Raw genomic sequence first — 56,211 nt, forward strand, 5'->3', positions numbered from 1 at the left:
AGCGGTGCTCTGGGTGCTCCGGGACAACGCCCACGCCCGCGCCTTCTACCAGCGCGGCGGTTGGACCCCCACAGGCACGGAACGCGACGAGTACATAGGCGCCGCCCCCACCCCCCAACTCCGCTACAGCCGCCCCCTCTAATCCCCCCACCCCCACCCTCACCCCCTCATTCCGTCGATCATGGATTCGTGGTGGGCGACTTAGCCACTTATGCCGGCTCTGCGCGGCACCACAACTCCATGATCGACGGGGTGGGGGTGGGGGTGGGGCGTCGACAAGACGCCCTCAGGGTTAGTGGGCGCCGAGGTGGGCTAGGAGGTCCTGGCGGGTTAGGACGCCCTTGGGCTTGCCGTCGACGAGGACCAGCGCGGCGTCGGACTTCTCCAGCAGGCCGACGGCCTCGCTGACCGGCTGACCGCCACCGATCATCGGCAGCGGGTCGCCCATGTGCCGCTCGATGGTGTCGTGCAGGTGGGCCTGACCGGTGAACAGCGCGTCGAGCAGGTCCCGCTCGGCGATGGAGCCGGCCACCTCGCCGGTCACCACCGGCGGCTCGGCCTTGAGCACCGGCAACTGCGAGACGCCGTACTCACGCATGTAGTCGATCGCGTCCCGGACCGTCTCGGTCGGGTGCACGTGCACCAGCTCGGGCAGCCCGCCCGGCTTGCCGGACAGCGCGTCGGCCACCGTCGGCTCGGTGCCGGAGTTGTCGAGGAACCCGTACCGGGCCATCCACGAGTCGTTGAAGATCTTCGAGAGGTAGCCCCGACCGCCGTCCGGCAGCAGCACGACCACCACGTCGTCCGGGCCGGCCCTGCGCGCCACCTCCAGCGCGGCGACCACCGCCATCCCGCAGGAGCCGCCGACCAGCAGCCCTTCCTCGCGGGCCAACCGCCGGGTCATCTCGAAGGACGCCTTGTCGGAGACCTCGACGATCTCGTCGGCGACGCCCCTGTCGTAGGTCTCCGGCCAGAAGTCCTCGCCGACGCCCTCCACCAGGTACGGCCGGCCGGTGCCGCCGGAGTAGACCGAGCCCTCCGGGTCGGCCCCGACGACCCGCACCCGCCCCTCGGAGGCCTCCTTGAGGTACCGGCCGATGCCGGAGATGGTGCCGCCGGTGCCGACGCCCGCCACGAAGTGGGTGAGCCCACCTTCGGTCTGCTTCCACAGCTCCGGGCCGGTCGTCTCGTAGTGCGAGCGCGGGTTGGCCGGGTTGCTGTACTGGTTGGGCTTCCAGGCGCCGGGGATCTCCCGGGTCAGCCGGTCGGAGACGTTGTAGTACGAGCGCGGGTCCTCCGGGGCCACCGCGGTCGGGCAGACCACCACCTCGGCGCCGTACGCCCGGAGCACGTCCTGCTTGTCCTGGCTGACCTTGTCGGGGCAGACGAAGACGCAGTGGTAGCCCTTGAGCTGGGCCACCAGGGCCAGCCCGACGCCGGTGTTACCGCTGGTCGGCTCGACGATGGTGCCGCCGGGCTTGAGCAGGCCGGCGGCCTCGGCGTCCTCCACCATCCGCAGCGCGATCCGGTCCTTCACCGAGCCGCCCGGGTTGACGTACTCGACCTTGGCGAGCACGGTGGCCTGGATGCCCTCGGTGACGTTACGCAGACGTACCAGCGGGGTGTTGCCGATCATGTCGACGACGTTGTCGTAGTACTGCACGGTGTGCCCTTCGTTGCGGCGCCGGCAACGGCGGCCGGGCAGACGTTTCCTCGCCGCCCAGGGTACGTGGCGTCAGGGCACCACCCCTCCGGGGATGACCGAGTCGCGACGCGCCTCCCACTCCAGGAAGCGGTCGGTCTCGGCGAGCACGCTGCCGGCCAACCAGGTGATCATGACCGCGTCGTCGGCCAGCCCGAAGATCGCCAGTGGGATTTCCGGGAGCAGATCGATCGGCGAGACGATGTACGCCGTCGCCGCGGTCATCAGGGCCAGCCGGAGGCCTCCGTCGTACTGCCCCCGGGTGGTGGCCCTGATCATCCGGGGCAGCGCCGCCAACCGGGCGCCCAGCGAGGGCCCACCCCGTGCCCCGGACGCCAGTGCTCGGGCCAGGGCCGTGAATGCCGCGCTGCGCTTCAGTGTCTTCCCCATCGTCGCGCTCCTCTCCGCCGGATCAGCGTGGCGGGTCGCCGCAAGTCGGCCGGCCTCCCCCGGTCAGGTACCCCGTCGCGTCGATTTCCAGGCACCCGCGAGCCGTCACGACGACAGCGCCGTGTCGGACCGGCGCGATAATCTCGCGGTATGGGGGTGGCTGGTTCCGTCGTACCCGTTGGTCCGCGCTGGCGGCAGGCCCGGCGGGTCGCCCGCCTGGCTGCCATTGGCACGGGCGCCACTGCGGCGGCCGTGGTCGCGACCGGCGGGGTGCTGCTCGGGCAGGCCCGCCAGGCGCGGCGCACCATCCCGATGGCCGAGGCGCCGCCGCCGCGCTGCGACGGGGTGTACGGCGCCAAGTTCCCCGGCCCCGCGCTCACCATGGTCGTGCTCGGCGATTCGTCGGCCGCCGGCTACGGGGTGCACCGCCGCCGGGAGACGCCCGGCGCCCTGCTCGCCACCGGCCTGTGCCGCCGGCTGCAACGGCCGGTGCGGCTGCACCGTTACGCGGTGGTCGGAGCCATCTCGTCGGCGCTCCGGCACCAGGTGGAGGCCGCGCTGGAGTGCCAGCCCGACATCGCGGTGATCCTCATCGGCGGCAACGACATCACCAACCGCACCCCGCGCGGGCTGGCCGTGCGCTACCTGGTCGAAGCGGTCCACACGCTGCGCGACGCCGGCTGCGAGGTGGTCGTCGGCACCTGCCCCGACCTGGGCGCGATCCGCCCGATCCAGCCCCCGCTGCGGTGGCTGGCGCACCGGTGGAGCCGGCAGCTCGCCGCCGCCCAGACGGTGGCCGTCGTCGAGGCCGGCGGCTGGACGGTCTCCCTTGGTGACCTGCTCGGCCCCCGCTTCGCCGCCGAACCGACGCGGATGTTCGCCTGGGACCGGTTCCATCCCTCCGCCGAGGGGTACGCGGTGGCCGCCGCCGCGCTGCTGCCGACGATGATCTCCGCGCTCGGCGCGGGGCAGGAACGACGGGTCACACCGGTGCCGGGCGAGGGCGTACGGTCGCTGCCGGAGGCCGCGCAGGAGGCGGCCCGGCACGCCGGCACGGAGGTCAGCGGCACGCAGGTCCGGGGCCACGACCGAGGGCCGGCCGGTCGGTGGGCGCAACTGCGCCGCCGGGCGTTCTTCGGTGTCGGTGCGGTGCCGCAGCGCGGGTCCGCCACGGACACTTCGACAGTGGAGGGACTGGCATGAACGAGCGCAGCGAGCGGGGCGTGACCGCCGGTTTCCCGGGCCGACTGGGTCGGGCGGCGGTGCTCTCGCTGCTCGCCGGCACCGTGGGCGGCGCCGCCGTCCTGGCCGGCGAGGCGTTCGTCGCCCGGCACCGGCGCTACGCCCAGCCGGAGCTGGGGCTGGCCCTACGGGCCACGATCGGCCGGGCCGGCGCACCGCCTCTTCGGCTGGTGCTGCTCGGTGACTCGTCGGCGTTGGGCGTGGGCGTCGACCGGCTCGACGACACCATCGGCGGGCAGATGGCCAACCTGCTGGCCGAGGGTCCGGCCGGCCGGCGGGTGCACCTGTCCAGCGTCGGTGTCTCCGGGTCCCGCTCGACGGACCTGTCCACCCAGGTGGCGCGAGCCCTGCTCGGCGAGCGGCCCGACGTGGCGCTGATCCTGATCGGCACGAACGACGCCACCGGGCTGCGCCGGCCCGCCGACGCGGCGGCGTATCTCGGCGCGGCCGTGCACCGGTTGCGCGAGGCGCGGGTCGAGGTGGTGGTGGGCACCTGCCCCGACCTCGGCGCTGTGCGGGCCATCGCACCTCCGCTGCGCCAACTGGTCGGCTGGTCCGGGCGGCGGGTGGCCCACGCCCAGACCACGGCCGTGCTGGACGCCGGCGGCACGGTGGTCGACCTGGCCACCGAGACCGGGCCGGTGTTCCGGGCCGACGCGGGGACGCTCTGTCACGACGGCTTCCACCCCTCCGCCGACGGCTACCGGGTGTGGGCGCACGCCCTGCTGCCCGCCGTCGCGGCAGCGGCGGCGGTCGCCTCCCGGCGCTAGACCGGCCCGGTCCGGGGTGACATTTCCCGCCGGGCGGGCTTCTTCCGTGCCAAGTTACCGGCGGGTTAACGTGGTTCCATGCCGATTGAGTCGTCCCGCGACGCCGTCATCGTCGCCACCGCCCGCTCCCCCATCGGCCGGGCGCACAAGGGGTCCCTGCGCGACGTCCGCTCCGACGACCTCGCCGCGACCATCGTCCAGGCCGCCCTGGACAAGATCCCCCAGCTCGACCCGACCACGATCGACGACCTCTACCTCGGGTGCGGCCTGCCCGGCGGCGAGCAGGGCTTCAACATGGGACGGGTGGTGGCCACCCTGCTCGGGCTGGACACCGTGCCCGGCGCCACGCTGACCCGCTACTGCGCCTCCTCGTTGCAGACCACCCGGATGGCCATGCACGCGATCCGCGCCGGCGAGGGCGACGTGTTCATCTCCGCCGGCGTGGAGATGGTCTCCCGCTACGCCCGGGGCAGCTCCGACGGGCTTCCCCCCGAGGCGCAGGCGCTGGTCGGCGGCGGCTGGGAGAACCCGCGCTTCGCGGCCGCCGGTGAGCGCTCGAAGAGCCGCGCCCAGGGCGGCGCCGAGGTGTGGACCGACCCCCGCGAGTCCGGAGAGCTGCCGGACATCTACCTGACCATGGGGCAGACCGCGGAGAACCTGGCCCAGGTGTACGACGTCACCCGCGCCGACATGGACGAGTTCGGCGTCCGCAGCCAGAACCTGGCCGAGAAGGCCATCGCCGACGGCTTCTGGGCCCGGGAGATCACCCCGGTCACCACGCCGGACGGCACCGTGGTGAGCACCGACGACGGCCCGCGTGCCGGCGTGACCCTCGATGCCGTCGCCGGCCTGAAGCCGGTGTTCCGCCCGGACGGCCGGATCACCGCCGGCAACTGCTGCCCGCTCAACGACGGCGCCGCCGCCGTCGTGGTGATGAGCGCCCAGCGGGCCGAGGAGCTCGGGCTGACCCCGCTGGCCCGGATCGTCTCCACCGGCGTGACCGCACTCTCGCCGGAGATCATGGGTCTCGGGCCGGTCGAGGCGTCCCGGCAGGCGCTGCGGCGGGCCGGCATGACCATCGACGACGTCGACCTGGTCGAGATCAACGAGGCGTTCGCCGCGCAGGTCATCCCCTCCTACCGGCAGCTGGGCATCCCGGAGGAGAAGCTGAACGTGATGGGCGGCGCCATCGCGGTCGGCCACCCGTTCGGCATGACCGGCGCCCGGATCACCGGCACCCTGCTCAACGCGCTGGAGTGGCACGACAAGACCATCGGTCTGGAGACCATGTGCGTCGGTGGCGGCCAGGGCATGGCCATGGTGCTGGAGCGGCTCAACTGAGCCGACGTCAGAGCGCGCTGCGGGTCGCCGTCACCTCGGCGGCGGCCCGGGCCAGCGCCTCGGCACCCGGCCCGGCGGCGATCAGATCCGCCGCCACCACCCGCAACTGATCCGGCAGGGCCAGGTCGTTGTCCAGCCGAGGCACCACCCGGCGGGGCTCACCCTCGGCGTCGGCGGTCAGGTTGGCGATCTCCTGCACGAGTCGGTGCACCAGGTCGGCGCGGGGCACGTTGCCGGTGGTCGCGACCGCCGCCCAACGAGGCTGCTGCCAGTGCCCGATCTGACGGACCAGCGACTGCACGGCCTGGTCCAACTCCGCTGCGCTCATCGCCACCGAGTCTACGGCCGCCACCGGCCGCGTCTCGCCGGGCCGGTCAGCGACGCAGATAGCTGAGCAGCCGCAGCAACTGCCAGTAGAGAAAGACCAACCCGGTGATCAGGCCGAACGCGCTCAACCACGCGTACCGGCGGGGTCGACCGTCGCGCACCGAGCGCTCGACGAGGTCGAAGTCGAGGATGAAGCTGAACGCGCCGGCGATGATGGCCACCACCGAGAAGGCGTACGCCAGCCAGCCGACCTCCCCGCTGGCGCTGTAGGTCGCCAACCCCGGGCGCCCGGAGATCAGGTACGACACCAGGTTGACCACGCTGAGCACGGCGATGCCGAGCAGTGTGCCGATCACCAGGCGGGCCAGCCGGGGCGTCGCCCGGATCACCCGGGCCCGGTAGAGCGCCGCCATGCCGAGGAAGACGCCGAAGGTGCCGGCCACCGCCTGCACCACAATGCCCGGATAGATCAGCTCGAAGGCGCGGCTGGCCACCCCCAGCAGCAGCCCCTGGAGCACGGCGTAGGCGACGATCGGTACCGGGTTGGTGATCCCGCGCAGCGAGATGACCAGGACCAGCACGATCGAGGCGAGAGCGCTGCCGGCCAGCGCGGCGGGCAGCCAGGCCGCCTCCGGCACCACCGCCCAGGACACCGCCGCAGCCACGACGGTGACGAGCAGCAACCCGACCGTGCGGACCACCACGTCGTCGACGGTCATCGCCTCGACGTCGCGGGTGCCGAGCACCCGGGCCTCCACCCGGCCGGTCTCGTCCAGCCGGTTGAGCACCGGGTTGTTGCTGCGCACCGCCGCCTCCTCTGCCCGCGTACCCCCTCGCAGTCACTCTGCCCCGGGCCGGCCGGCGACGGCGGCCAAACAGCGCGCCCGGTACAGACGACGGCGCCCGCCCCCGCAGAAGCGGGAGCGGGCGCCGGTCAGCAGCGCGGACGAGGTCAGTCGTCGCCCTGGAAGTAGCTCAGCAGGCGCAGGATCTCGATGTAGAGCCAGACCAGGCTGACCAGGATGCCGAAGGCGGCCGTCCAGGAGTAGCGCTGGGGCAGGCCCATCCGGACGCCGTCCTCGATCTCCTTGAAGCTGAGCACGAAGCTCAGCGACGCGACCACGATGCAGACCAGGCTGAAGCCGATGGCCAGCGGGCTGCCGTCACGCAGGCCGGTGTTGACGCCGAACAGGGCCAGCACCAGGTTGATCAGCATGACCGCGAAGAGGCCGGTCATCACCGCGATCATGCCCTTGACGAAGGCCGGGGTGGCCCGGATGACCTTCGCCCGGTAGAGGATCGCCATCAGGAAGAAGATGCCGAAGCTCGCCGAGGCGGCCTGCAGCACGATGCCGTCGAACGCCGACTCGAACGCCTTGCTGACCATGCCGACGAAGACACCCTCGACGACCGCGTACGTGATGACCAGCGCCGGGTTGGCCATCCGGGAGAACGAGATGATCAGGCCAAGCACCAGGCCGACCACCGCCGCGCCGATCCAGGCGGCACCGACCAGCGAGTCGGGCACGAGCACCCAGGCGGCCGCGGCGGAGATGCCGAGGATGCCGAGCAGGGCGACAGTCTTGACGACCACGTCGTCGACGGTCATGGGCGCCACGGTGGGCGGCGCTGCCGGGTAACCGGCCTGGGACGGGTACTGCTGGGGAATGCCGGGCTGTCCGTACGGCCCGGTCGGTGCGTACCCGGCGGAACGCTCCCGCTCGGCCGCCTGGCCGAGCCGGGCGAGCACCGGGTTCGAGGTCTTCACTGTCTGGCCTCCCTCAGGGGGTCGTTTGCACGTGAACGTGCCCTCCAAGAGTAAACGGCCCGGCCAACTCCTGGTGATCACGAATGGGAATGCGGCCCGTGGCGGCTGGTGCCCGGGGCGGGGGTCGAACCCGCACGCCTTGCGGCAGCCGCTTTTAAGGCGGCCGTGTCTGCCGTTCCACCACCCGGGCGGGTGGCACCGGCGCGCCGACACGCACGGTGCAGTGTCACCGTAGCGGGTCGTTGGCGACCCGGCGTACCCCGCCGGCCAGCCCGCACTAGGGTCGATGGCGTGAGCAGCGCAGCCCCCACGGCCCCCGACGCCGCCCCTGAGCAGGCATTCCGCCGCTCCGATCAGATCAACCGCCTCGCCTGGGCCGTCCGGCTGCTGTCCGCCGTTCGCCGGCACCGGGCGGACCTGCTGGTCGCCTTGATCTGCACTGTCCTGGCTGGCTGGCTGACCCACGGCCTGTGGCCCGACCCGGGCGGGCGGGTCATGGCGCTCAACCCCGAGGACCAGGCCCTCTACGAGTGGTTCCTGGCGGTCGACGCGCGAGCGCTCCTCGGCGACTTCAGCCTGCTCACCGACCGGCTCAACGCCCCCGACGGGGTCAACATGATGGCCAACACCACGGTCATCGCGCTCGGCATCGTCTGCGCACCGATCACCCTGCTGCTCGGCGCGCCGGTCACCTTCGCGCTGCTCGCCGCCGCCAACCTGGCCGGCACCGCCGTCGCCTGGTACCTGCTGTTCCACCGGACGCTGCACGCCCGCCGGCTCGCCGCCGCGCTCGGCGGAGGGCTGTGCGGGTTCGGCCCGGGCATGATCTCGCAGACCAACAGCCACCTGCACATGACCGCCCAATGGCTGGTGCCGGTGATCGTCTGGCTGGTGATCCGGCTACTGCGAGCGTCCGACCCGAAGCCCACGTCGCCCGCCACCCACAGCGGGATCGACGGCGCCCGGCCCGCTGGGCTGGACCGGCGGCGGATCTTCAGCTCCGCGGCCGGGCTGGCCGCCGCCGTCACCGCGCAGGTCTTCATCGGCGAGGAGGTGCTCTTCCTCGCCGCCGTCACGCTGCTGGTGATGGCGGTCAGCTACGCCATGGCGGACCGGGACCTGGCCCGGCGGGCGCTGCCCGCGTTCGCCGGCGGGCTGGCCATCGCCGCCGGGCTGGCCCTGCTGGTGCTGGGGTATCCGCTGTGGTTCCAGTTCGCCGGGCCGCAGGGGGTCGCCGACGGGATGTTCAGCCCCGACTACTTCTCGGCCGACCTCAGCAGCTGGTGGACAGTCTCCCCACTGTCGGTGGCCGGCAGCGACGAATCCGCCCGGCTGACCACCGGCCCGGCCGAGTACAACACGTTCCTCGGCTGGCCGCTGCTGCTGGTCGCAGTGGCCAGCGCGATCTGGGCCGGGCGGCGCCGGCTGGTGCTCGCGTGCGTGGCAGCCGCCCTGGCGATGGGCGCGCTCTCGCTCGGCCCGGAGGTGGTGCTCGGCGGCACCCGGACCGCGCTGCCCGGCCCGTACGCCCTGCTGGCCGGGCTGCCGGTGGTGGACGGCGCCCTGCCGATGCGGTTCGGCCTGGCGCTGCTCCCGATCGTCGCGACGCTGCTGGTGCTGGCGGTCGACCGGGCACTGCAGAGCACCGGTCGGGCGCGACGGCTGGTGCCGCTGGCCGTCGTCGCGGCGCTGCTGCCGATCTTCCCGGCCCCCCTGCCGACCGCCGAGCGACCCGCCCTGCCGGAGTTCATCACCGGCGGGCACTGGCGGCAGTGTGTCCGCCCCGGCGGGGTGCTGGTCCCGGTGCCGCTGCCCACTCCCAAGGAGCCGTGGCCGATGCGCTGGGCGGCCGCCGCCGACGCCGGCTTCGGTCTGCCCGAGGGCTTCTTCATCGGCCCGTACGGCCGGGGCGGCACCGCGGCGATGGGCACCTTCAAGCAGCCCACCTCCGCGCTGCTGGCGGACGTGGCCCGACGCGGCGACCAGCCGCCCATCGGTGACGAGCAGCGCCGGCAGGCAGCCCGGGACGCGGACTTCTGGGGCGCGTCCTGCGTGGCGCTGGCCGACGACGCCCCACACGTGGAGAGCCTGCGCGCCACCCTGGAACAGCTCTACGGCCCGGCCACCCGGATCGCCGACGCCTGGACATGGCGGGTCTGACCCGGACGTCGAACAGGGCCCCTCGCGGCACCAGGAACGGTGCGGCGGGGGCCCTGTTCGTCGATCGGGTCAGACGCGGGGGGCGCCAACCGGCTGGGACGCCTCGACGAACTCCTCGCGCGGGTCGTGCAGCTGGCCCAGGGCGACCACCTCGCGCTTCAGGAAGAACGCCAGCGACCAGTCCACCACCACCCGGACCTTGCGGTTGAACGACGGGATCCGGCTCATGTGGTACGTCCGGTGCATGAACCAGGCCGGCCAGCCGGTCATCTTGATCCCGTACACCTGGGCGACGCCCTTGTGCAGGCCGAGGCTGGCCACGCTGCCGACGTGCTTGTGCTTGTAGTTGACCGGCTCGCGGCCTCGGATCACCGCCGCGATGTTGTCGGCCATCTGGGCGGCCTGGCGGACCGCGTGCTGGGCGCTCGGCGAGCAGTAGTTGCCCGGCTCCTTGGTCAGGTCGGGCACCGCGGCGCAGTCACCGGCACTCCACGCGCCCTCGACCACCCGGTCACCGTCGACCACCTGGAGGGTCGGCAGGCAGGTGACCCGCCGACGGTCGTCGCGCGGGAAGTCGGTGGCGTCCAACATCGGCGACGGCTTCACGCCGGCCGTCCAGACGATCGTGTCGGAGCGGAAGCTGTCACCGTCGGAGAGCTTGACCACCCCGTCGACGCAGGACTCCAGCCGGGTGTCCAGCCGGATGTCCATGTTCCGCTTGAGCAGCTGCTGCACCGTGTAGGCACCCATGTCCCGGTCCACCTCGGGCAGCACCCGCTGGGTGGCCTCGACCAGCACCCAGCGCATGTCCTCCGGCTTCAGCTCCGGGTAGTAGCGCATGGCGTCGCGGGCCATGTCCTCCATCTCGGCGAGCGCCTCGATGCCGGCGTAGCCACCACCGACGAAGGTGAACGTCAGCGCCGAACGGCGGACCTCCGGGTCCGGGGTGACAGCCGCCACGTCCAGTCGGTCCAACACGTGGTTGCGGAGGTAGATCGCCTCACCGATGGTCTTGAACCCGATGCCGTGCTCGTGCAGGCCGGGGATCGGCAGCGTCCGCGACACCGAACCCGGGGCCACGATCACGTGGTCGTACGCGATCTCCCGGACCGGGCCGGCGATCGGCTGCACGGTGGCCACCTTGCGGTCGTGCTCGACACGGGTGACCGTGCCCGCCACCACCGTGCACCGACGCAACTCCCGCCGCAGCGGCACCACGGAGTGCCGGGGGGAGATGTTGCCCGCCGCGGCCTCGGGCAGGAACGGCTGGTACGTCATGTGCGGCTGGGGGTCAACCACGATGACCTCAGCCTCACGGGAGCTGAGCTTCTTCGACAGGCGCAGGGCGGCGTAAAGACCGACGTGCCCGGCACCCACCACAAGGATCCGCTTCGGATTCACGTCATCTATCTTTCCCCGGGCGGCTCAGGTAATCCCGCTTGCGCCCCCCTTCTGTGACGGAGCACAACCCCTGTGACCTGGGTAACCCGTTCGGCACGTCCGGTTTACCTGCGGCGCAGCAGCCAGCCGAGCAACCCGGCCGTCCCCACCGCCACCAGCAGCCCCAGCACGGTGGCCCACTGGTGGCCGCTGTCCCCGCCCAGGCCGGCGACCTGCAACAGCAGCACCCCCAGCACGGCGGTACCCAGCAGCACCGCGGCCGCCCGCAGCAACCAGCGGGTGATCAGCTCCGGGTCCACCACCCCGTCATAGGGCAGCAGTGCGGCCAGCGCGCACAGGGTGTGCGCCAGGTAGAGCAGCGCGGCGAGGGCGAGCAGCCGCCACAGTGCCACCGGCCGGCCGTACCCGTCGGTGGCGAGCAACCAGCCACCGACCGTGACCAGCGCCGTGAAGGTCGGCCAGACCCGGCGCGGGCCCACCGCGGGCAACAGCGCGGCCACCGCCATGAAGAGCAGCGGCCGGCCGGTCAGCACCTCGGCGGGGAACGCCAGCGCGAACCCGGCCAGCACACTGACGAAGATCCCGGCCCGGACCATGAGCGGGGCGGGGCTGATCCGGGCGAAGGCGTCCTGCGCTGCCCTGACCCTCCCGGTGACGGTGTCGATCATGGATGCCCGCCCTCACTCCTCGCGCTCACCGGCCACCAACCCTCGGGGCGGTGGCCAGCCGGGCGACGTCCCGCAGCACCTGGTCCAGGCTGCCGGCGCCGGCCCAGCGCACCACGGGCACCCCGTGCTCCCGGAGCTGCCCGATCATGGTTTCCCGGTCCAGCCGCCACAGCCGGTACGCCACCTCGGCCCAGCCCCGGTCCTTGGGCGGCGTCAGGTCGGTCGGCAGCGTGTCGACCGCCACCACGAACCGCCCGGCGCGGGTCAGCCGGGCCAGCATCTGTGCCGACCGCTCGTCCAGCAGCGGGGTGAGCACCACCACCAACGCGTCCGACGAGAGCAGTTGCGGGCCGAACACCTGGTCGTACGGCTCGTGCTGGGAGGCTTGGGCGCGCACGTCGAGCAGCCACTCCAGCACCGTCAGGTACTGCCGGCGACCGGCCGCCGGGCGCAGCCGCCGGGCCGCCGGGCCGTACTCCAGCAGCGAGACCCGGTCGCCCCGGTGCAGGTAGTGCTCGGCGATCGCGGCGGTGGCCCGCACGGTGGTGTCCAGCACCGAGGCCGCGCCGCCCACGCCGCCGGACCGGCCGGCCTCGGCGAGCACGTCGAGCAGCACCACCACCTCCGCGTCCCGGTCGGAGAGGGTGGCCGCCACGTGCAGTTGCCGGGCACGCAGTGAGACCCGCCAGTCGATGCGGCGCAGCCGGTCACCCGGGGCGAAGATCCGGACGCCGGCCAACTCGCCGCCCTCGCCCGGCCGGCGGGAGTGGTGTGCCCCGACCAGGCCGGCGGCCCGAGGCATCGCCTCCACCGCCTCGAACGGCTCGGTCCGCGGATAGACCCGCACCCGGACCGGCTCGGTGATCACCGCCCGGGAGACCAGCAGGCCACCCGCCGTGGCGACCCGGGCGCCGGCCGGACCGACCGGATGCCGACCCCAGCGCAGGGCCCGGCCGGCCAGTTCCAGGTCCACGGCCTCCGACGTCGGCACCGAGGTCACGAACGGCCGGTCGGCGACGGAGCGGCCCGTCCCGCCGGTCGGTACCGCACCACCGTTGGGGGTCGCACCACCGTCGGGGGTCGCGTCGCCGGGCGACTCGTCGCGGGCGAAGCCGGCCCGCTCGATCCGCAGCCACGGCGACACCCGGGACCGCACCACCACCAGGTCGTAGTCGACCGTGTCCGGATTGCCGACGCTCACCGCCGCCGTCACCTCGCCGCCCTCGACCAGCGGCCCGTCGTCACCCGGGGTGATCCAGACCTGCGGCAGCGCGGTGGGCCGGCGGCGCAGCGCGTACGCGGTGCCCAGCGCGAACGGGGCGGCCAGCACGATCAGGTCGACCCGTCCCAGCAGCACGCCCGCCACCAGCAGCAGGCCGGCGAGCAGCACCGCCCGGCTGAGCGCCCAGGTGGGTGCCCAACCGGTCGCCGGCTCCGGCTCGGCGGATCGCGGCACGGGCACGGTCGGTCCGGTCATCAGCGCCGGGGCCCGCCGGCGGCGTAGCTGGGCAGTGCGCCGCTGGCCGGCGCGGGGGTTGCCTCCAGCACCTCGCCGACCACGAACGCCGGGTCGACCCGGCGCAGCCACATCTCCGGGCGCAGGGTGATCCGGTGGGCCAGCGCGGGCGCCGCCACCTCCTTGACGTCCTCCGGCACCACGTAGTCCCGGCCGCCGAACACCGCGCGGACGCGGGCCAGCAGCAGCAGCGCCAGCGAGCCACGCGGCGAGGCGCCGACCAGCACCGACGGGTGCTCCCGGGTGGCCGCCGTGAGCGCCACGATGTAGCGGCCGATGGAGTCCTCCACCACGACGTCCTCCAGCGCGGCCTGCATCGCCCGCAGGGTGGCCGCGTCGACCACCGGCTTGATCTCCGCCTCCTCGCGGCGGCGGCTCATCCGGCGGCGGAGCACCTCCCACTCCTCCTCGTGGTCCGGGTAGCCGAACGAGACCCGGAGCAGGAAGCGGTCCAGCTGCGCCTCGGGCAGCGGGTACGTGCCCTCGTACTCGATCGGGTTGGCGGTGGCCAGCACGTGGAACGGCTCGTCCAGTTTGTAGGTCACCCCCTCCACCGAGACCTGCTTCTCCTGCATCGCTTCGAGCAGCGCGGACTGGGTCTTCGGGGGCGTCCGGTTGATCTCGTCGGCGAGGAGCAGGTTCGTGAAGATCGGGCCGGCCCGGAAGGTGAAGTCGCCGTTGCGCTGGTCGTAGAGGAACGAGCCGGTGACGTCGGCGGGGAGCAGATCCGGGGTGAACTGGAGCCGTCGGAAGTCCAGCCCGAGCGCCTGGGCGAAGGAGCGCGCGGTGAGCGTCTTGCCCAGCCCCGGCAGATCCTCCAACAGGACGTGCCCACCGGCCAGGATGCCGGCGAGGACAAGCTCCAACGCGTCCCGCTTGCCGACCACGACGGTGCCGACCGCATCCAGGACCGCCCGGGCCAGCTGGCCGACCTCGGCGGCGGGCAAGCTCCGGTCCACGTCGTTCATCAGATCTTCTCCAGTTCGGCGACGATCACCGCGAGGTCGCGCGGCGACGGGGGGCGGCGAGGCGGGCTTTCCAGGAACGTCCACAGTCGGTCGCCCAGCAGGACACGGGCGCGGGCCGGGTCCGACTCACGGGTGACGCCGTGTTTCAGGCGCATCCGCTCGTCGGCCAACTCACCGATCCGGGGCAGGATCACGCTGCTGAAGCGTTCGGGTCGCGTGTTGGACCAGTCGAGCGGCCACTCCCAGCGATTGATCGCGGCGCGCAGCGCGTCCCGGGCTCCCCAGTTGTAGCTGCCGTCATCCTCGCCCGTCGCCACCCGGCCCCCCGGTGGCGGCGGTGGCGGCGCGAGCAGGACGGTGACCCGGCGGACCGCCAGCACGGCGAGCACCCCGGCGATCAGCACGGGCAGAGAGACCTGGAGGCCGACCCCGCGGAGGCCGACGACCAACACCACGACCACCGCGGCGGCGATCGCGAGCGAGCGCAGCACCAGTCGGGACCGACCGCCACGCGACTGCGGGCCGACCGGCGCCGGCTCCTCCTCGAAGGCGAGCAGGTCGTCGATGCTGGTGCTGCTCAAGCCGGCACCTCCGAGGTGGGTGCCACCGTGGCCAGTTCGTGGCGCAGCCGGCGCAGCGCGGCGCGGGCCTGGTCACGGGTGCGCTCGTCGACCGGTCGGGTGGCGTACCGGGCTTCGCGGTAGACGTGCGCGAACTCCGCCAGCACGTCGGTGCTGACGATCGCCGGCACCCCGGCCGCCGGATCGCCGCGCAGCAGACGGGTGACCAGGTCGGTGGGGGTGTCCCCGGCCCGCCGGGAAACACCGGCTGCGCCAGCGGCCTCCTCCAGGCGGACCCAGCAGGCGATCACCGCCACGCGGGGGTCGGTGTCCCGGTCGTCGAGCTCCACCAGGCCGGCGTCGAGGGCGGCGACCACCTCCCGGGCGGTGCCCTCGGCCGTACGCCGGGACCACTGTCCGGGCAGCGCGCGGGTGGCCCGGCGGCGGCGGAGGCCCCGCAGCAGGATCCAGCCGAGGTAGCCGAGAGCGGCGAGGATGGCCAGCCCGAGCAGCACCATCGCCACCGTCGCGATCCACTGCGGGATGTGCGCCTGGGTGGCCTCGCCGGCGTCACGCGGCTCGACCGGAATCGACGGCGGCGGCTCGGCGGTCGGGTACTCGGGGACCCAGGGGACCTGCTCCACCGGCGGGATCCGGCTGGCACCGATCGACGAGTGCGCGGCGGCCAGCGTGGCCCCGACGAGCAGAGCGGCGACCGCACCAACCGGCCACCAACGGCGGAGCAGGCCGACCGCCGGACGCAGCACCCCCGCCTCGGTGGCCGGGGACGGCGTGGGCGGGCGCGTTCCGTCCGTCATCGCCACCACCCCACGCGCTCAGTCCACTCCGGCCAGCTGCTTGGCCCGACCGAAGACATCGTCCAGCATCACTGGTGTCAGCCGCCCGGTGAAGGTGTTCTGCTGACTGACGTGGTAGCAGCCGAGCAGCTCCGGTGCGGCCGTGCCGGACCAGTGTGCCCCATGGCCGAACGCCGGTCGCGGGCTGGGCGGGCGCTGCCCGTACACCTGGCGCAGCACCGGCCACCACGCGGCCCACGCGAACGCACCGAGCGCGACCACGACGCGCAGGGTGGGCCGGATCAGCGTGACCTCGCGGTGCAGCCAGGGCGCGCAGGTGTCCCGCTCGACCGGGGTGGGCTTGTTGTCCGGCGGCGCGCACCGGACGGCCGCGAAGATCCGGGTGTCCCGCAGGGCCAGCCCGTCGTCAGCGGCGACACTGGTCGGCTGATTGGCCAGCCCGGCCCGGTGCAGGGCGGCGAAGAGCACGTCACCCGAGCGGTCACCGGTGAAGATCCGGCCGGTGCGGTTGCCGCCGTGCGCGGCGGGCGCCAGCCCGAGGATGGCGATCCGCGCGTCGGCGGGGCCGAAACCCGGGACCGGGCGGCCCCAGTACTCCTGGTCGCGGAAGGCGGCCCGGCGGGTGCGGGCCACCTCCTCCCGCCACCGGACCAGTCGGGGGCAGGCGAAACAGTCGCTCACCGCGGCGTCCAGGTCGGCCAGGTCGGTCGCCCGCGCTGCGCGGGCGACCACCTGCTCCGGGGTACGCGGCTCAGCCAAGCTTGGCCCGGAAGAGTTCCAGGGTGCGGGCGAAGGCGCTGGCGGCGGCGCGCTGGTCGAACGCCTCCGGCCGGTCGTCGTTGAAGAAGGCGTGCGAGGTGCCCGGGTAGTCGTAGAGGTGGCAGGTGCCGCCGGCCTCCTCGATGGCCTGGCGGGCGGTCTGCACGCCCTCGGCGGCGGAGGTGCCGTCCTCTTCGGAGCAGTGGATGACGGCGGCCTTGCCGGCGTAGTCGCCCCACACGGGGCTCATCGACTCCCAGGGCAGCACGGGGTAGAAGCCAGCGGTGGCGACGATCCGCTCGGAGAGGGTCGCCGACCAGAGGGCCAGGCTGCCGCCAGCGCAGAAGCCCACCGCACCGACCTTGCCGGTGACCTCCGGTCGCCCGGCGAGGTAGTCGGCCGCGCCGGCGATGTCCTTCGCCGCCTCGTCCATCCGCATCGCCATCAGCAGCCGCTGCGCCTCGTCCGGCTCGCTGGTGGTCTCACCGTGGTAGAAGTCCGGGGCGAGGGCGACGAAGCCGGCCTCGGCGAACCGGTCCGCCACCGACCGGATGTGCGGGACCAGGCCCCACCACTCCTGGATGACGATGACGGCGGGGCTGGCCAGGCCGCTGGCGGGTATCGCGAGATACCCCTCGCTCGTCCCCCCGTTGCTGCGGTAGCTCACCATCTCGCCCATCGGCCGTCCTCCTAGCGGTCAGTCATCGTTGGCTGGTCGCCCAGTGGTCCTACGTGCCGGTAGCCTGCCACGCCACGCCACCCCCCGGGAAGACGCGGGAACAGTGGCATTCACCTCCCGTTCGCCCGGCGGTGACCCCGGGTACGCCGACGGCGGCGGGGGAAGCATCCCCGCCGCCGTCGTTCGTGCTGCTGCCGTCTGTCGGTGCTCCGGTCAGGCCTTCTTCGTCAGGCACAGCAGGTAGCCCGTCTTGCCCGGCTCGATGTTGTAGAAGACGTAACCCTCTTCGCCTTCCTTCAGGTACTGGTCGCAGGCGGTGCCGGCCTTGGCCTGGGCCTCGGTCTGCCCGTCCACCCGACCGACCACGCTGTACGCCGCGTCCGTGGAGGTGCACTCCACGACCTTGGCGCCGTCGACCTCCTCCTCCTCGGTGCCGGTGATCTCGGGCAGCTCGGCGATGCAGTCGCCGGCCTTGGCGTCGGCGGTCTCGTCCTTGTTCAGGTAGTTGCCGATCGCCGAGCCGACACCGAACTTCAGGCCGGCGATGACGACGAACACGAGGATCGCGCCGACGATGCCGAACGCCTTCTTTGCACCGGACTTCTTCGCCTCCGGCTCGGCCGGCGGCGGCGTCTCGACGGCCGGCTGGGGCGGCACGGCGTCGGACGCGGGGGGCGGTGCGACCTGCTCTGACACGGGGGGTCCTTCCGAGGGATTGATGAGCAGACGACACCGTAACGATCATTGATTTACGGCGTCGTCCCGCTCGCCTCGTCCGTTCAGCTATTTCCCAGCTTCGTCTGCATGATCCAGTTCACATCGTCCGTCAGCCCGTCGCGGTGGGAGTCGGTTCGCCACTCGGGGTGCTGGTCGGCGTCGCGGTCGGGCCCGCCGTGGGCTCACCGGTGGCCGTCCCGGGCGTCGTGGCCGGGGGCGCCGTCGGCGCCGGGCTCGGCGTTGTCGCCGGAGCTGCGGTCGGTGCGGGCGCGCCCGGAGCCCGGGGTCCGAACGGCGCCTGGTCCGGGCAGTACGGGTACGCCCGCAGCAACGGCTTGGCATAGGCGTCGGCCAGGTCCGCGCAGTCCGGGTAGCCGAGCCGGATCGGGTCGCCGTTCTGGTCGAAGAGCCGGGCATTTTCCACGAGCCGGCCCTCGCTGTCGTAGACGAAGACGTCCCGGACCCGGTCGTACGGATTGTCGACCGACGTCGGGTCGTAGCCGTAGTCGCCGTAGCGCATCCGGTCCTCCGCCTGCATCAGAGCGGCGAGCGCGAAGACCACCAGCACCGCGCTGCCGACCTGCATCGCCGATCGCGGCCAGCGGGTCAGTCGGGCGGAGCGACGACCGAGCCAGATCGAGGCGAGCACGAAGCCGACCAGCATGATCAGCCCGGCGAGCAGCTCGCCGCCAAACCGGGGCAGCAGACCGAAGCTGCCGCCGGTGCTGATCACGGTGACGAGCATCGCCGCCAGGTAGCCGCGCAGCACCCACCAGCCGGGACGTAGCAACCGGAGGAAGTCGCTGGCCGTCTCGTACCCCAGCGGTGGACCGAGCCGGGTATCGACGGCACGCAGCCGGCTGCGGAACCGGACCACGGTGGCGGCGACCCGCTGGTCGAGGTTGCGCCCGCTGGCCGGGGCACCGGCGGCGGCCCGCAGCTCGGCGGCGTACGCCTCGGGCACGCCCAGCCGCTCGACCAGCGTGCCGTCGGCCTCGGCGGCCACCTCGGCGAGGTGGTCGGGCAGGTCCTCGGTCAGCTCGTCGCGCTGGTCGGGCGGCAGGTCGGCCAGCGCCGCCCGGACCCGTGCCACGTAGTCGGTGATTTCCTGCTCCGTGACGGTCATGCCGCCATCCCCCGATCGTCGAGCAGACTGTCCATGGTGGTGGCGAACGAGCGCCAGAGCTTGCCGGAGCGGGTCAACTGGTCACGCCCGGCGGCGTTGAGCGAGTAGTACTTCCGGTGCGGCCCGGATTCGCTCGGCACGACGTAGGTGGTGAGCAGGCCGGCGGCGAAGAGGCGGCGCAGCGTGCCGTAGACCGAGGCGTCGCCGACCTCTTCCAGGCCGGCCTCGCGCAGCCGGCGCAGGATGTCATAACCGTAACCGTCCTCCTCCCGGAGCACGGCGAGGACGGCCAGATCGAGCACGCCCTTCAGCAACTGTGTGGTGTCCACGCACTGCACACTACTGTGCAATGCGAAGTAGCGTCAACGATTCGATCCCGACACGCCGGGTGGCCGGGTGGCCGGGTGGCTGGGCGACTGGGCGGCTGGGCGGCTGGGCGGCTCCAGATCGGCGATGTCGGGGCATCCCGGTCAGCGGAAACCCCGACATCCCCGATCTCGTGTCGATCAACCCAGCTAGTTCGAGGCCGGCTGGAGGCTCCAGGCGATGCCGTCGAGGATGTCGTGCTCCGAGGCGACCACCGACGGCATCCCGGCCCGCTCCATGATCACGCGGAGCACCAGCGCGCCCGCCCCGATCACGTCGGCCCGACCCGGGTGCATCACCGGGATCGCCAACCGCTGCTCACGGGTCTGACCCAGCAGGTCCGCGGTCACCTGAGCCACCGCCTCGTACGACACCCGGGCGTGGTGGATCCGCTCCGGGTCGTACTCCTGCAGGCCCTGCGCGATGGCGACCACGGTGGTGACCGACCCGGCGAGGCCGACCAGCGTGGCCGCCTCCCGACCAGGCACCGCCGCGAGCGCCCGGTCCACCGCGGCCGCGATGTCGGTCTGCGCGGCGGCGACCTGCTCCGGCGTCGGTGGGTCTCCGGCCAGGTGCCGCTCGGTCATCCGGACACAGCCGATGTCCACCGAGATCGCCGCACGGACCCCGTCGGCCCGGTCACCGACCACGAACTCGGTGGAGCCACCGCCGATGTCGACGACCAGGAAGGGCTCCTTCGCGTCGGCGGGCAGCCCGCGTACCGCACCGGTGAACGAGAGCCGGGCCTCCTCGTCGCCGGTGACCACCTCGGGCGCGACCCCGAGGGTGCGCTGCACCATCTCGGTGAAGTCGGCGGCGTTGGCGGCGTCCCGGGAGGCCGAGGTGGCACACATCCGCACCCGCTCCGCACCCAGCTTCTCGATGTCGGCGGCGTACGACGCCAGCGCCACCCGGGTCCGCTCGATCGCCTCCGGCGCCAGCCGGCCGGTCCGGTCCACGCCCTGCCCCAGCCGGACGATCTCCATCCGCCGGGTCACGTCGACCAGCGGAGCCTGCGGCCCGGCCGACGAATCGGGCAGGTCAGCGACCAGCAGTCGGATCGAGTTGGTCCCGCAGTCGATGGCCGCCACACGCGTCGTCACGGCAGCAACCTTACGGTAGGACCGGCGGCCCTCCGGCGGCTTGCCCAGCCGAGGGCCACGCCTCGGAGCAGGCCGCCCCCGGGCCCGCCCCCAGCACACCCGCACCGAGCGGTGTCACGTGGTGCCGGACGGCCCCACCGTCCCGCTCGCTGGCGATCAGGCCGGCCTCCCGCAACGCGGTGGCATGCTCCGACGCCGACGAGAGACTGATCCCGACGGCCCGGGACAACGTGGTCGTGCTCAGCCCGCCCTCGTCCGCGAGCCGCCGCAGCACCAGCGCCCGGGTCGTGCCGAGCAGCCGCCCGAGGGAGTCGCCCGCCGCCGTGCCGGGCCGGTGCGGCATCGGCGCCGGATAGACGAGCAGGATCGGGCGGCCCGGCTCGACCAGCACCCGGGGGCGGGGACCGGCCAACGGGGTGGGCAGCAGGAGGATCCCGTGGCCGGTGCCGCTCAACTCCCCATCCCACCAGGTGCGCACCTCCAGCACCGGCTCACGCCACCGGATCGCCGGGTGAAGCCCCCCGAAGAGGCCGGCCAGGCCGTGCAGCGCCAGTCGCTGGCTGGCGCAGGTCACCTGCTGCCGGTGCGTGGACACCAGATCGGGCCAGTGCGGCGCCAGGACGACATCGAACCAGGTGCGCACGGCCTGACCGAACAGGTCCAGCACCTCCGGGTCGGCCGCCGCGAACCGCCGCCGCAGCGGGGTGGCGGCCGCGTCGGCGTACGACTCGGTGACCTCGGCGCGGACCCGCCGCGCCGGCGCGGCCCGGATCGCTTCGAGGCCGGCCGCCACGGACTCCAGACCGTCGAGGGGGGTGACGAAGTCCGGCAGACGCCCCCGGTCGGGCAGCAGGTGTCGCAGGATCGCGGTGGCGGCCTGCGCGTCGCCGGCGCCCTCGACCGCCGCCGCCCGCTCGGCCAGGGCCGGCGCCATCACCGCGACCGTCGGATCGCGCAGCCACTGACCGGCCAGCAGCGCGGTCCCGACCGGGTGCAGCCGGTCACCGAACCGCACCCGGCACAGGTCCGCCGGCCCGAGCCGAAGCCGAAGCATGGGAACAGCCTGCCCGCCTTCGCCCTGGACCGAAAGGGTTGATCCACGAGTGGAACACGCCCACTGTGGACCACGGGTCGACGAGGGGTGGCCGACGTGCGACGGATGTTGGCATTGCTGACGGGGCTGTGCCTCATCGTGGTGGTCGCGGCGTGTGGTCAGCGGGGGCGACCCTCGTCGACCCTGTCCGCACAACCCTCGGCGTCGACCGAACGCCCGGCGCCCGGCGACCACCGGCTCACCCTGCGACACAACGGGGTGGACCGCGCCTACCTGCTGCACGCCCCGCCCGGGTACGACCCGAACCGGCCGCCCGCCCTGGTCATCGCGCTGCACTTCTACCCCGGAACCGGCCCCTTGATGCAGGAGCTGGGGGGCCTGGACGCCAAGGCCGACAAGGACAACGTGCTGGTCGCCTACCCCGACGGGCTGGGCGGCGGCTTCAACGCGCTGATCTGCTGCGGCAAAGCGGACGACGTCGGTTTCCTCACCACCCTCACCGACCACCTAGTGCAGACCTGGCGCGCGGACCCGAACCGGGTCTTCCTCACCGGCATCTCGAACGGCGGCGACATGAGCTTCCGGGCGGCGGTGGAGGGCGAGGGCCGGTTCGCCGCGATCGGGGTGGTCAGCGGCGGCTACAGCGGGTCCCTGACCACGTCCGAGAGCTACGTGCCGAAGAGCCCGGTCTCCGTGATCACCTTCATCGGCGGCCAGGACCGGTACGCCTCGATCTTCCAAACCGGCATGCAGACCTGGCAGCAGCGGCTCACCTGCCGACCGAGCCCGAAGGCGTCCGGGGTGCCGGGGGTGACCCGGACGGTGGCGGGCTGCGCGGACGGCAGCGAGGTCAGCGTCTACACCATTCCCGACATGGGCCACAGCTGGCCGGGAGCGACATCCGGGCAGCTCGCCGCATCCACCGCGGGCCTGTCGGCCACCGACCTGATGTGGGAGTTCTTCGCCGCGCATCCCCGGCGGGCCTGACTACAGGCGCAGCAGCATCCGGGTGTTGCCCAGGGTGTTCGGCTTGACCCGCTCCAGGTCCAGGAACTCCGCGACACCCTCGTCGTACGAGCGCAGCAGCTGCTCGTAGACCGGCTGCGGCACCGGCGCACCGTCGATCGCCCCGAACCCGAACGAGGCGAAGAACCGGGTCTCGAAGGTGAGCACGAAGATCCGCGCCACACCCAACTCCCGGGCCGCGTCGATCAGCTCGCCCACCAGCCGGTGGCCGATCCGCAGGCCCCGACACGACGGATCCACCGCGACCGTGCGGATCTCCGCCAGGTCCTCCCACATCACGTGCAGCGCGCCGCAGCCCACCACGGCGCCGTCCTCGGGCCGAACCGCCACCCGGAACTCCTGCACGTCCTCGTAGAGGGTGACGGTGGCCTTGCTCAGCAGTCGCCGGTCGTCGGTGTACGTGTCGACCAGCCGCCGGATACCCCGCACATCCCCGGTGCGGGCACGCCGCACCAGGATCTGACCGTCGGCACCCGCTACCGGGGACACGGCGTCCGCGCTCATTCGGCCCTCGGCACGTCCACGCACGGGCCGGCCGTCCACCAGGGTTCGACCAGCTCCAGCGTCTCGTCGCCGAACGGGTTCACCCCGGGGCCTGCGCCCAGCGCGTGCCCCAGGTGCACGTGCAGGCACTTCACCCGGCCCGGCATCCCGCCGGCCGAGATCCCGGCGATCTCCGGCACCTCGCCGATCGCCGCCCGGCGGGCGAGGTAGTCCTCGTGCGCGGCCCGATAGTGGGCGGCCAGCTCCGGATCCGTCGACAGCCGCTCGGCCATCTCCTTCATCAGCCCGGCCGACTCAAGCCGGCTGCACGCCGCCGTGGCCCGGGGGCAGGTCAGGTAGTACAACGTCGGGAACGGGGTGCCATCGGCGAGACGGGGCGTCGTCTCGACCGCGTCCGGCAGGCCGCACGGACAGCGGTGGGCCACCGCCCGGGTACCCCGGGGCGGGCGGCCGAGCTGCGCGGCCACCGCGGCCAGGTCGGCCTCAGTGGCCGGCTCGCGCTGCGGCAGGGGTACGGAATCCGCCGCCGACTCCGGCGGTGGTACGACAGTCACGGTGCCCATCTCTCCTGGTGCGCTGGTCGGTGGATCACTTGCCCGGCTGTTGGCTGTCCGCCGCCTGGACGCTCGACCAGAGCGTGTCGTACCAGGTCACCGGACCAGCCGGGGCGCCCGAACCGGCCGGCTTCCCGGCGTCCCGGGCGGCGCCCTCCGGGTCGTGCAGCACCACCATCATCTTCTCGCCCGGCCGGCCCATGAAGAACCGCTCCCGGGCCTGCGTCTTGATGTACTCGGCGTCCTGCCACTTGGCCGCCTCGCTGGCGAGCTTGGCGATCTCTTCTTCCTGCGCCGCCTGGGCGGCCTCCATCCGCTCGATGTCGGCCTGCTGGTCCAGGTAGACCCGGACCGGGTAGGTGTAGGCGAGGGCAAGGGCGATCAGCACCGCGAACAGCACGGTGGCCCGGCCGGTGAAGCGACGGGGGTGGGGTGCGGCGAGCCGCTTCACGGCACCGCCAGCGGCGGTCCGTCGGGCCGCGGCGGGGCGGTTCGCGGAGCGGACCCCGTCGGCACCCCGGGCCGCGCCCGGTGCCCGACCGGCGGCGCCCCGCGGCTCGGCGCGTACGCCGGCCTCACGGACCGATCCCCGGGTGGCCCGGCCACCGCCCGGCCGGCCGGACTGACCCGACCGGCGGGCGGGACGCTGACCACCCGGTGTGCGGCGCTGCTGCATCGTCACACCCCTCCCCCGAGGCTTCTCGCGTCTCAGGCCGAACGGTAGCGCGGGAACGCGCCGGCACCGGCGTAGCGCGCCGCGTCGGCCAACTCCTCCTCGATCCGGAGCAGCTGGTTGTACTTGGCGACCCGGTCCGAGCGGGCCGGCGCGCCGGTCTTGATCTGACCGCAGCCGGTGGCCACCGCCAGGTCGGCGATGGTGGTGTCCTCGGTCTCGCCGGAGCGGTGGCTCATCATGCACTTGAAGCCGGCCCGGTGGGCCAGGTCCACCGCGTCCAGGGTCTCGGTCAGCGAACCGATCTGGTTGACCTTGACCAGCACCGCGTTCGCCGCCTTCTCCGCGATGCCGCGGGCGATGCGCTGCGGGTTGGTGACGAACAGGTCGTCGCCGACGATCTGCACCCGGTCACCGATCGAGGCGGTCAGCGTCTGCCAGCCGCTCCAGTCGTCCTCCGCCAGCGGGTCCTCGATCGACACGATCGGGTAGTCGCCGGCCAGCTTGGTGTAGTAGTTGCTCATCTCCTCGGCGGACTTCGCGGCACCCTCGAAGGTGTAGGTGCCGTTGTCGAAGAACTCCGTCGCCGCCACGTCGAGGGCGAACACGATGTCGGTGCCGAGCCGGTAGCCGGCCTTCTCGACCGCCTCGGCGATCAGGTCCAGTGCCGCGGCGTTGGTCGGCAGGTTCGGCGCGAAGCCACCCTCGTCGCCCAGCCCGGTCGACAGGCCCTGCTTCTTCAGCACCGACTTCAGCGCGTGGTAGACCTCCGCGCCGGAGCGCAGCGCCTCACGGAAGGTGGGCGCGCCGATCGGCGCGATCATGAATTCCTGGATGTCGACGTTGGAGTCGGCGTGCGCGCCACCGTTGAGGATGTTCATCATCGGCACCGGCAGCAGGTGCGCGTTCGGGCCGCCCAGGTAGCGGAACAGGCTCAGCTCAGCGCTGCCGGCGGCCGCCTTCGCGACCGCGAGGGAGACGCCGAGGATGGCGTTCGCGCCCAGCTCCGACTTGCTGTCGGTGCCGTCGATGTCGAGCATCTTCTGGTCGATCAGCCGCTGCTCGCTGGCCTCGTACCCGATGATCTGGTCGACGATCTTGTCTTCGACGTTGGAGACCGCCTTCTCCACGCCCTTGCCCTGGTAGCGGTCGGCGTCACCGTCGCGCAGCTCGATCGCCTCGAAGGCGCCGGTGGAGGCGCCGGAGGGCACTGCGGCGCGGGCCACCGTGCCGTCGTCCAGGCCGACCTCGACCTCGACCGTCGGGTTGCCCCGCGAGTCGAGAATCTCCCGGGCGACGATTCCCTCGATGGTTGCCACTGAGTCGCTCCTCGTTGTTGTGATCCGGTCCGTGGGTGGGCCGCGACGGTGCGGCTGAGGCAGGTGTTGAACGCAGCGTATCGGGCCACGGGAACGGGCACGGCGTCGCCCGCGCACCCGAGTCGCCTTCCACTGACGGACATTCCCGGATTTCCGGGCGTCAACCGGCAACTGGTTTGCGCTGCGCCGACCCGATCCACCAGGCTGGTCGCCATGCCCGCCGCCTCGACCACCCTCCGCATGCTCGCCGTGTCGGTCATCGCGTCGCTCACGGTCACCGGCTGTCAGACATTCGAGGACGCCGGACGCGCCATGGGGCGTTCCGATCTCGTCAACGACCTCGCCGCCCGGCTCGACCGGGCGCTGGAGTTGACCTACTCGGCCGAGTATCAGCTCCCCGGCGGTGAGAGCGCCGCGATCGCGCAGGCGCAGGACCCGGCCCGCTCCACGTACAGCTACCCGGGTGGGCGGCTCACCGTCACCCCGGAGGCGGTAACCCGGTGCACGGCGGCCGGCGGCCGCACGGAGTGCACCATCGTCGCGCCGCCGACCCCGGCCAGCAAGCCCACCGTGGCGCTCTTCGACGAGGCCAACCGGCAGGGCCTGGTCACCCCGCCGGTGGTGGTCGGGCTGCTGACCGCCGCCGCACTCGACCCGCAGGCGGTCATCAAGCAGAGCGACACCACCATCGCCGGGCACCACGCCACCTGCGTCGAGGTCCAGCGGTCGGACGGCGACTTCACCGCCTGCGTGACCACCGACGGCGTGCTGGGCAGCTTCACCGGGCCGATCGACGGCAAGCCGATGGAGTTGGCGTTGAGCCGCTACTCCGAGACGGTGGCGAAGGACGCGTTCGACCCGCCCGCCGGCGCCGGGGTGGTGGATCGCCGGCCGGGCGGCTCGTGACCGGCCCGACCGTCGGGTCCGCGCCGCACGTCGGGTTCCAGCCGGCGGCCGACCTCGGCCGCCCGCCCGCGCCCACCGACCTCGCCCTGCCGGTGATCGGCGCGAAGCTGCTGACCGCCGCCGACGGGACCGTGGCGCGGGTCGCCGACCTGCCCGCCGACATCCGATGGGTGCCACTGGGCACGCTCGACGGGGTGCCCGCGTGGGCGACCGAACTGGGCACGGCCGACGAGTTTTCCGGCCGGGCGCGCGGCTGGGCGTCGCTCGCCGCCGAGGTGCCCGAGCCGCTCGCCACCCTGGCCGGCCGAGCGTTGGCGGTGGTCACCTGGCGGCGTACCCACCGGTGGTGCGGCGCCTGCCGGGCCGAGCTGACCGACCTGCCCGGCGAGTCGGCCCGCCGCTGTCCCGAATGCGACCTGTACGTGCCGATGCAGCTCTCCGCCGCGGTGCTGGTCGCGATCACCCGGCCAGGCCGGGCCGGCGAGGCGGACCAGTTGCTGCTGGTCCGGCACGCCACCGGGCCGACCGGGCTGTGGGCACTGGTGGCCGGCTTCGTCGAGGCCGGTGAGACGCTGGAGGCGGCGGTGCACCGGGAGGTCGGCGAGGAGGTCGGGCTGACCGTCGACGGGCTGGCCTACTTCGGCAGCCAGCCGTGGGCGATCTCCGGCCCCGGGGTGCTGCTCGCCGGCTTCACCGCCCGTGCCGCCGACCCGCATGCCGAGCCGGTGGTCGACGGCCGGGAGCTGACCCAGGCCCGCTGGTTCGGCCTGGACGCGCTGCCGGCGGAGCTGCCGCCCGCGTACTCCATCTCGCGCTGGCTGATCGACGCCACGGTGACCGCCGCGCGGCGCTGAACGCACCCGGACGGCGCTCGATCGGGGCGGATCAGACCCCGAGCAGGGTCCGCAGGTGGCGCGGGGGCGGGCAGTCGTGGGCGAGCATGGCGTCGTGCCAGTCGCGCACCGACACCCCGTCCGGGCGGGCGGCGGCGATCTCAGCCACCTCGCTGTACCCCACGAAGTAGGTGGAGAGCTGGGTGGAGGTGAGCAGCGACCGGCGCCACTTGCCGGCCGCCTCGCCCTCCTCCTGGAAGCCGCGCTCCGTCATCAGCGCCATCGCCTCGGCCTCAGGCAGATCCTCGGCGTGCACCAACTGGTCGAGCAGCGCGTTGATGGTCATCCGCAGCTGCATCTTGAGCTGCTGCAACCGCACCGGGAGGCCACCGAAGCCGAGCCCGGCCATCAGCTCCTCCGTGTAGACGGCCCAGCCCTCGATGAACGGGCCGGACCTGGCCAGCGCCCGGACCCGGGTGCCGCCGACGTAGTGCCGGGCGTGGGCGAGCTGGAGGAAGTGCCCGGGCATCGCCTCGTGCACGGTCAGGTTGCGGATCATGTGGTCGTTGTACTCACGGTAGAACGACTCGACCCGGTGCGCCGGCCAGTCCGACGGGGTGGGCGCGATGCAGTAGAAGGTCGGCAGGGCGGCGGTCTCCAGCGGGCCGGGAGCATCGCAGTACGCCACCGCGACGCCCCGGGCGAACTCCGGCATCTCCTGGATCACGCACCGGTCGTCGACCAGAGAGACCAGGTCGTGCGCGCGGACGAAGTCGGTCGCCTCGTCCAGGGTCACCCCGGCCAGCTCGACGATGGTCCGGTCGTCCGGGTGCTCGGCGGCGAGCACGTCCAGCGCCCGGCGTACCGCCGCGTCGTCGGCCTGGCCGCCGACCAGCTCGACGGCCGCCTCGCGGATCTCCGCGGTGACCCGGTCCAGGTTGGCCCAGGCGCGGCGCTGGATCTCGGCGGCGCCCAGCTCGGTGTCCAGGGTGTGCCAGAGCCGGGCCTCCCAGCGGCGGCGGCCCAGCCGGGGGTCACGGCCCGGGCTGGCGTCGGCGGCCAGGCCGATGCGCAGCCAGGCGACGAACTCCTCCAGCGCGGCGATCGCCGCGGTGGCCGCCGGCTCCACTCGGTCCAGGCTGCTCGGCGCCTGGGCGAGCAGCGCCGGCAGCTCGTCGCGGATCAGCGCGGCCGTGCCGGTGAACTGCCCGACCGCCGTCTCGGCGTGGATCCGCGGCATGTCCCGCAGCGTCGCGCGCGCGGTCGCCAGGGCGTCCGGTACGGCGGCGAGCCGGCCGGCCAGCTGGGTCAGCCGCACCTCGGCCGGGGCGTACGGGCGGGCCAGCAGCGCATGCAGCAGCGGGCCCGGGTTGTGGCGCAACGGGTTCCACTCGTGCGACCGGATCTCGGTCAGCTCGAACAGCTCCCGATCCACGAAGGAGGTGAGCAGCGCGTGATCGACCTGCTCCTCGACGTCGAACGAGTCAGGGTCCTGTTCGGACAGCGCGTTCGCCGCGTCGGAAAGCATCGCCCGGTCGGCGGCGAGCGCGTCGGCGGACAGGTCCGGCAGCCGATCGTCGTACCGATGGTCCCCCGCTGCGGTGGCGGCCCCCGGCCGACTCTCCAGCAACGCCTCGACAACCCGCTCCGCCAAAACCCCGAACGCTTCCACCCCCCGACCCTACCGACCGCCCTCCGCCAGCCGCGTTGATCAAGAGGTTTGCGTCAGGATCCGGCCGGAAGCCGACGCAAACCTCTTGATCAACATCATTCGGCGGGTGGGGTTTCGGCGGCGCGGACGGCCTCGGCGTACGCCAGGGTGGTGCGGCGTAGGGCGGCTTCCGGGTCCAGGTTGGCCTGGCGGGCTGCGGCGACCGTGGCCAGGAGGCTGGCGCCGAGCCGTGCCTCCTCGTCCACCTGGGAGTCGGCCAGTGGGGGCGGAACGGCCAGACCGACCCGGGCGGCGCGGTCCAGGATCGTCGCGGCCAGGGCGAGGGCGGGCTGGCTCAGCGCCACACCGTCCAGCACCGAGTCACGTGCCTTCTCGGCCCGCTTGATCCGTTCCCAGTTGGCGGTGATCTCCTCCAGCGTCCCCGCCTCGGCACCGGCGAAGACGTGCGGGTTACGCCGGATCATCTTGTCCACCAGGCCACCGGCGACGTCATCGACATTCCAGCGCTCGCCCTCGGGCAGCTCCTCGGCGAGCCGGGCGTGCAGCACCACCTGCAGCAGCACGTCACCCAACTCCTCGCGGAGCGCGTCGGTGTCGTCGGCGCTGATCGCGTCGTACGCCTCGTAGCTCTCCTCCAGCAGATAACCGGCGAGGCTACGGTGCGTCTGCGCCCGCTTCCACGGGTCGCCGCCCGGGGAGGCCAGCCGATCCAGCACGGCCACCGCGTCCAGCAGCCGCGCGCCCGGCGGATCCCACGAGCCGTACATCAGCTCCAACTCGGCCAGCCCCGGCTCCCGGGCCAGCCGTAGCCCCAACTGCCGGGCCAGCGACTCGTCGCCGGCCGGGCCGGCGAGCCAGACCACCGTGCCGTGCGCCGCCACCGTGTCCAGCAGCGGCTGCGTCGCCGGGCCGTCCACGAGGGTGACCTCGGCGCCCGCCTGGCGCATGGCCGTGGTCAGCTCGCTCTCCGCGCCGGTCAGCACCGGGTGCGCGCGTACGACATCCCAGGCAGCGGAGGTCAGCAGGCCGGCCGGGAGTCGGGGCGAGGTGACCAGCAGGACGATCCGTGCCGTCATGCTCAGCTGGCCGTGCCCTCGGCCTCCGGGGCCGCGCTCGACGGCACCGGCTCCGGGGTGGAGATGTCGGTGACCGGGCCAGCCTCGTTGATGTACGGAAGCGAGTAGAAGACCAGCGCCTCGCCGGTGCTCACCACCGACGGCACCCCGACTGCCCGGTAGCGCGGGTTGATCGAGACGTCGACCTTGGTGGCTTCCTCCTCCAGCGCCGTGCTGAGCGCGGTGGCGGCGCGGACGAAGCCGCCGTCACCGAACGCCCGGCGGACGTCGGCTACCGACATCCCGCCCTGGATCGCGCCGGTCTTCGTGAGGGCCTGGTAGACGGCCATCATCGAGTCGTCGCTCAGGTCAGCCGGCGGAAGCTGCTGGTTGAGCACCTGGAGCAGGTCGATCCACTCGCCCCAGAGCTTGGCGTACTCGGTGCTGGCCGGCACCCGCAGGTTCTGTTCCAACTGCTGCGGGGTCACCTCGTCGGGCACCTGGAGGTTCTTCGCCGCCGCGACCCGCTTGCCCAGCTCAAGGCTGATCAGCAGGTTCACCACGTCCTGCCGGGTGACGGCGGACCGCAACTGCTCGGGCGAGGGCGTCGCACCGGCCTGGCTGGCCTCCTGCCGGACCGCGTCGCCGAACTTCGCCTGCACGTCGGCGTAGATCGCATCGACACGGTCCACCGAGTAGGTGGCGTCACCGACGTACGCGGCGACGTCCGGTGCGGACTTTCCGCAGGCGGCGAGGGAGAGGACACCCAGGGCCGCGACGCTGGCGGCGGCGATCAGACGGCGAGCACGCATGCCCGCCACTCTCTCATGCCCTCTCCCGTGCTGTGACGGCCCCCACCTCACCCGGCCGCGACCGCCAGCGGGGCGGGGGCGCCCAGCACATCGGAGAGCAGTTGGGCGCACCACTCCAGCAGCGCCTGGTCGCGCAGCGGCTCGCCACCGACCCGACGGGTGCTCGGCCGGGGCACGCTGACCTGGTCGGTGGCCTGCTTGTAGACCGCGTCCGGGTGGTAGCGCTTCAGCCGTAGCTGCTTGGAATCCGGCAGCGGCAGCGGCCCGAACCGCACGTGCTTACCCTGCATCGACACGTCGGCGAGGCCGTACCGGCGGGCCAGCAGGCGGAACCGGGCCACCGCGACCAGGTTCTGCACCGGTGCCGGCGGCTCGCCGTACCGGTCGGTCATCTCGGCGACCACCTCGCGCAGCCGTTCCTCGTCGCGCGCCTCGGCGAGCTTGCGGTACATCTCCAGCCGCAGCCGCTCCACGCTCACGTAGTCGTGCGGCAGGTGCGCGTCGATCGGCAGGTCGATCTTGACGTCCGCTTCCTCCTCCGGCCGTTCGCCCTTGAACGCGGAGACCGCCTCGCCGACCATTCGCACGTACAGGTCGAAGCCGACCCCCTCGATGTGCCCGGACTGCTCGCCACCCAGCAGGTTGCCGGCGCCCCGGATCTCCAGGTCCTTCATCGCCACGTACATGCCGGCGCCCAGCTCGGTGTGCTGGGCGATGGTGGCCAGGCGCTCGTGGGCGTGCTCGGTGAGCGGCTTCTCCGGTGGGTAGAGGAAGTAGGCGTACGCCCGCTCCCGGCCCCGGCCGACCCGGCCACGGATCTGGTGCAGCTGGGCCAGGCCGAGCAGGTCGGCCCGCTCCACGATCAGGGTGTTGGCGTTCGGGATGTCGATGCCGGACTCCACGATCGTGGTGCAGACCAGGACGTCGAACTCCTTCTCCCAGAAGCCGACCATGACCTTCTCCAGGGCGTCCTCGCCCATCTGGCCGTGTGCCACAGCGACCCGCGCCTCGGGCACCAGCTCGCGCAGCCGCCGCGCCGTCCGGTCGATCGACTCGACCCGGTTGTGCAGGTAGAAGACCTGCCCGTCACGGAGCAGCTCGCGGTGGATCGACGCGGCCACCTGCCGGTCGTCGTGCGCACCGACGAAGGTGAGGACCGGGTGCCGCTCCTCCGGCGGCGTGGCGATGGTGGACATCTCCCGGATGCCGGTGATCGCCATCTCCAGGGTGCGCGGGATCGGGGTGGCCGACATGCTCAGCACATCGACCGAGGCCCGCAGCGTCTTCAGGTGTTCCTTGTGCTCGACGCCGAAGCGCTGCTCCTCGTCGACGACCACCAGACCCAGCTGCTTGAACCGGGTGGCGGTCTGGAGCAGCCGGTGGGTGCCGATCACGATGTCGACGGTGCCGTCGGCGACCATCTCCAGCGTCCGCTCGGTCTCCTTCGGGGTCTGGAACCGGGACAGCTGCCGGATCTCCACCGGGAACTGGCTCATCCGCTCGGCGAAGGTGTTGTAGTGCTGCTGCACCAGCAGCGTGGTCGGCACCAGCACCGCCACCTGCTTGCCGTCCTGCACCGCCTTGAACGCCGCCCGGACCGCGATCTCGGTCTTGCCGTAGCCGACGTCGCCACAGATCAGCCGGTCCATCGGGACGGTCTGCTCCATGTCCCGCTTGACCTCGTCGATCGCGGCGAGCTGGTCCGGCGTCTCCTGCCAGGGGAAGGCGTCCTCCAACTCCCGCTGCCAGGGCGTGTCCGGCCCGAACGAGTGACCCTTGGACGCCTTGCGGGCGGCGTAGAGCTGGATCAGCTGCGCGGCGATCTCCCGGACCGCCTTGCGGGCGCGTGCCTTGGACTTCTGCCAGTCCGAGCCGCCCATCTTGTGCAGGGTCGGCTGCTCACCGCCCACGTAGCGGGAGAGCTGGTCGAGCTGGTCGGTCGGCACGAAGAGCCGGTCGCCGGGCTGGCCCCGCTTGCTGGCCGCGTACTCGATGACCAGGTATTCCCGGCTGGCGCCGTTGACGGTGCGCTGCACCAGCTCCACGTACCTGCCGATGCCGTGCTGCTCGTGCACCACGTGGTCGCCGGCCTTGAGCTCCAGCGGGTCGATGGTGTTGCGTCGCCGGCTCGGCATCTTGCGCATGTCCCGCGTCGAGGTGCCCCGGCCGCCGGTCACATCGTTGCCGGTGAGCACCACGAAACGGGACGCCTCGTCGACGAAACCGCTGCTCAACGCCCCACAGGTGACCACCAGCTCGCCGGGGACCGGCGCGGTCGGCACCTCCTCGACCAGCCGGGCGCCCAGCCCGGCGTCGCGCAGCACCTCCACTGCCCGCTGGGCGGGACCGTGCCCCTCGAAGACCAGCGCGATCGACCAGCCCTCGCCGGCCCAGCGCTTGAGGTCGTCGACCAGCCGCGCGGTCTCACCGTGGTAGAGCGGGGCCGGCTGGGCCGCCAGGGTCACCGCGATGGCGTCGTCGGGGCTGACGGCGGCCTGCTCCGGCGCGTCCTCCCAGGGCTGTCGCGTCTCGGCCGTCTCCGCCTCGACAAGGCCGAACGGGGACAGCGTCCACCACGGCTGGCCGAGCTTGCCGGCGGCGGCCCGCACCTCACCCAGGGTGCGGAAGGCGGCGGCGCCGACGTCCACCGGGGCCTGGCCGCCGATCGCGGCGGCGGCCCAGCTGGCCTGGAGAAACTCCTCCGAGGTACGCACCAGGTCGTGCGCCCGGGTGCGGATCCGCTCCGGGTCGCAGAGCAGCACGTGGGTGCCGGCGGGCATGGCATCCAGCAGCAGCTCCAGCGAGTCGGGGCCGACCAGCACCGGCGCCAGCGACTCCATCCCCTCCACCGGGATGCCCTCGGCCAGCTTGTCCAGGATCTCCGCCAGCTCCGGGTGCTGCTCGGCGAGCGCGGCGGCCCGATCGCGGACCGGCGGGGTGAGCAGCAGCTCCCGGCAGGGCGGCGCCCAGAGCAGGGGGACCTGTTCGATGGTCCGCTGGTCGGCGACAGCGAAGGTGCGGATCTCCTCCACCTCGTCGCCCCAGAACTCGACCCGGGACGGGTGCTCGTCGGTGGGCGGGAAGACGTCCAGGATGCCGCCGCGCACCGCGAACTCACCGCGCTTGGTGACCAGATCCACCCGGGCGTACGCCATGTCGATCAGCCGGCGGGCGACCTCCTCCAGGTCCGCCTCGTCGCCCGCGGCGAGCTGCACGGGCTCCAGGTCACCGAGCCCCTTGAGCTGCGGTTGGAGCAGCGAGCGGACCGGGGCCACGAGCACCCGCAGCGGCCCGGTGCGGCCGTGCGCGTCGGCCGACTCCGGGTGCGCCAGCCGGCGCAGCACAGCCAGCCGCCGGCCGACGGTGTCCGAGCGGGGGGAGAGCCGCTCGTGCGGCAGCGTCTCCCAGGATGGGAAGACCGCCACCTGATCGGCCGGCAGCAACCCGGCCAGCGCGGCGGCCAGGTCGTCGGCCTCCCGGGTGGTGGCGGTCACCGCCAGCACGGGCCGCCCGGCCCCGCCACCGGTGCCGTCGGGGTCGGCCGCGACGGCGGCCACCGCGAACGGGCGCAGCGCCGATGGGGCCGTGATGTCGAGGCCGTCGACCTGCGCGGCACCGGAGCGCGCCAGGTCACGCGCCCGGGCCAGCCCGGGGTCGGCCAGCGCGGCGGAGAACAGACCGGTGAGCATGTGATCACTTCCAGGGGATTCGACGCACACGACTGCTACCCCTCGTCCGGTCGGACGGGGGGTGCACGAGAACCAGCCTATCCCCGTCCACCGACATACACCCCCTTCCGCCCAGGTCCACGCCGCGCGCCGTCACCCCGCGCCCCGCGCCCCGCGCCCCGCGCCCCGCGCCCCGCGCCCAAGATCCACACAACTTCAGGGAAATAGTGGCCTCAGCGCGCCGGGACACCACTACTTCCTTGAAGTTGTGTGGATCTTCCCGCACGGACCGCGCGGACCGACCCGTGATCCCGCGCGGACCGATTCGCGATCCCGCGGACCGCGCGGATATAGATCTTGACGGGTACGGGGGGTCGTGATCAGGTTCGGGTATGAGCGGGCAGTGGAGGGCGCAGTTCGACGCTGAGGTGAGCTTCGCCAATGGCGGTGGGCTGCGCACCGAAGGGTTCCGGCTGGACATCCCGGGTCGGGAGATCACCGACGAGGACCTGGCCGCGCTGTTCGTCCGGCATCTCGGGCTGCTGATGGTCGCCGAGGTCCGGATCAGCGCGAAGACAATCATCGAAGAGCCGCACAAGGGCGGCCGAGGAGTCACCGTCGCTGAGCCCGGCGCTGGCCGTCGGCTCTTCGACTTGAGCCATCTGATCAGCGACGGGATGACCACTCTGCCCGGCTGGCCAGGGCCCCGGATCGGCGACTGGCTGACCTTCGCGGCGTCGCGGGCGAACTATGCGCCGGGCACCGAGTTCCGGGTGGCCCGGATCGACATGATCGCCAACACCGGTACGTACCTGGACACTCCCGCCCACCGCTGGTCCGACGGAGACGACCTGGCCGGAGTGCCGCTGGACCGGCTGGCCGACCTGCCCGGCGTCCTGGTCCGGGTGCCGGCGGGGACCCGCGCGGTGGACCGGCTGATGCTGGCGCCGTACGAGGTGGCCGGGCGCGCGGTGCTGCTGCACACCGGGTGGGATGCGCACTTCGGCACCGAGCGGTACTGCGCGCCGGAAGCGCCACACCTGACCGGGGACGCCGCCCAGGCGCTGGTCGACGCCGGTGCGGCCCTGATCGGCATCGACTCGATCAACATCGACGACATGAGCCCGGCGGCCGGTGGTGAACGCCCCGCGCACAGCACGCTGCTCGCCGCCGGCATCCCGATCGTGGAGCACCTGACCGGTTTGGACGCGCTGCCGCCGAGCGGTTTCCGGTTCACCGCCGCCCCACCGATGGTGGCCGGCATGGGCACCTTCCCGGTCCGCGCCTTCGCCACCCTCGACGCCTGACGCCGGCGTCGCGGGCGCCCCAGCGGACGCGGAGGTCCCCGGTCGACACAGCTCTTGCCGCTTGCCAGCGTGCGAACGGAGACACCTCACGAGCCATGCACGCCAGGACCGAGCACGGTCAGACCAGCGACCCGGGCCAGCCACTCGGCGCGTGCCAACTCCCGCTCCTGGGCGCCGACGTGCACGAAGACGGTGTGCTCGTCGGCTGGCTCGGTGGCCCAGATGTCCGCGGCGTTGAGCACCAACTGGACGTACGCGTGCTTGAACTGCCCGGGCAGGTCCCGACAGGGCACCGCAGGCCAGCCGTAAAGCCACCAGTCCAGCCGCGCCCGGTCCGGCCCGACGGCCTCCGCCAGCCGCCCCTCCAACAGGCCGAGACCGCACACCACCACCTCGACGTCGAACGGCGGATCCGCAGGGTCCTGCGGCCCCGTCTCGTCCTCCCGGGCCAGCTCCGCCCACATCCGGTCCTCCCCGTCCGCGCCCAGCCAATGGCCGTACGCGTCGAGGTAGCGGGGCAGACCCGAATGCCGCCCGGTACGCGCCCAGAGCTGCACCTCCGTGTCGCGCAGGTTGGCCACGCTGAGCAGGTGGCCGACGGCGTGCAACGCCCGGTCGACGTCCGTCGTCCGCAGAATCGGGTACGCCCGCGAGTTGCTCATCAGTAGCGCACGGAGATCCGGCGCTCGACGGCGTCGACGAGGACCTCCCCGCCGTACGGGATGATCAGCTGCGGGTCGGCGTGCCCGAAGTCGACATCGAAGACCAGCACCGAGTCCGGGGCGTACTCGGCGCATGCCCGGGTCACGGCGGCCCGCTGCGCCGCCGCGTACGCCCGGCGCTGGTCGAGGGTGTGCGGCCGGTCGAAGTCCCACGCCTTGGCCCGGCCGACCAGCACCGCCGGGAAGCCGGCGAGCAGGCCACGCTCCCCCAGGTTGCGCAGGATCCGGTACACCTCGGTGTCGGAGGGCAGCTCCTGCGAGGTCTCGATCAGCAGGACCGACCCGGCCAGGGCCGTCGCCGGAGGGACCCGGTCGGCGGCGAGCAGCCAGTGCAGCACCTCCAGGTTGCCGCCCCAGGTGCGCCCCCGCACCACGCTCGACGGTCCCTGCCAGTGCCAGCCCTCGCCGGGGAACATCACCGGCTCGTCGGCCAGCGTCGCGGGATCCCGCCAGTCGCCCGGCTCGTCGCCCCACTCGGTCGCCGGGGCGAGGTCGTACCAGCCGGTGGTGAACAGCGCCGCCCGCAGCGAGTCGAAGGTCAGTGGGTGCGGCGCACCCGGCCGGCCGAGGTGCACCAGCACCGACCCGCCGTGGTACCCCACGATCCCCAGCCGGTACAGGTGGTTGAGCACGTTCGTGTTGTCGGAGTAGCCGAAGTACGGCTTCGGGTTGGCCCGCAGCACGTCGTCGTCGAGGTGCGGGGTGACCGTGATCAAGTCCTCCCCGCCGACGGTGGCGAGCACCGCCGTGATCGTCGGGTCGGCGAACGCGGCGGTCAGGTCGCGGGCCCGGTCGCGCGGGTCGGCCCCCATCACCCGGGTGGTCGGGTACTCCACCGGGTCCAGGCCGAACTCGTCGCGCAGCCGCCGCAGTCCCAGCTCGTAGACGTGCGGGAACAGAGCCGGCAGACCGGCGGAGGGGGAGACGACGGCGACCCGGTCGCCCGGCTTCGGCTTGGTGGGATATCGGGGCGCGTCCATGATCAAACGGTAGCGGGCGAGGCCAGCGGATTTCGCCCGGCGAAACGCCGCAAGCCGGACAACGGCCGCCCTAGGCTGGGCTGGTGGACGAGGTGGTGCTCGGGCTGGCCACGCTGCTCGCCGCGACCCTGGTCCGGGGCCGTCGGGCGAGCATCCGCGCGGGGCGTTGAGTGATCTCCGAGGTGTTCCGCGTCACGGCGCACCACGCGGAGAGCCCCTCCTGCCACCCGGCCCTGCGCGGATACCATCCAGGTAGTCGGACAGCGCTGTCCTTCGTACTCACGTAAGGAGCGCATCGTGACCGACCAGCATGACCACGACGGCCCGGACGCCGCGCTGCGCGCCGACATCCGCCGGCTCGGCACCCTGCTCGGCCAGACGCTGGCTCGCCAGGAGGGCCGACCGCTACTCGACCTCGTCGAGGAGATCCGCGCCCAGGTACGCACCGACGCCCCGGCGGCCGCCCAGCGGCTCGGCGGGCTCGACGTGACCACCGGCACCAAGCTGGCCCGCGCCTTCTCCACCTACTTCCACCTGGCCAACATCACCGAGCAGGTGCACCGCGCCCGGGACCTGCGCCGCCGCCGCGCCGTGCAGGGCGGCTGGCTGGACCAGGCGGCCAAGATGATCGCCGAGCGCGGCGTGCCGGCCGAGGAGATCGCCGCCGCGGCCCGTCGGCTGGCGGTCCGGCCGGTCTTCACCGCGCACCCCACCGAGGCGGCCCGCCGCTCGATCCTGTCCAAGCTGCGGGCCATCGCCGACGAGCTGGACACCGAGACGGCCAACGCGATCCTCTACGGCGCCAGCGACGAGGGCCCGGCGAACCGCCGGCTGGCCGAGCTGCTGGACCTGATGTGGCAGACCGACGAGCTGCGGCTGGACCGGCCGGACCCGACCGACGAGGCCCGCAACGCGATCTACTACCTGCGCGACCTGTACGCCGAGGCCGCCCCCCAGGTGCTCGACGACCTGGCCGACACGCTGCGCACGCTCGGCGTGGAGACCTCGCCGACGGCCCGCCCGCTGAGCTTCGGCACCTGGATCGGCGGTGACCGGGACGGCAACCCGTTCGTCACCCCGGCGGTCACCCGCGAGGTGCTGACCATCCAGCACGAGCACGGCATCGCGGCCACCGAGAAGGCGATGGACCACCTGATCAACGAGGTCTCCGTCTCCCGCCGGCTGCGCGGGGTGTCACTGGACCTCTCCGCCAGCCTCGCCGCCGACCTGGACGCGCTGCCCGAGGTGGCGCCCCGGTTCCGCCGGGTCAACGCCGAGGAGCCGTACCGGCTCAAGGCGCGCTGCGTGAAGGCCAAGCTGGCCAACACCCGGCAGCGGCTTCGTCAGGGCACGGCGCACACGCCGGGCCGGGACTACCGCGGCTCCGCCGAGCTGATCGCCGACCTGGAGCTGCTGCGCGCCTCGCTGGCCCGCAACTCCGGGCAGCTCACCGCCGTCGGCCGGTTGGCCTCCACCATCCGGACGGTCTCCGCGTTCGGTCTGCACCTGGCCACCATGGACGTCCGGGAGCACGCCGAGGCGCACCACGCGGTGCTCGCCCAGCTGTACGGGGCCGTCGGCGAGGTCTCCGACTACCCGGCGCTGACCCGGCTGGAACGCACCAAACTGCTCGCCGACGAGCTGACCGGCCGCCGGCCGCTGTCCACCCTGGACACTCCGCTCTCCGAGGCGACCCGCAAGACGTTCGACGTGTTCAGCACCATCCGCGAGGCACAGGACCGGTTCGGCGCCGAGGTGATCGAGTCGTACATCATCTCGATGACCCTGGGCGTGGACGACGTGCTGGCCGCAGTGGTGCTGGCCCGCGAGGCCGGGCTGGTGGACGTGCACAGCGGTCGCGCCCGGATCGGGTTCGTGCCCCTGCTGGAGACCCCCGCCGAGTTGAACGCCGGCGGCGAACTCCTCGACGAACTGCTGTCGCTGCCCGCGTACCGGGCGCTGGTGGCGGCCCGGGGTGATGTGCAGGAGGTCATGCTCGGCTACTCGGACTCCAACAAGGAGGCCGGGATCACCACCAGCCAGTGGTCGATCCACCGCGCGCAGCGCGCGCTGCGCGACGTGGCCGCCCGACACGGGGTGCACCTGCGGCTGTTCCACGGCCGGGGCGGCACGGTGGGGCGCGGCGGAGGGCCGACGCACGAGGCGATCCTGGCCCAGCCGTACGGCACCATGGACGGCGCGATCAAGGTGACCGAGCAGGGCGAGGTGATCTCCGACAAGTACACCCTGCCGTCACTGGCCCGGGAGAACCTGGAGCTCACCCTCGCCGCGGTGCTTCAGGCGACGCTGCTGCACACCGCCCCCCGACAGCCGGCGGAGATGCTGGAGCGCTGGGACGCCACGATGGACGTGGTCTCCGAGTCGGCGTACCGGTCGTACCGGTCGCTGGTCGAGGACCCGGACCTGCCGGCGTACTTCTGGGCGTCCACCCCCACCGAGCTGCTCGGCGCGCTGAACATCGGCTCCCGGCCGGCGAAGCGTCCGAACACCGGCGCGGGACTGTCCGGGCTGCGGGCCATCCCATGGGTGTTCGGCTGGACGCAGACCCGGCAGATCGTGCCGGGCTGGTTCGGCGTCGGGTCCGGGCTGGCCGCCGCCCGGGAGGCCGGGCTGGCGGACGTACTGGCTGAAATGCATCGCAACTGGCACTTCTTCCGCACGTTCCTGTCCAACGTCGAGATGATGCTGACCAAGACCGACCTGAGCATCGCCCGCCGGTACGTCGAGACGTTGGTGCCGAAGAAGCTGCACCCGATCTTCGAGCAGATCGAGCAGGAGTACGAGCTGACCAAGCGGGAGGTGCTGGCGGTGACCGCCTCGCCCGCCCTGTTGGAGAACTCGCCGGTGCTCCAGCGCACCCTGGCCGTACGGGACACCTACCTGGAGCCGTTGCACCACCTTCAGGTGGCGCTGCTGCGGCAGTACCGGGAGTCCGGCGCCGCCGGACGGGCGGTGGCCACCGCGCCGGGTGGGCGACGCGCCCCGAGCGATGGCACGGCCCTGGAGCGGGCGCTGCTCACCACGGTGAACGGCATCGCCGCCGGGATGCGCAACACCGGCTGAGCGACGGCACAGACAGGCCCCGGTCGCGCTGACCGGGGCCTGTCCGCGTGTCACTCAGCGACGCTCACCAGTCGCCGCCGCCGAAGTCCCCGCCACCGAAGTCGCCACCGCCAAAACCGCCACCGCCGAAGTCGCCTCCCGCGTAGTCGCCACCGCCGTAGTCCCCGCCCGCGTAGTCCCCGCCGCCGGCGTCGCCACCCTGGTCCGCGCCACCGAAGTCCTGGTCGCCGCCCTGGTCACCGCCGTCCGCGCCCTGCTCGGCACCGGCACCGCCGTCCTGGTAGCCGGGGTCGGCGAAGGCCGGCGAGAACAGCGCGTCGGCGATCAACATGCCGCCGAGCACACCGGCACCCGCGCCCAGCGCCGTCTTCCACCACGGCGTCGAGTACCAGCCGGACGGCACCGGCCGGCCCTGGTACCGGCCACCGGGGTAGTAGTAGGGCGTCTCCCGGCCGGGTTGCGGGCCGGCCCGGAAGGTCTGCCCCTGCACGTCGACCTCGCGCTCCTTGGTGAGCTGCCCGACGCCACGCGCCGCAGCCAACTGCGGCACCTCGGGGCCGGGATCGATGCCCAGCGCCGTCCGTGCCGCCCGGATGTACGCCAGCCCCTCCAGAGCGGTCTCCCGGGCCAACCCGAACTGGTGCGGCGTACGCGCCTGCTCCAGCTGCGAGCCCGCCGCGTTGTACCGCTCACCGGCGTCGGACAGGGCCTGGCGGACCGCCGGCTCGTCACCGTGCAGGTTCATCAACTGCCCGCCGAGGCGCTCGTACCAACGCTGCGCCTCCGCGCGGGCGTCGCCGAGCTCGGTGCGCCGACGGGCGGTGGCCTGGGTACGGATGAGCGCCGCGGCGCCCAGCGCGCCCACCAGCACGATGGCGAGGCACAGCACAAGTTCCATGTATCCGAACGTACCCCCGGGTGTCCCGTCGTATCCGTCTGGCAAGCTCCGGTGATGGACGTCTCGACGCTGCTCCTGGTGATCGTGTGCCTCGGCACCGGTGGGGCGGTGGGCTGGCTCGCGGCCCGGTCGCGGTCGGCGGCCGACATCGCCCGGCTGGATGCCACCCTGACCGCCACCCGGGAGGGCGAGGGGCGGCTGGAGCAGTCGATGCGGGCGTTGAGCTACGAGGCCACCGCCCAGTCCCAGGAGGCGGTGGCCCGCGCGGTGGCGCCGCTGCACGACACCCTGCGCCGCTACGAGCAGCGGGTGGCCGAGCTGGAGCACGACCGGGTCGACGCGTACGCCGAGCTGCGCGAGCAGGTCCGCTCGATGAGCGCGGTCTCTGGCGAGCTGCGCACCGAGACCAAACAGCTGGTGGCCGCGCTGCGGGCGCCGCAGGTGCGGGGCCGCTGGGGCGAGCACCAGCTGCGCCGGATCGTCGAGGCTGCCGGCATGCTGGAGCACTGCGACTTCTCCGAGCAGGTCACCGCCGACGCCGACGGGCAGGTCGTCCGCCCGGATCTGGTGGTCCGGCTGCACGGCGGCCGGTCGGTGGTGGTGGATGCCAAGGCGCCGTTCGACGCGTACCTCACGGCGATGGAGGCCCGCGACGAGCGCGGCCGGGACACCCACCTCGACGCGCACGCCCGGCACCTGCGCGGGCATGTCGACGCGCTGGCCGCCAAGTCCTACTGGACCGCGTTCGACAGCTCGCCCGAGTTCGTGGTGCTGTTCGTCCCCGCCGACCCGTTCCTCGACGTGGCGCTCCAGCGTGACCCGACGCTGCTGGAGCACGCCTTCACCCGCAACGTGGTGCTGGCCACGCCGGCCACCCTGGTCGCCCTTCTGCGCACGGTGGCTTACTCCTGGCGACAGGAGGCGCTGGCCCGCAACGCGCTGGCGGTGCACACGCTGGCCCGGGAGCTGTACAGCCGGCTCTCCACCCTCGGGGACCACGTGGGCAAGCTCGGGTCGTCGCTGGCCGGGGCCGTGACCGCGTACAACCGGGCGGTCGGCTCACTGGAAGCCCGGGTGCTGGTCAGCGCCCGCAAGCTCGCCGAGCTGGGCGTCTCCGACGAGGAGCTGGCCAGCCCCGCCCAGGTCGAGCTGACTCCCCGCCAGCCCCAGGCACCCGAGCTGCTGGACGACGTCATCCCCGCCGACCACGACCGCTGAGCGACGCCGCCGGTCGCCGGTCGGCGGGCTGGCCCACCGGCCGGGTCAGCTCGGGTGCGCGCCCTCCACGACGAACGGGGTGCCCTGCTGGCAGGTGGTCATCATGCCCGGCTCGACCCGGCCGGTGACGGTCACCCGGGCACCGGCGGTCAGCACGTCCCGGGGGCCCCCGATCAGCAGGTAGCCATCCAGCAGCAGACAGTTCGGCTCCACGCCGCGCGTGATCGTGCCGGTCAGCTCGGTGGCTCCGACCGGCGGTGGGAGGGTCGGTCCACCGGGTGGCTTGAGCGTCGAGGAGGGTGCGGGTGTCGCCGGCCCGGAGGGCGACGGGACGGTCGCGGACGGGCTGGGCTGCCCGGTGACCGGTGACGGCCCGCTCGGGACGGGGGTGCCGGGGCCGTCCGTTTCGCCGCAGGCGCTCAGCGCCGCGCAGACCAGCAGGGCGGGGACGACGAGCCGAAGGGTCCTCATGCCCGGTTCGACGTGCCGGGGCGGCGGGGCGTTCCCGCCGGGACCCGGCCGACGCTGATCAACCGCGGGCCGCCGCGGCCTTCATGTCCCGCTTCAGCTCCTGCGGCAGCGAGAAGGTGAGCCGCTCGTTGGCGGTGGTGATCTCCTCCACGTCGGCAAACCCGCGCGCGGCCAGGTGCTCCAGCACCTCCTGGACCAGGTCATCCGGGACGCTCGCGCCGGAGGTCACGCCGACGGTGCGGGCACCGGTCAGCCAGGCGTCATCGATCTCGCGGGCGAAGTCGACCAGGTGACCGGCGCGGGCGCCGGCGTCCAGAGCCACCTCGACCAGCCGGACCGAGTTGGAGGAGTTCGTCGAGCCGACGACGATCACCACGTCGCACTCCGGGGCGATCTCCTTGACCACGTGCTGCCGGTTGGAGGTGGCGTAGCAGATGTCGTCGCTGGGCGGTGACTGGAGCAGCGGCAGCCGCTGCTTGAGCCGGGCGACCGTCTCCAGCGTCTCGTCCACCGACAGCGTGGTCTGGGAGAGCCAGACCACCTTCTCCGGGTCACGGACGGTGATCTTGTCGACGCCGTCGGGGCCGTCCACCAGTTGGATGTGCGCGGGAGCCTCACCGGCGGTGCCGACGACCTCCTCGTGCCCCTCGTGGCCGATCAGCAGGATGTCGTAGTCCTCGGCGGCGAAACGCTTCGCCTCCTGGTGCACCTTGGTGACCAGCGGGCAGGTCGCGTCGATCGCCTTCAGCGACCGCACCTTTGCCTGCTCGTAGACCTCGGGGGCCACGCCGTGCGCGGAGAAGATGACGGTGGCGCCCTCCGGCACCTCCTCGTTCTCCTCCACGAAGATCGCCCCCAGCGCCTCCAGGGTCTGCACGACGTGCTTGTTGTGCACGATCTGCTTGCGGACGTAGATCGGGGCGCCGTAGAGCTTCAGCGCCTCCTCGACGGTCTGCACCGCGCGGTCGACGCCCGCGCAGTAGCCGCGGGGCTTGGCCAGGAGCACGCGCTTGCCGGTCTGGGGGGTCGCCTGAGCCTCGGTCACGAGCCCATCGTACGTGTCCCGCCTCCCACCGACAGCGCCTGCGAGCCGCACCACACCCCACGCCCCCTCTCCCCGCCCCGCCCACGCCTGGCCTCGGTGATCAAGAGGTTTGCGTCAGAAACGCGCCCGGAGCTGACGCAAACTTCTTGATCACCGCGAGGGTCCGTAGGGTGGGCGGGTGAGCGACGGGGCGCGGAGCAGTGCGGAGGAGCCGTGGCCGGTTCGGGTTGTCAGCCAGAAGGTGGGCGCCTGGATCGCGAAGCTCGGCTGGGTGTGGGTGGACGGTCAGGTGGCGCAGATCAGCCGCCGACCCGGGGCCAGCACCGTCTTCCTCACCCTGCGTGACCCGTCGGCCGACCTGAGCCTGACCGTCACCACCAATCGGGACGTGCTGGACGCCGGCGCGCCGGAGCTGCGCGAGGGCGCCCGGGTGGTGCTGCACGCCAAACCGGAGTTCTACGCCGCCCGGGGCACGCTGAGCCTGCGGGCCGACGAGATCCGCCAGGTGGGGCTCGGCGAGCTGCTGGCCCGGTTGGAGAAGCTCAAGAAGCTACTCGCCGCCGAGGGGCTGTTCGACCGGGCACGCAAGCGCCGGCTGCCGTTCCTGCCCGGCCGGATCGGGCTGATCACCGGCCGGGCGTCGGCGGCCGAACGGGACGTGCTGACCAACGCTCGACGGCGCTGGCCGGCGGTGGAGTTCCGCACCGTCAACGTGGCCGTGCAGGGCCCATCGGCGGTGCCGCAGATCATCGACGCGCTCAAGGTGCTGGACGCCGACCCGAGCATCGAGGTGATCATCATTGCCCGGGGCGGTGGCGGCATCGAGGACCTGCTGCCCTTCTCCGACGAGGCGCTCTGTCGCGCGGTGTTCGGCTGCCGTACCCCGGTGGTCAGCGCCATCGGCCACGAGACGGACGCGCCACTGGTCGACTACGTCGCCGACGTCCGTGCCTCCACCCCGACCGACGCGGCCAAGCGGGTGGTCCCCGACCTCGCCGACGAGGTACGCCTCATCGGCCAGGCCCGGCACCGTCTCCAGCGGGCGGTACGCAACCTGGTCGACCGGGAGTCCCACCGGCTCGACGCGCTGCGTTCCCGACCGGTGCTGGCCCGCCCGCAGGTGATGGTGGAGCAGCGGGCGACCGAGCTGGCCGCACTGCGCCAGCGTGCCGGACGCTGCCTGGACCACCGGCTCGGCGCGGCCGACGACGAGCTGCGACACACCCTGGCCCGGCTGCGCGCCCTCTCCCCCGCCGCCACCCTCGACCGGGGGTACGCGATCGTGCAGCGCGCGGACGGTCACGTGGTCCGCGCGGCGGCCGAGGTCGGCAAGGGCGACCCGCTGCGGGTCCGGTTGGCCGACGGCGAGCTGGCCGCGACGGTGGACGGCTGAGTGGCGGGGCGCGACGGCCGGCGAGTGGTGTGCTGAGATGGACGCGATGACTGACGACACGAAGGCCGGGCCGGACGAGCGGCTCAGCTACGAGCAGGCCCGCGCCGAGTTGGCCTCGGTGGTCGAGCGGCTGGAGGCCGGCGGCACGTCCCTGGAGGAGTCGCTGGCGCTCTGGGAGCGTGGCGAGGCACTGGCGGTGATCTGCCAGCGCTGGCTGGACGGCGCCCGGGCCCGGATCGAGGCGGCCCGGCAGGACCCCGCCTCCTGACCGCCGGTGGGGCGACCGGAGTCGCCCCACCCGTTCGCCGCCACCGAGTCGATGGCGAACACCACGACGACGGTCAGTTGAACAGGCTGTACAGCTCGGCGGGCGCCTCGACGACCTGGGCCGCCGGCGGCTTCTGCGCTGCGGTGGCGGCACCGTAGTCGGAGTACGTCATCCGGATCTCCTGGGCGGCGGTCTGCCCGGCGGCCGGCATCTGCAGCACCAGCTCGCTGAGCCGGCCCTGCGGGTCCACCTTCGCGGTGAACGGGACGGTCTTCGCCTGCGTGCCCAGCGCGGCGATCGTGGCGGCGTTCAGCGAACCGGCCTCGGCCGCCTTGGTGACGTCGATGGTGCCGGCGTACGTGCCGGTGCCGGTGCTCCGGACCTCGGTGATGCCCTGGGTCAGCACGGCGCTGCCGGCCGGGTCGACCTTGTCGAAGTCGAAGCCGAGGCTCCGGTTGCCCTTGATCCGGGTCTGGTCCAGGTGCTGGTACTTACCGAGGTTGAGTTGCTTGATGGCGGGCAGGCTGTTGGCGGTGGGGCCGGTCAGCTCCAGCTTCACCCAGCTGTCCGGCTTGAAGTGGATCACGTCGAGCTTCATGGCGAGGTCGGATGAGGGACCGCCGACGGCGATCTTCATGGCCGCGCTCTGGCTCGGCTGGTGCACCTGGCCCTCCGCCGTCGAGCCGGCGCCGGCGAGGGTGAACCGGAAGTTCCCGTTGCTGATCTCCTTGGTGGAGTCGAGCAGCGCCTGCTTGGCATCGCCCGCGACGGGCGTGCCGGAAGGGGTCGCCGCGCCGGACGCGGTCGCCGTCGGCGACGCGGTCGATCCGGCGGTACCGGTCCCACCGTTGGTGCAGGCGGCCAGGGCGGGCGTGAACAGCGCGGCGGCCACCAGGCCGGCACTGAGTCGTCGAACAGTCATGTGTGTCTCCCAAGGGGTCACCCGACGACCTGGTCGGCGCCGGAAACCGGGCGACGCAGCAGCACCGTCGGCTGCGCCGCGCGACCCGGGCCGAGCAGCGCGCCCGGGTCACTCCCTCTCTGTTCCCTGCCGACGCGCCGGACAATCACCGTTCCGTCCGATTACCCGAAGGTGATCGGTGCCGGGAAGACCGGACCGGGGTGGCCCCTGGCCACCCCGGTCCGCCCTGTCGACCTACTTGAACAGCTCGTACGTCTCCGCCGGAGCCTCGACGACCTTGTCCGCCGGCGGCTTCTGCGCACCGGCGCCGGTCCCGTAGTCCGCGTAACCGATCTTGATGTCGTGTGCCGCGGTCTCGCCGGCAGCCGGCACGGAGATGGCCAGTTCGGTGAGCCGGCCCTGCGGGTCCAGCTTGGCCGTGAACGGCAGCGCCTTTGCCTGCGCGCCCAGTGCCGTGACGACCTCCTCGTCGAGGGCGGCCGACTCGGTGGCGGCGGAAATGTCGATCTTGCCGGTGTAGGTGCCCTCACCGGTCTTCTGCACCTCGGTCACGCTCTTGACCAGCGCGTCACTGTCGAGCGGGTCGAGCGTCTCCGGGTCCAGCTGGAGATCCTTGACATCCTTGATCTTGGTCTTGTCGAGGTGCTGGTACTTGCCCTTGTTCTTTGCCGCACCGGGGACGGCGGCGAACATGGCGCCACCGAGGTCCATCTTGACCCAGCTCTCCGAGTCGATGTAGATCAGATCCATCTCGATCGACATGTCCTCGGACGCGTCACCGAACTTCACGGTGAACTGTGCGCTGTTGCTGGGCTTGTGCACCAGGCCGCCGCCGGTCGTACCGTCCCCCACCAGGGTGAAGGTGAAGTTGCCCTTGGCGATCTCCTTGGTGGAGGCGAGCAGCGCTTCCTTCGGATCGGCCGGGGTGGACGGGCTCGGGGCGGCGGCCGGCTCGGCAGCGTCGGAGTTGCACGCGGCCAGGCCGGGGACGAGCAGGGTGGCGGCGAGGACGCCGACGCTCCACCGTCGAATGTTCACAAAAATCTCACTTCGCCGAGACGGACATGGCCCGGCATGCATGGTGCAGCCGGACCGAGCCGGGGCAGCCTAGCGAATGACCCACCCGGCCATGGAGGGCGTACGGAACCGGGGCCGGTCAGCCCAGTGCGCCGGCGAGTTGGCGCAGTTCGTTGTCCCGAGCGTCGCCGACGACGACGACCGTACGGGTCGGCTCCAGCAGGACCAGCGCCTGCTGATTGCCCCGGGCGGTGTAGCGCTGCCAGGTGCGTCCGGCCAGCTCCGTCGGACCCTGCGGCTGGGCCTGGTCGGTCAGCTCGGCCGGGAGCAGGCGCTCCGCCGGCACGCTGCTCTGCAACAGCTGCACACCCCGTCCTTCCGGGGTGAGGTAACCGATTCGCAGATTCGCGCCGCCCTCGACGGTCTGGTACCGGGCGCTGACCGTACGCCAGTCAGAGCCGAGCCCCTGCGGCCGGCTCACCGGGAAGGCGTTCGCCGACTGGGCCTGGTCGATCGCCGGCGCCGGATCGACCGTGGCGGCCTGGTCGCCACCGAGGAAGCCCCGGTAGAACGCCAGCAGCAGCGCGATCGGGACCAGCAGTACCAGCAGGGATATCGCCATGTCCTTCGGCGACCGCTCGGATCGGGCTGATTGCACAGGCGGCGGCGGTGCGGGCCGCTCGCCGGTCTCCACGGCGTCGATCCCGGCCACGGGTCGGCCCGGGGCCGGTTCGTTCACCGGTGGCGCGGCGGCCGGGCCCGACGCGACCAGGGCCGGCTCGCCGGCCGGCGGCGTCGTCGGGTCGGTCGCGGCGGGCTCACCACCGGGGCCGGTGGGGACGGCGGCCGGCGGCTGGCCGCCGGGCGGCGTGCGGTCGGCGGGTACGCGGTCGGCTGGCTGAGCGGGTTCCACCCTGCCATCTTCGCAGCCGCCCGACCGGCGGTATCCGGCCCATCACCGCCCCGCGCCGAGGCCGGGTCAGCCATCGTGTGAGGATCAGCGACAAAGCCGGCAGCGGGCCACGCCCTGCCGGTCGTCCCCGCACCGTCGCGAGGAGGAGCAGCCGTCATGACGAATACCAGGACGCGGATCCCACAGGATCTCGACCGTAACCTTGCCCTCGACCTGGTCCGGGTCACCGAGGCCGCGGCGATGGCCGCTGGCCGCTGGGTCGGCCGGGGCGACAAGGAGGGCGGCGACGGGGCCGCCGTCGACGCCATGCGCAAGCTGATCAACTCGATCCAGATGCGCGGCGTCGTTGTGATCGGCGAGGGCGAGAAGGACAACGCCCCGATGCTCTTCAACGGCGAGCAGGTTGGCGACGGCACCGGCCCGGAGGTCGACGTCGCCGTGGATCCGGTCGACGGCACCACGCTGATGAGCAAGGGCATGCCGAACGCGTTGGCGGTGCTCGCCGTCTCCGAGCGGGGTGCGATGTTCGACCCGAGCGCGGTCTTCTACATGGAGAAGCTCGCCGTCGGGCCGGCGTACGCCGACGTGGTGGACATCAACGCCGGGGTCGCCGAAAACCTGCGCCGGATCGCCAAGGTCAAGGGCACCGACGTCTCCGAGGTGACGGTCTGCGTGCTGGACCGCACCCGCCACGACGAGTTGGTCACCCAGATCCGCCGGACCGGGGCGGGCATCCGGTTCATCTCGGACGGGGACATCGCCGGCTCCATCGCGGCAGCCCGGGGCGAGTCGGATGTCGACGTGCTGATGGGCATCGGCGGCACCCCCGAGGGCATCATCTCCGCCTGCGCGCTGAAGTGCATGGGCGGGGCGATGCAGGCCAAGCTCTGGCCGCGCGACGCCGAGGAGCGGGAGAAGGCGCTGGCCGCCGGGCACGACCTGGATCGCGTGCTGAGCACCGACGACCTGGTCACCGGGGACAACTGCTTCTTCGTGGCGACCGGCGTCACCTCCGGCGACCTGCTGCGCGGAGTTCGCTACCGGGCCGGCGGCGCGTACACCCAGTCGATCGTGATGCGCTCGAAGAGCGGGACCATCCGGGTGATCGACTCGTACCACCGGCTGGAGAAGCTGGCGCTCTACTCGGCCGTCGACTTCGACGGTCGGCCGCTGGCCGAGCAGGAGTGACCGCCACCGGCACTGCGACACCGCAGTCCCTCTCAGCCACCCGCCGGATCACCGGCGTCGCGCTGGCGTCGGTCTCCGGGGTCGCGGTGGCGGTGCAGTCTCGAATCAACGGCGAGCTGGGGGTACGCCTGGCCGACGGGTTCGCCGCCGCGGTGGTCTCGTTCGGCCTCGGCCTGCTGGTGCTGCTGGTGCTGGTACCGGCCACCCCGGGTGGGCGACGGGGTCTGGTCGCGCTGCGGACCGCCCTCACGGCGGGCGCGCTGCGGCCGTGGCAGTGCCTGGGCGGAATGTGCGGGGCGTTCCTGGTGTCCACCCAGGGGCTCACCATCGGCTCGTTGGGCGTGGCGGTCTTCACCGTGGCGGTGGTCGCCGGCCAGACCGGCAGCAGCCTGGCCGTGGACCGGGCGGGGATCGGGCCGACGGGCCGGCAGCCGATCACACGGCAGCGGCTGGCCGGTGCGGTGCTCACCGTGCTGGCCGTCGCCCTGGCGGTCGGCGACCGACTCGAGGACCCGGGCACGCTGGCGCTGGCCCTGCTGCCGCTGCTGGCCGGGGTGGGCATCGCCTGGCAGCAGGCGGTCAACGGCCGGGTCCGGGCGGCGGCCGACAGCGCGTTGACCGCCACACTGGTCAACTTCGCCGTCGGCACGGTCGCCCTGCTCGTCGCGTTCTCGATCGACCTCGCGGTACGCGGCTGGCCGACCGGCCAACTGCCGACCGAGCCGTGGCTCTACCTGGGTGGCCCGATCGGCATCGTGTTCATCGCGATCGCCGCGGCGATCGTGCGCTTCACCGGTGTGCTGCTGCTCGGCCTGGCCACCATCGCCGGTCAGGTCGTGGGGGCCGTCCTGTTGGACCTGCTGCTGCCCACGGCGGCCTCGCACCTCGGCGTGGACACCCTGCTCGGGGCGGCGCTGACCATGGTGGCCGTGCTGATCGCCGCGCTCGCCCCGCCGTCCCGCCGCTGAGCCACTGGCGGGTCGGCGGCGGGGACGGGCGGGTTCAGCGGCGCAGAGCTGCGACGATCTCCGTGAGCGCGTCGTCCAGCGGGGTCGGCTCGACACCCAGGGCGGCGGTGGCGGCGGTCGAGTCCATCAGGAACGGCCGGTCGAACTGGTAGGCGGTCTCCCGCAGTTCCCGGACGAACGGATTGGCCAGGCCGCCCAGCCACAGCACCGGGTAGGGCATCCGGGTCAGCCGCGGCACGGGCACTCCGGCCAGCGCCGCCGCCCGGGTGGCCAGCTCACGCATCGGTGCGGCGGGCGCGCTGGGCACGTGCCAGGGCCGTCCCCACGCGCCTGCGTCGGTCGCGGCGGCGACGAGGGTACGGGCGACGTCCGGGATGTACGTCCAGGTGTGCGGGGCGTCCCAGTCGACCGGCAGGAAGACCCGCTGCCCGGCGAGCACCCGGGGCAGCACCATCATCGCCAGCGAGGTGCCGCCCACACCGAGATAGTCGGAGCCCCGTACCTCGGTGACCCGAGCCCGACCGGCCCGGTGGGCGGCGAGAGCGTCGGCCCACATCTGGTTGCGTACCCGCCCCTTGGTGCCGGTCGCCGCCGGTGAGGTCTGCTCGGTCATCGGGCCGTCGACGGGTCCGTACCCGTAGAGGTTGCCGACCGTGGCGAGCACCGCGCCGGACCGCTCGGCGGCGGCGAGCAGCGCACCGGCCAACGGCGGCCAGTCGATGGACCAGCGGTGGTACGCCGGGTTCGCGCAGTTGTACAGCGCCTGCGCGCCGTCGGTCAGCACGCTGAGCCGGTCGACGTCAGCGGCGTCGGCGGCGATCCGTTCGATGGACGGGTGCTCCGGCCCGGCACCCCGGCGACTGATCACCCGGACCCGCTCACCTCGTTCGGCGAGAAGGCGGGCGGTCGCGGTGCCCACCGGGCCGGTGCCGACGATCACGTGCAGTGCCATGGGAACTCCTTGGAAGCGGGGGTACGAATCAAGAGCGGTGCTCTCTGTTGCTCACCCAGCATGGCTCGCCAACACGACTTCGTCAAGAGCAGTGCTCTCTTTTTTGATTGGCGCTCCGATCCGTGGCAGACTGGCTCCATGCCCGCTTCCTCGATCCGCGCCCGGGTCCGCGCCGAAATGCTCGACGAGATCAAGGTGGTCGCCCGCCAGCACCTCGCCACCGATGGCGCGAACCTCTCGCTGCGCGCGGTGGCCCGGGACATGGGCATGGTCTCGTCGGCCATCTACCGCTACTTCCCGAGCCGGGACGACCTGCTCACCGCGCTGATCATCGAGGCGTACAACGCACTCGGCGAAACGGTGGAGGCGGCCGCGGTCGCCGCCCCCGACCGGGTCGACCTCCGCGCCCGCTGGCAGGCGGCCTGCCGGGCGGCCCGGGACTGGGCACTCGCCCACCCCGCCGAATACGCGCTGCTCTACGGCAGCCCGGTCCCCGGGTACGCCGCCCCGGACGACACCGTCGGCCCGGCCCAGCGCCCCCCGCTGACCCTGGTCAGCCTGCTCCGCGAAGGGCTGGAGGCCGGCCTGCTCAGCCCGCCGCCCGCCGAAGAGCTGCCGACGCCGCTGCACGACGACCTGACCGAGCTTGCCGACGCGTTCTTTCCCGGCTTGCCCCCCGCCCTGCTGGCCCGGGGCATGGCCGGCTGGACCCAGCTCTTCGGGCTGATCAGCTTCGAGCTGTTCGGCCGGCTCAACCGGACCGTCGAGCACCGGGACGCGTACTTCGACCACCAGGTCGGGCTGCTGGCCGACCTGATCGGCCTGCCCCAAACGGGCTGACCGGAGTGGACGCCACCGGTCAGCCCGGTGGCACCGACGTCCACGGCGGCGGGTAGGACGGTTCGACGTGGACGCGAACCGGGTCCGGCAACCGGGCCACCCACCAGGCCAGCAGCAGGCCGGGCACGGTGGCCAACCCGGCCAGCAGCAACGCCACCCGACCTCGCTCCGGAGCGCCGTACAACCAGCCGGTCAACGGCAGGCCGACGAGAATCAGGGTGAGCAGGAACCCGCCGGCCACCCGGGCGGTCCACCGACGGGTCCCACCCGCGTACCACGCGGAGCCCAGCATGACGATCGCCGTCAGCGCACCCAGTGGCAGCACGGCCATCAACACCGCCAGCACCGTGCCGAGATCATCGCTGCGGGGCCAGACCGCCGCCAGGGCCACCACGACGAAGGACATCGACAGCGCACCGGCGATGCCGGGCCAGAAGGGGCCGCCGCGGCGGCGGACGGTCAGGTGGGCGGCGACGACGGTAACCAGGAACCCGAGGGTGAGCGCCACCGCGACGACAAGCAGCACGTCGGTCTGCCGCTGACCCGGCCCGCCATCCTCCAGCGCCGGCAGACCCCTCCAGTACGTTCCCTGTGGACCCTCCTGCCCGAGGAAGCCGTCGCGCCGCCATTCGCCGTCCGGCAGGCGGCGCAGGAAGCCGTCCCGGCCGTTGGCGACCAGCACCCCGTGACCACCGTTGACGGTGGGATAGACGATCAGCTCGCGGGAAGCGAAGTGCCGTTGGATGTCACCCGGGTTCGGGAACCGGCGGGCCAGCTCCTCACGCCGCCCGTCCGACACCTCCCAGGCGGCCCGCCAGCTCACACCGGCGTCGTCGCTCTGCTCCACCCGCAGCTGACCCGCGACCACCCGGTAGCACCGCCGCGGCTCGGCCGGCACGCACGCCTGCCGGTTCGGATCGTCGAGGTCGGACAGTCGCGGCTGCTCGGCCTCCGTGGCGAGCCGCCAGGTGGTCGCGCCGTCGTCGCTGACCGCCCACTGCCCGTCCGCCGCACGCTGCGGCCAGGACGTGCCACCCGAGCCGACCGAGATCGCCGGACGGTCGTCAAGCAGGGTGACGCCGAGGGCGTACGGAAAGTAGGCCGGGCTGGTGGCGGTCACCGCGACCAGCGCCAGCGGCAGCACCACCAGCAGCCGTACCAGCCGGGCCAGCCGGTATCGCACCGGCCGCTCACGGGCCCGCGTCCAGCTCCACCAGGCCAGCGTGAGCGCCGGCAGGGTGAGCAGGTCGGTGGGGTCGGCCCGGACCAGCGACGGCCCGGCCAGCGCGCTCCAGGCCGACGAGGCGACGTCGGCGGCGTACCCGCTGGATTTGACGACCGCGAACCCGGCGCCCACCGCGACCAGCCCGGCCAGCGCGGCGGCCCGGGCCGGCAGTCGCGGCACCAGGAGGGTCAGCAGCACCGCGACCAGTGGGGGCGCGAGCAGCAGGCCGGCGACGTCGCTGAGCTTGCCGGTCAGCAGGCCGGGGAAGGCCGGCTTCAGCAGGTGATCGTTGACCACCAGGACGACCAGGGCGAGCAGCGTCGCCGGGTGGCAGAGCCAGGCCAGCGCCGTGGGTGCGCCGTCGTGCGGTGTCTCGGGACCGCTCATCCCATCAGGGTCGCGTCGGGGCGTCTCGGTCCGGCTACGGAGCGGTCTGCTTCCGATACCGGCGTTCAGCCGGCGTCGGAGGAGTGCCCGGGGAACAGGTGGGCGCTCGGGTCGATGGCCACCGCCGCGTTGTTCACCGCCGTCGCGGCCTCACCGAAGCCCGTCGCGATCAGTCGGACCTTGCCCGGGTACTCGGTGATGTCACCGGCCGCGAAGACCCGGGGCAGGTTCGTCGCCATCGCGCTGTCCACCAGGATGTGCCGGCGGTCCAGCCGCAGCCCCCACTCGGCGAGCGGGCCCAGGTCGGCGGTGAAGCCGAGTGCGGCCACCACGGTGTCCACCGGCAGCGTCTCGGCCGCGCCGCCGCGCACGGTCACCTCGGCACCGGTCACCGTGCCGTCCCCCAACAGCCGGGTGACCTCGGCGTTGACCACCACCCGCACGGGCAGCGACAGCACCCGGGCAACCGTCGAGGCGTGCGCCCGGAACTTCTCGCGTCGATGCACGAGGGTCACCGAGCGGGCCAGCGGTTGCAGCGTCAACGCCCAGTCGAAGGCCGAATCGCCGCCACCGACGATCAGCACGTCCCGGTCGGCCAGCTCGGCCGGCTCGGTGACGAAGTAGACGATCCCCGCCCCGGGAGCGCCGTCGGCGCAGGGCAGCGGCCGAGGGCTGAAGCTGCCCAGCCCGCCGGTGACCACGACGGCGCCGCAGGCCAACTGCTCACCGCCGGCCAGGCCGAGCACCGGCCGGTCGTCGGCGTACGAGAGCTTCTCGGCCCGGGTGCCCAGCAAATACTGCGGCCCGAACGGGGCGGCCTGGGCGACCAGGTTTGCCACCAGGTCGCGGCCCTTGACGGCGGGGAAGCCGGCCACGTCCAGGATCAGCTTCTCCGGGTACATCGCGGTGACCTGTCCGCCGGGCTCCGGCAGCGCGTCGATCACCGCCACCGACAACCCTCGGAACCCGGCGTAGTACGCCGCGAAGAGGCCGGCCGGACCGGCCCCGATCACGGCGATGTCGACCTCGCGCATGGCGTACCGTCGCTTTCCGCTCACGGATCAACGCTTGCTGATCTCGACGGTAGGCGGGTGGCAGCGGTCGGGCAAGCACGTCCCAGGGGCGCGCCGAGGAACCGGTCAGGACAGGCTGAGGGTGGACCCGGAGTAGTCGGGGCCACCGGCGACCGGCCGGCGACGGCGGAACAGGATCGCGGCCACCACCCCGCCCAGCAGCCCGAACAGGTGACCCTGCCAGGAGATCCGCTCGTCGGTGGGAAGGATGCCGACCAGTTGCCAGCCGTAGAGCAGGCCGACCAGCAGGAAGACCGCGAAGTTCCACCAACTGCGCTCGAAGATGCCCCGCGTGAGCAGGATGCCCAGGTACCCGAAGATCACCCCGCTGGCGCCGACCACGACCGAGTTGGGCGAGCCGGTGAACCAGACGCCGAGCCCACTGACCAGGATGATGATCAGGGTCGACCAGAGGAACCTGCGGGCGCCGGCAGCGAGCACGAAGGTGCCCAGCAGGATCAGCGGGATGCTGTTGCTGTAGAGGTGGTCGAAGCCGTGGTGCAGGAACGGGGAGAAGAAGACCCCGTCCAGCCCGTCGATGCGCTTCGGGATGATGCCGGCGGTGGCGTCCAGGCCGAACGCCAGCCCCTGGTCGACGGCCTCGATGAGGAAGAGGAACGGGACCACCGCGCACATCGCGACGAAGGCCCGGCCGAGCGCGGCGTAGAACGCCTCGGTGCCGAACCGGTTGGGGTCGCCGCTTCCAGGGTGCAGGGTCACTCCACAACTGCTATCAGCAAAATGGCTCAGCCGCCACTCGCGTCCCGTCCTGGCGGGCCCGGTACGCGCGATAGCGGGGCGGGTGGTCGCCCACCCTGCCCCGCCATCGACACCGTCAGTAGTGGCCGTTGCTCTGGAAGTAGCCCCAGGCACCGCAGGGCGT

Annotated in this window: 54 protein-coding genes, 1 tRNA gene and 1 pseudogene (2 of these 56 running past the window's edge); 16 read left to right on the forward strand and 40 right to left on the reverse strand. The window is 72.8% G+C overall.

The window, feature by feature from the left end:
• On the forward strand, positions 1-142 hold the end of the coding sequence (locus tag ACFY29_RS10605) for a GNAT family N-acetyltransferase (protein WP_386985073.1). 368 nt of this gene lie to the left of the window's left edge; the window shows 142 of its 510 coding nt (coding positions 369-510); its start codon lies off the left edge, out of view; it ends in the stop codon at positions 140-142.
• A 150-nt stretch (positions 143-292) separates the two neighbouring features.
• On the opposite strand, the gene ACFY29_RS10610 is transcribed toward ACFY29_RS10605, so the two are convergent.
• Both ACFY29_RS10610 and ACFY29_RS10615 read right to left on the reverse strand, forming a co-directional pair.
• Entirely contained in the window at positions 293-1,663 is a 1,371-nt protein-coding gene (locus tag ACFY29_RS10610; protein ID WP_328423621.1) for a cystathionine beta-synthase, read from the reverse strand.
• Positions 1,664-1,735: 72 nt separating this feature from the next.
• A complete protein-coding gene (locus ACFY29_RS10615; RefSeq protein WP_386985076.1) occupies positions 1,736-2,092 on the reverse strand; it encodes a YkvA family protein in 357 nt (118 codons plus the stop codon).
• Between the two features lie 150 nt (positions 2,093-2,242).
• On the opposite strand from ACFY29_RS10615, the pseudogene ACFY29_RS10620 reads away from it, so the two are divergent.
• The 3 genes and pseudogenes from ACFY29_RS10620 to ACFY29_RS10630 all read left to right on the forward strand — a co-directional run.
• Positions 2,243-3,324: pseudogene (locus ACFY29_RS10620) on the forward strand (SGNH/GDSL hydrolase family protein); the annotation flags it as partial.
• Positions 3,316-4,104 (forward strand): SGNH/GDSL hydrolase family protein, encoded by a 789-nt coding sequence (locus ACFY29_RS10625; protein ID WP_386986629.1) that lies wholly within the window; start codon positions 3,316-3,318, stop codon positions 4,102-4,104. The pseudogene ACFY29_RS10620 and the gene ACFY29_RS10625, both read left to right, overlap by 9 nt.
• A gap of 78 nt (positions 4,105-4,182) precedes the next feature.
• Positions 4,183-5,445 (forward strand): acetyl-CoA C-acetyltransferase, encoded by a 1,263-nt coding sequence (locus ACFY29_RS10630; RefSeq protein WP_386985078.1) that lies wholly within the window; start codon positions 4,183-4,185, stop codon positions 5,443-5,445.
• Positions 5,446-5,452: 7 nt separating this feature from the next.
• On the opposite strand, the gene ACFY29_RS10635 is transcribed toward ACFY29_RS10630, so the two are convergent.
• From ACFY29_RS10635 to ACFY29_RS10650, 4 genes are all read right to left on the reverse strand, one after another.
• Positions 5,453-5,773, reverse strand: coding sequence for a hypothetical protein (locus tag ACFY29_RS10635; RefSeq protein WP_386985080.1), 321 nt, complete (start codon positions 5,771-5,773; stop codon positions 5,453-5,455).
• Positions 5,774-5,819: 46 nt separating this feature from the next.
• Positions 5,820-6,578: a Bax inhibitor-1/YccA family protein gene (locus ACFY29_RS10640; RefSeq protein WP_386985082.1), complete on the reverse strand. Its 759-nt coding sequence runs from the start codon at positions 6,576-6,578 to the stop codon at positions 5,820-5,822.
• Positions 6,579-6,724: 146 nt separating this feature from the next.
• The gene (locus tag ACFY29_RS10645; RefSeq protein ID WP_355602573.1) at positions 6,725-7,540 is read right to left on the reverse strand and encodes a Bax inhibitor-1/YccA family protein; all 816 of its coding nucleotides are present in this window, start codon (positions 7,538-7,540) and stop codon (positions 6,725-6,727) included.
• Positions 7,541-7,646: 106 nt separating this feature from the next.
• Positions 7,647-7,730, reverse strand: a tRNA-Leu gene (locus ACFY29_RS10650).
• Between the two features lie 101 nt (positions 7,731-7,831).
• On the opposite strand from ACFY29_RS10650, the gene ACFY29_RS10655 reads away from it, so the two are divergent.
• Complete coding sequence (locus ACFY29_RS10655; protein WP_386985084.1) at positions 7,832-9,700, forward strand: hypothetical protein; 1,869 nt, start codon at positions 7,832-7,834, stop codon at positions 9,698-9,700.
• A 69-nt stretch (positions 9,701-9,769) separates the two neighbouring features.
• Here ACFY29_RS10655 and ACFY29_RS10660 read toward each other — a convergent pair whose 3' ends face one another.
• From ACFY29_RS10660 to ACFY29_RS10720, 13 genes are all read right to left on the reverse strand, one after another.
• The gene (locus ACFY29_RS10660; RefSeq protein ID WP_355602569.1) at positions 9,770-11,101 is read right to left on the reverse strand and encodes an NAD(P)/FAD-dependent oxidoreductase; all 1,332 of its coding nucleotides are present in this window, start codon (positions 11,099-11,101) and stop codon (positions 9,770-9,772) included.
• 104 nt (positions 11,102-11,205) lie between these two features.
• Positions 11,206-11,766 carry a hypothetical protein gene (locus ACFY29_RS10665; protein WP_386986632.1) on the reverse strand — a complete coding sequence of 187 codons (561 nt, stop codon included), beginning with the start codon at positions 11,764-11,766 and terminating at the stop codon, positions 11,206-11,208.
• A gap of 28 nt (positions 11,767-11,794) precedes the next feature.
• Positions 11,795-13,246 carry a DUF58 domain-containing protein gene (locus tag ACFY29_RS10670; RefSeq protein WP_386985086.1) on the reverse strand — a complete coding sequence of 484 codons (1,452 nt, stop codon included), beginning with the start codon at positions 13,244-13,246 and terminating at the stop codon, positions 11,795-11,797.
• A complete protein-coding gene (locus ACFY29_RS10675; protein WP_328423601.1) occupies positions 13,246-14,253 on the reverse strand; it encodes a MoxR family ATPase in 1,008 nt (335 codons plus the stop codon). The genes ACFY29_RS10670 and ACFY29_RS10675 overlap by 1 nt, the downstream gene beginning before the upstream one ends.
• Positions 14,253-14,834 carry a hypothetical protein gene (locus ACFY29_RS10680; protein WP_386985089.1) on the reverse strand — a complete coding sequence of 194 codons (582 nt, stop codon included), beginning with the start codon at positions 14,832-14,834 and terminating at the stop codon, positions 14,253-14,255. The genes ACFY29_RS10675 and ACFY29_RS10680 overlap by 1 nt, the downstream gene beginning before the upstream one ends.
• Positions 14,831-15,631, reverse strand: a complete 801-nt coding sequence (locus tag ACFY29_RS10685; protein WP_386985091.1) for a DUF4129 domain-containing protein — start codon at positions 15,629-15,631, stop codon at positions 14,831-14,833. Before ACFY29_RS10685 ends, ACFY29_RS10680 begins: the two co-directional genes overlap by 4 nt.
• Positions 15,632-15,649: 18 nt before the next feature.
• Entirely contained in the window at positions 15,650-16,390 is a 741-nt protein-coding gene (locus ACFY29_RS10690) for a uracil-DNA glycosylase (protein WP_386985093.1), read from the reverse strand.
• A complete protein-coding gene (locus ACFY29_RS10695) occupies positions 16,383-17,069 on the reverse strand; it encodes a dienelactone hydrolase family protein (RefSeq protein WP_386985095.1) in 687 nt (228 codons plus the stop codon). The genes ACFY29_RS10690 and ACFY29_RS10695 overlap by 8 nt, the downstream gene beginning before the upstream one ends.
• 213 nt (positions 17,070-17,282) lie before the next feature.
• Positions 17,283-17,765: a hypothetical protein gene (locus ACFY29_RS10700; RefSeq protein ID WP_386985097.1), complete on the reverse strand. Its 483-nt coding sequence runs from the start codon at positions 17,763-17,765 to the stop codon at positions 17,283-17,285.
• Positions 17,766-17,895: 130 nt separating this feature from the next.
• On the reverse strand, positions 17,896-18,912 hold the full coding sequence (locus tag ACFY29_RS10705; protein WP_386985099.1) for an HAAS signaling domain-containing protein: 1,017 nt from the start codon (positions 18,910-18,912) through the stop codon (positions 17,896-17,898).
• Positions 18,909-19,241: a PadR family transcriptional regulator gene (locus ACFY29_RS10710; RefSeq protein WP_074316865.1), complete on the reverse strand. Its 333-nt coding sequence runs from the start codon at positions 19,239-19,241 to the stop codon at positions 18,909-18,911. The genes ACFY29_RS10705 and ACFY29_RS10710 overlap by 4 nt, the downstream gene beginning before the upstream one ends.
• A 186-nt stretch (positions 19,242-19,427) precedes the next feature.
• Entirely contained in the window at positions 19,428-20,369 is a 942-nt protein-coding gene (locus ACFY29_RS10715; protein ID WP_386986635.1) for an exopolyphosphatase, read from the reverse strand.
• A 22-nt stretch (positions 20,370-20,391) separates the two neighbouring features.
• Positions 20,392-21,435 (reverse strand): ArsR/SmtB family transcription factor, encoded by a 1,044-nt coding sequence (locus tag ACFY29_RS10720; RefSeq protein WP_386985101.1) that lies wholly within the window; start codon positions 21,433-21,435, stop codon positions 20,392-20,394.
• 105 nt (positions 21,436-21,540) lie between these two features.
• Between ACFY29_RS10720 and ACFY29_RS10725 the strand changes: the two genes are divergently transcribed.
• Positions 21,541-22,422, forward strand: coding sequence for a PHB depolymerase family esterase (locus ACFY29_RS10725; RefSeq protein WP_328423587.1), 882 nt, complete (start codon positions 21,541-21,543; stop codon positions 22,420-22,422).
• Here ACFY29_RS10725 and ACFY29_RS10730 read toward each other — a convergent pair whose 3' ends face one another.
• The 4 genes from ACFY29_RS10730 to eno are packed head-to-tail and all read right to left on the reverse strand — an operon-like array spanning position 22,423 to position 25,511.
• On the reverse strand, positions 22,423-22,965 hold the full coding sequence (locus ACFY29_RS10730) for an amino-acid N-acetyltransferase (RefSeq protein WP_386985103.1): 543 nt from the start codon (positions 22,963-22,965) through the stop codon (positions 22,423-22,425).
• On the reverse strand, positions 22,962-23,519 hold the full coding sequence (locus ACFY29_RS10735; protein WP_386985105.1) for a DUF501 domain-containing protein: 558 nt from the start codon (positions 23,517-23,519) through the stop codon (positions 22,962-22,964). Before ACFY29_RS10735 ends, ACFY29_RS10730 begins: the two co-directional genes overlap by 4 nt.
• Before the next feature lie 34 nt (positions 23,520-23,553).
• Positions 23,554-24,195 carry a septum formation initiator family protein gene (locus ACFY29_RS10740; protein WP_328426311.1) on the reverse strand — a complete coding sequence of 214 codons (642 nt, stop codon included), beginning with the start codon at positions 24,193-24,195 and terminating at the stop codon, positions 23,554-23,556.
• Positions 24,196-24,227: 32 nt separating this feature from the next.
• A complete protein-coding gene (gene eno / locus ACFY29_RS10745; protein WP_328423581.1) occupies positions 24,228-25,511 on the reverse strand; it encodes a phosphopyruvate hydratase in 1,284 nt (427 codons plus the stop codon).
• Positions 25,512-25,724: 213 nt separating this feature from the next.
• Between eno and ACFY29_RS10750 the strand changes: the two genes are divergently transcribed.
• Positions 25,725-26,417 carry a hypothetical protein gene (locus ACFY29_RS10750; RefSeq protein ID WP_355602547.1) on the forward strand — a complete coding sequence of 231 codons (693 nt, stop codon included), beginning with the start codon at positions 25,725-25,727 and terminating at the stop codon, positions 26,415-26,417.
• On the forward strand, positions 26,414-27,271 hold the full coding sequence (gene nudC, locus ACFY29_RS10755) for an NAD(+) diphosphatase (protein ID WP_386985108.1): 858 nt from the start codon (positions 26,414-26,416) through the stop codon (positions 27,269-27,271). Before ACFY29_RS10750 ends, nudC begins: the two co-directional genes overlap by 4 nt.
• Before the next feature lie 31 nt (positions 27,272-27,302).
• On the opposite strand, the gene ACFY29_RS10760 is transcribed toward nudC, so the two are convergent.
• From ACFY29_RS10760 to mfd, 4 genes are all read right to left on the reverse strand, one after another.
• A complete protein-coding gene (locus tag ACFY29_RS10760) occupies positions 27,303-28,922 on the reverse strand; it encodes a DUF885 domain-containing protein (protein WP_386985110.1) in 1,620 nt (539 codons plus the stop codon).
• A 95-nt stretch (positions 28,923-29,017) separates the two neighbouring features.
• Positions 29,018-29,998, reverse strand: a complete 981-nt coding sequence (locus ACFY29_RS10765; protein ID WP_386985112.1) for a nucleoside triphosphate pyrophosphohydrolase — start codon at positions 29,996-29,998, stop codon at positions 29,018-29,020.
• A 2-nt stretch (positions 29,999-30,000) separates the two neighbouring features.
• Positions 30,001-30,789 (reverse strand): hypothetical protein, encoded by a 789-nt coding sequence (locus ACFY29_RS10770; RefSeq protein WP_355602540.1) that lies wholly within the window; start codon positions 30,787-30,789, stop codon positions 30,001-30,003.
• Between the two features lie 47 nt (positions 30,790-30,836).
• A complete protein-coding gene (gene mfd / locus ACFY29_RS10775; RefSeq protein ID WP_386985114.1) occupies positions 30,837-34,478 on the reverse strand; it encodes a transcription-repair coupling factor in 3,642 nt (1,213 codons plus the stop codon).
• 371 nt (positions 34,479-34,849) lie between these two features.
• Between mfd and ACFY29_RS10780 the strand changes: the two genes are divergently transcribed.
• Positions 34,850-35,764 (forward strand): cyclase family protein, encoded by a 915-nt coding sequence (locus tag ACFY29_RS10780; RefSeq protein WP_386985116.1) that lies wholly within the window; start codon positions 34,850-34,852, stop codon positions 35,762-35,764.
• A gap of 86 nt (positions 35,765-35,850) precedes the next feature.
• On the opposite strand, the gene ACFY29_RS10785 is transcribed toward ACFY29_RS10780, so the two are convergent.
• Both ACFY29_RS10785 and ACFY29_RS10790 read right to left on the reverse strand, forming a co-directional pair.
• Positions 35,851-36,426 carry a hypothetical protein gene (locus ACFY29_RS10785; protein ID WP_386985118.1) on the reverse strand — a complete coding sequence of 192 codons (576 nt, stop codon included), beginning with the start codon at positions 36,424-36,426 and terminating at the stop codon, positions 35,851-35,853.
• On the reverse strand, positions 36,426-37,466 hold the full coding sequence (locus ACFY29_RS10790; RefSeq protein WP_386985120.1) for a S66 peptidase family protein: 1,041 nt from the start codon (positions 37,464-37,466) through the stop codon (positions 36,426-36,428). Before ACFY29_RS10790 ends, ACFY29_RS10785 begins: the two co-directional genes overlap by 1 nt.
• A 297-nt stretch (positions 37,467-37,763) precedes the next feature.
• Here ACFY29_RS10790 and ppc point away from each other — a divergent pair, with 297 nt between their 5' ends.
• The gene (gene ppc / locus ACFY29_RS10795; RefSeq protein WP_328423561.1) at positions 37,764-40,550 is read left to right on the forward strand and encodes a phosphoenolpyruvate carboxylase; all 2,787 of its coding nucleotides are present in this window, start codon (positions 37,764-37,766) and stop codon (positions 40,548-40,550) included.
• 64 nt (positions 40,551-40,614) lie between these two features.
• Here ppc and ACFY29_RS10800 read toward each other — a convergent pair whose 3' ends face one another.
• Positions 40,615-41,448, reverse strand: coding sequence for a hypothetical protein (locus ACFY29_RS10800; protein ID WP_386985122.1), 834 nt, complete (start codon positions 41,446-41,448; stop codon positions 40,615-40,617).
• A 54-nt stretch (positions 41,449-41,502) separates the two neighbouring features.
• On the opposite strand from ACFY29_RS10800, the gene ACFY29_RS10805 reads away from it, so the two are divergent.
• A complete protein-coding gene (locus tag ACFY29_RS10805; protein WP_328423557.1) occupies positions 41,503-42,666 on the forward strand; it encodes a DNA recombination protein RmuC in 1,164 nt (387 codons plus the stop codon).
• Positions 42,667-42,711: 45 nt separating this feature from the next.
• On the opposite strand, the gene ACFY29_RS10810 is transcribed toward ACFY29_RS10805, so the two are convergent.
• Positions 42,712-43,137: a hypothetical protein gene (locus ACFY29_RS10810; RefSeq protein ID WP_386985124.1), complete on the reverse strand. Its 426-nt coding sequence runs from the start codon at positions 43,135-43,137 to the stop codon at positions 42,712-42,714.
• Positions 43,138-43,195: 58 nt separating this feature from the next.
• Entirely contained in the window at positions 43,196-44,182 is a 987-nt protein-coding gene (locus ACFY29_RS10815; RefSeq protein ID WP_386985126.1) for a 4-hydroxy-3-methylbut-2-enyl diphosphate reductase, read from the reverse strand.
• Positions 44,183-44,360: 178 nt separating this feature from the next.
• On the opposite strand from ACFY29_RS10815, the gene xseA reads away from it, so the two are divergent.
• Together xseA and ACFY29_RS10825 are read left to right on the forward strand one after the other, a co-directional pair.
• Positions 44,361-45,575 carry an exodeoxyribonuclease VII large subunit gene (xseA, locus tag ACFY29_RS10820; RefSeq protein WP_386985128.1) on the forward strand — a complete coding sequence of 405 codons (1,215 nt, stop codon included), beginning with the start codon at positions 44,361-44,363 and terminating at the stop codon, positions 45,573-45,575.
• A 46-nt stretch (positions 45,576-45,621) separates the two neighbouring features.
• Positions 45,622-45,843 carry an exodeoxyribonuclease VII small subunit gene (locus tag ACFY29_RS10825; protein WP_203174416.1) on the forward strand — a complete coding sequence of 74 codons (222 nt, stop codon included), beginning with the start codon at positions 45,622-45,624 and terminating at the stop codon, positions 45,841-45,843.
• Between the two features lie 73 nt (positions 45,844-45,916).
• On the opposite strand, the gene ACFY29_RS10830 is transcribed toward ACFY29_RS10825, so the two are convergent.
• The 3 genes from ACFY29_RS10830 to ACFY29_RS10840 all read right to left on the reverse strand — a co-directional run bounded on the left by ACFY29_RS10830 (position 45,917) and on the right by ACFY29_RS10840 (position 48,695).
• Positions 45,917-46,765 (reverse strand): hypothetical protein, encoded by an 849-nt coding sequence (locus ACFY29_RS10830; RefSeq protein WP_386985130.1) that lies wholly within the window; start codon positions 46,763-46,765, stop codon positions 45,917-45,919.
• Positions 46,766-46,999: 234 nt separating this feature from the next.
• Complete coding sequence (locus tag ACFY29_RS10835; RefSeq protein ID WP_355602518.1) at positions 47,000-47,803, reverse strand: hypothetical protein; 804 nt, start codon at positions 47,801-47,803, stop codon at positions 47,000-47,002.
• Positions 47,804-47,921: 118 nt separating this feature from the next.
• Entirely contained in the window at positions 47,922-48,695 is a 774-nt protein-coding gene (locus ACFY29_RS10840; RefSeq protein WP_386985132.1) for a DUF4245 family protein, read from the reverse strand.
• A 156-nt stretch (positions 48,696-48,851) separates the two neighbouring features.
• Between ACFY29_RS10840 and glpX the strand changes: the two genes are divergently transcribed.
• Together glpX and ACFY29_RS10850 are read left to right on the forward strand one after the other, a co-directional pair.
• Positions 48,852-49,883, forward strand: a complete 1,032-nt coding sequence (gene glpX / locus ACFY29_RS10845; protein ID WP_386985134.1) for a class II fructose-bisphosphatase — start codon at positions 48,852-48,854, stop codon at positions 49,881-49,883.
• Positions 49,880-50,851 carry a DMT family transporter gene (locus ACFY29_RS10850; protein WP_386985136.1) on the forward strand — a complete coding sequence of 324 codons (972 nt, stop codon included), beginning with the start codon at positions 49,880-49,882 and terminating at the stop codon, positions 50,849-50,851. The genes glpX and ACFY29_RS10850 overlap by 4 nt, the downstream gene beginning before the upstream one ends.
• Positions 50,852-50,885: 34 nt before the next feature.
• On the opposite strand, the gene ACFY29_RS10855 is transcribed toward ACFY29_RS10850, so the two are convergent.
• On the reverse strand, positions 50,886-51,803 hold the full coding sequence (locus tag ACFY29_RS10855; RefSeq protein ID WP_355602514.1) for an NAD-dependent epimerase/dehydratase family protein: 918 nt from the start codon (positions 51,801-51,803) through the stop codon (positions 50,886-50,888).
• A gap of 138 nt (positions 51,804-51,941) precedes the next feature.
• Here ACFY29_RS10855 and ACFY29_RS10860 point away from each other — a divergent pair, with 138 nt between their 5' ends.
• Positions 51,942-52,643: a TetR/AcrR family transcriptional regulator gene (locus ACFY29_RS10860; RefSeq protein WP_386985138.1), complete on the forward strand. Its 702-nt coding sequence runs from the start codon at positions 51,942-51,944 to the stop codon at positions 52,641-52,643.
• Between the two features lie 19 nt (positions 52,644-52,662).
• Here ACFY29_RS10860 and ACFY29_RS10865 read toward each other — a convergent pair whose 3' ends face one another.
• The 4 genes from ACFY29_RS10865 to ACFY29_RS10880 all read right to left on the reverse strand — a co-directional run.
• Positions 52,663-54,255 carry a hypothetical protein gene (locus ACFY29_RS10865; RefSeq protein ID WP_386985140.1) on the reverse strand — a complete coding sequence of 531 codons (1,593 nt, stop codon included), beginning with the start codon at positions 54,253-54,255 and terminating at the stop codon, positions 52,663-52,665.
• Positions 54,256-54,320: 65 nt separating this feature from the next.
• Entirely contained in the window at positions 54,321-55,289 is a 969-nt protein-coding gene (locus tag ACFY29_RS10870; RefSeq protein WP_328426309.1) for an NAD(P)/FAD-dependent oxidoreductase, read from the reverse strand.
• 105 nt (positions 55,290-55,394) lie between these two features.
• Positions 55,395-56,048: a rhomboid family intramembrane serine protease gene (locus ACFY29_RS10875; protein WP_355602508.1), complete on the reverse strand. Its 654-nt coding sequence runs from the start codon at positions 56,046-56,048 to the stop codon at positions 55,395-55,397.
• 115 nt (positions 56,049-56,163) lie between these two features.
• Positions 56,164-56,211: the 3' end of a lytic transglycosylase domain-containing protein gene (locus ACFY29_RS10880; RefSeq protein WP_328423524.1), read on the reverse strand. The gene runs 630 nt beyond the window's last position; the window shows 48 of its 678 coding nt (coding positions 631-678); the start codon falls outside the window, past its right edge — the gene reads right to left on this strand; the stop codon is at positions 56,164-56,166.

The sequence above is a fragment of the Micromonospora sp. NPDC000668 genome (assembly GCF_042897975.1).
Taxonomy (GTDB): Bacteria; Actinomycetota; Actinomycetes; order Mycobacteriales; family Micromonosporaceae; genus Micromonospora.

Bases quoted from the DNA above. Each gene is read 5' to 3' on its own strand.
- ACFY29_RS10615 (WP_386985076.1), bottom strand. From the start codon at position 2,092: ATGGGGAAGACACTGAAGCGCAGCGCGGCATTCACGGCCCTGGCCCGA.
- ACFY29_RS10630 (WP_386985078.1), top strand. From the start codon at position 4,183: ATGCCGATTGAGTCGTCCCGCGACGCCGTCATCGTCGCCACCGCCCGC.
- ACFY29_RS10635 (WP_386985080.1), bottom strand. From the start codon at position 5,773: ATGAGCGCAGCGGAGTTGGACCAGGCCGTGCAGTCGCTGGTCCGTCAG.
- ACFY29_RS10670 (WP_386985086.1), bottom strand. From the start codon at position 13,246: ATGACCGGACCGACCGTGCCCGTGCCGCGATCCGCCGAGCCGGAGCCG.
- ACFY29_RS10675 (WP_328423601.1), bottom strand. From the start codon at position 14,253: ATGAACGACGTGGACCGGAGCTTGCCCGCCGCCGAGGTCGGCCAGCTG.
- ACFY29_RS10685 (WP_386985091.1), bottom strand. From the start codon at position 15,631: ATGACGGACGGAACGCGCCCGCCCACGCCGTCCCCGGCCACCGAGGCG.
- ACFY29_RS10695 (WP_386985095.1), bottom strand. From the start codon at position 17,069: ATGGGCGAGATGGTGAGCTACCGCAGCAACGGGGGGACGAGCGAGGGG.
- ACFY29_RS10705 (WP_386985099.1), bottom strand. From the start codon at position 18,912: ATGACCGTCACGGAGCAGGAAATCACCGACTACGTGGCACGGGTCCGG.
- ACFY29_RS10720 (WP_386985101.1), bottom strand. From the start codon at position 21,435: ATGCTTCGGCTTCGGCTCGGGCCGGCGGACCTGTGCCGGGTGCGGTTC.
- ACFY29_RS10725 (WP_328423587.1), top strand. From the start codon at position 21,541: ATGTTGGCATTGCTGACGGGGCTGTGCCTCATCGTGGTGGTCGCGGCG.
- ACFY29_RS10730 (WP_386985103.1), bottom strand. From the start codon at position 22,965: ATGAGCGCGGACGCCGTGTCCCCGGTAGCGGGTGCCGACGGTCAGATC.
- ACFY29_RS10740 (WP_328426311.1), bottom strand. From the start codon at position 24,195: ATGCAGCAGCGCCGCACACCGGGTGGTCAGCGTCCCGCCCGCCGGTCG.
- ACFY29_RS10750 (WP_355602547.1), top strand. From the start codon at position 25,725: ATGCCCGCCGCCTCGACCACCCTCCGCATGCTCGCCGTGTCGGTCATC.
- ACFY29_RS10765 (WP_386985112.1), bottom strand. From the start codon at position 29,998: ATGACGGCACGGATCGTCCTGCTGGTCACCTCGCCCCGACTCCCGGCC.
- ACFY29_RS10770 (WP_355602540.1), bottom strand. From the start codon at position 30,789: ATGCGTGCTCGCCGTCTGATCGCCGCCGCCAGCGTCGCGGCCCTGGGT.
- mfd (WP_386985114.1), bottom strand. From the start codon at position 34,478: ATGCTCACCGGTCTGTTCTCCGCCGCGCTGGCCGACCCCGGGCTGGCC.
- ACFY29_RS10780 (WP_386985116.1), top strand. From the start codon at position 34,850: ATGAGCGGGCAGTGGAGGGCGCAGTTCGACGCTGAGGTGAGCTTCGCC.
- ACFY29_RS10785 (WP_386985118.1), bottom strand. From the start codon at position 36,426: ATGAGCAACTCGCGGGCGTACCCGATTCTGCGGACGACGGACGTCGAC.
- ACFY29_RS10790 (WP_386985120.1), bottom strand. From the start codon at position 37,466: ATGGACGCGCCCCGATATCCCACCAAGCCGAAGCCGGGCGACCGGGTC.
- ACFY29_RS10800 (WP_386985122.1), bottom strand. From the start codon at position 41,448: ATGGAACTTGTGCTGTGCCTCGCCATCGTGCTGGTGGGCGCGCTGGGC.
- ACFY29_RS10805 (WP_328423557.1), top strand. From the start codon at position 41,503: ATGGACGTCTCGACGCTGCTCCTGGTGATCGTGTGCCTCGGCACCGGT.
- ACFY29_RS10810 (WP_386985124.1), bottom strand. From the start codon at position 43,137: ATGAGGACCCTTCGGCTCGTCGTCCCCGCCCTGCTGGTCTGCGCGGCG.
- ACFY29_RS10825 (WP_203174416.1), top strand. From the start codon at position 45,622: ATGACTGACGACACGAAGGCCGGGCCGGACGAGCGGCTCAGCTACGAG.
- ACFY29_RS10830 (WP_386985130.1), bottom strand. From the start codon at position 46,765: ATGACTGTTCGACGACTCAGTGCCGGCCTGGTGGCCGCCGCGCTGTTC.
- glpX (WP_386985134.1), top strand. From the start codon at position 48,852: ATGACGAATACCAGGACGCGGATCCCACAGGATCTCGACCGTAACCTT.
- ACFY29_RS10855 (WP_355602514.1), bottom strand. From the start codon at position 51,803: ATGGCACTGCACGTGATCGTCGGCACCGGCCCGGTGGGCACCGCGACC.
- ACFY29_RS10860 (WP_386985138.1), top strand. From the start codon at position 51,942: ATGCCCGCTTCCTCGATCCGCGCCCGGGTCCGCGCCGAAATGCTCGAC.
- ACFY29_RS10865 (WP_386985140.1), bottom strand. From the start codon at position 54,255: ATGAGCGGTCCCGAGACACCGCACGACGGCGCACCCACGGCGCTGGCC.
- ACFY29_RS10870 (WP_328426309.1), bottom strand. From the start codon at position 55,289: ATGCGCGAGGTCGACATCGCCGTGATCGGGGCCGGTCCGGCCGGCCTC.